54 protein-coding genes, 3 tRNA genes, 1 other RNA gene, 1 pseudogene and 1 riboswitch (1 of these 60 cut by a window edge) are annotated in these 54877 nt (G+C 63.2%); of the genes and pseudogenes, 28 read left to right on the forward strand and 31 right to left on the reverse strand.

All coding sequences use genetic code 11. The features are described from left to right. Positions 1 to 347 precede the first annotated feature (347 nt). The 11 genes and pseudogenes from ABDW57_RS17165 to ABDW57_RS17215 form a co-directional block, all read right to left on the reverse strand. Positions 348 to 605, reverse strand: a pseudogene (locus tag ABDW57_RS17165) (IS21 family transposase); the annotation flags it as partial. A gap of 165 nt (positions 606 to 770) precedes the next feature. Continuing rightward, positions 771 to 846 (reverse strand) — tRNA-Lys (locus ABDW57_RS17170). Positions 847 to 875: 29 nt separating this feature from the next. Then, a tRNA-Lys gene (locus tag ABDW57_RS17175) sits at positions 876 to 951 on the reverse strand. 57 nt (positions 952 to 1008) lie between these two features. Then, a complete protein-coding gene (gene ybgF, locus ABDW57_RS17180) occupies positions 1009 to 1764 on the reverse strand; it encodes a tol-pal system protein YbgF (protein WP_343731393.1) in 756 nt (251 codons plus the stop codon). 109 nt (positions 1765 to 1873) lie between these two features. Then, a complete protein-coding gene (pal, locus tag ABDW57_RS17185; RefSeq protein WP_343731394.1) occupies positions 1874 to 2404 on the reverse strand; it encodes a peptidoglycan-associated lipoprotein Pal in 531 nt (176 codons plus the stop codon). Positions 2405 to 2435: 31 nt separating this feature from the next. Then, complete coding sequence (gene tolB / locus ABDW57_RS17190; RefSeq protein ID WP_343731395.1) at positions 2436 to 3701, reverse strand: Tol-Pal system beta propeller repeat protein TolB; 1266 nt, start codon at positions 3699 to 3701, stop codon at positions 2436 to 2438. A 1-nt stretch (position 3702) separates the two neighbouring features. Continuing rightward, positions 3703 to 4626: a cell envelope integrity protein TolA gene (tolA, locus tag ABDW57_RS17195; RefSeq protein ID WP_343731396.1), complete on the reverse strand. Its 924-nt coding sequence runs from the start codon at positions 4624 to 4626 to the stop codon at positions 3703 to 3705. 9 nt (positions 4627 to 4635) lie between these two features. Further along, complete coding sequence (locus ABDW57_RS17200; protein WP_343731397.1) at positions 4636 to 5073, reverse strand: ExbD/TolR family protein; 438 nt, start codon at positions 5071 to 5073, stop codon at positions 4636 to 4638. A 5-nt stretch (positions 5074 to 5078) separates the two neighbouring features. Further along, complete coding sequence (gene tolQ / locus ABDW57_RS17205) at positions 5079 to 5771, reverse strand: protein TolQ (RefSeq protein ID WP_343731398.1); 693 nt, start codon at positions 5769 to 5771, stop codon at positions 5079 to 5081. A 6-nt stretch (positions 5772 to 5777) separates the two neighbouring features. After that, positions 5778 to 6191, reverse strand: coding sequence for a tol-pal system-associated acyl-CoA thioesterase (gene ybgC, locus ABDW57_RS17210; protein ID WP_343731399.1), 414 nt, complete (start codon positions 6189 to 6191; stop codon positions 5778 to 5780). A 225-nt stretch (positions 6192 to 6416) separates the two neighbouring features. Further along, the gene (locus ABDW57_RS17215) at positions 6417 to 7163 is read right to left on the reverse strand and encodes an SDR family NAD(P)-dependent oxidoreductase (protein WP_343731400.1); all 747 of its coding nucleotides are present in this window, start codon (positions 7161 to 7163) and stop codon (positions 6417 to 6419) included. 130 nt (positions 7164 to 7293) lie between these two features. After that, a riboswitch (ZMP/ZTP riboswitch) is annotated at positions 7294 to 7430 on the forward strand. Positions 7431 to 7524: 94 nt separating this feature from the next. Between ABDW57_RS17215 and glyA the strand changes: the two genes are divergently transcribed. From glyA to ABDW57_RS17265, 10 genes are all read left to right on the forward strand, one after another. Continuing rightward, complete coding sequence (glyA, locus tag ABDW57_RS17220; protein WP_343731401.1) at positions 7525 to 8772, forward strand: serine hydroxymethyltransferase; 1248 nt, start codon at positions 7525 to 7527, stop codon at positions 8770 to 8772. Positions 8773 to 8827: 55 nt separating this feature from the next. After that, complete coding sequence (nrdR, locus tag ABDW57_RS17225) at positions 8828 to 9301, forward strand: transcriptional regulator NrdR (RefSeq protein WP_343731402.1); 474 nt, start codon at positions 8828 to 8830, stop codon at positions 9299 to 9301. A gap of 92 nt (positions 9302 to 9393) precedes the next feature. Beyond that, positions 9394 to 9930: a type IV pilus modification protein PilV gene (gene pilV / locus ABDW57_RS17230; protein WP_343731403.1), complete on the forward strand. Its 537-nt coding sequence runs from the start codon at positions 9394 to 9396 to the stop codon at positions 9928 to 9930. After that, positions 9927 to 10787 (forward strand): PilW family protein, encoded by an 861-nt coding sequence (locus ABDW57_RS17235; RefSeq protein WP_343731404.1) that lies wholly within the window; start codon positions 9927 to 9929, stop codon positions 10785 to 10787. Before pilV ends, ABDW57_RS17235 begins: the two co-directional genes overlap by 4 nt. Positions 10788 to 10790: 3 nt before the next feature. After that, the gene (locus ABDW57_RS17240; protein WP_343731405.1) at positions 10791 to 11312 is read left to right on the forward strand and encodes a PilX N-terminal domain-containing pilus assembly protein; all 522 of its coding nucleotides are present in this window, start codon (positions 10791 to 10793) and stop codon (positions 11310 to 11312) included. After that, on the forward strand, positions 11309 to 13219 hold the full coding sequence (locus ABDW57_RS17245) for a PilC/PilY family type IV pilus protein (RefSeq protein WP_343731406.1): 1911 nt from the start codon (positions 11309 to 11311) through the stop codon (positions 13217 to 13219). The genes ABDW57_RS17240 and ABDW57_RS17245 overlap by 4 nt, the downstream gene beginning before the upstream one ends. After that, positions 13216 to 13662 carry a type IV pilin protein gene (locus tag ABDW57_RS17250; protein ID WP_343731407.1) on the forward strand — a complete coding sequence of 149 codons (447 nt, stop codon included), beginning with the start codon at positions 13216 to 13218 and terminating at the stop codon, positions 13660 to 13662. Before ABDW57_RS17245 ends, ABDW57_RS17250 begins: the two co-directional genes overlap by 4 nt. After that, complete coding sequence (locus ABDW57_RS17255; RefSeq protein ID WP_343731408.1) at positions 13659 to 14318, forward strand: GspH/FimT family pseudopilin; 660 nt, start codon at positions 13659 to 13661, stop codon at positions 14316 to 14318. The genes ABDW57_RS17250 and ABDW57_RS17255 overlap by 4 nt, the downstream gene beginning before the upstream one ends. 44 nt (positions 14319 to 14362) lie before the next feature. Next, complete coding sequence (gene ribD, locus ABDW57_RS17260) at positions 14363 to 15457, forward strand: bifunctional diaminohydroxyphosphoribosylaminopyrimidine deaminase/5-amino-6-(5-phosphoribosylamino)uracil reductase RibD (protein WP_343731409.1); 1095 nt, start codon at positions 14363 to 14365, stop codon at positions 15455 to 15457. 15 nt (positions 15458 to 15472) lie between these two features. Next, positions 15473 to 16114: a riboflavin synthase gene (locus tag ABDW57_RS17265; RefSeq protein ID WP_343731410.1), complete on the forward strand. Its 642-nt coding sequence runs from the start codon at positions 15473 to 15475 to the stop codon at positions 16112 to 16114. Between the two features lie 22 nt (positions 16115 to 16136). On the opposite strand, the gene ABDW57_RS17270 is transcribed toward ABDW57_RS17265, so the two are convergent. The 3 genes from ABDW57_RS17270 to ABDW57_RS17280 are packed head-to-tail and all read right to left on the reverse strand — an operon-like array spanning position 16137 to position 19244. Then, positions 16137 to 17681 (reverse strand): methyl-accepting chemotaxis protein, encoded by a 1545-nt coding sequence (locus ABDW57_RS17270; protein WP_343731411.1) that lies wholly within the window; start codon positions 17679 to 17681, stop codon positions 16137 to 16139. 44 nt (positions 17682 to 17725) lie between these two features. Further along, positions 17726 to 18142, reverse strand: coding sequence for a hypothetical protein (locus ABDW57_RS17275; protein WP_343731412.1), 417 nt, complete (start codon positions 18140 to 18142; stop codon positions 17726 to 17728). A gap of 19 nt (positions 18143 to 18161) precedes the next feature. Further along, positions 18162 to 19244 (reverse strand): hypothetical protein, encoded by a 1083-nt coding sequence (locus tag ABDW57_RS17280; RefSeq protein WP_343731413.1) that lies wholly within the window; start codon positions 19242 to 19244, stop codon positions 18162 to 18164. A gap of 249 nt (positions 19245 to 19493) precedes the next feature. Between ABDW57_RS17280 and ribBA the strand changes: the two genes are divergently transcribed. The 4 genes from ribBA (at position 19494) to ABDW57_RS17300 (ending at position 22401) form a co-directional block, all read left to right on the forward strand. Next, complete coding sequence (gene ribBA / locus ABDW57_RS17285; protein WP_343731414.1) at positions 19494 to 20606, forward strand: bifunctional 3,4-dihydroxy-2-butanone-4-phosphate synthase/GTP cyclohydrolase II; 1113 nt, start codon at positions 19494 to 19496, stop codon at positions 20604 to 20606. Positions 20607 to 20631: 25 nt separating this feature from the next. Then, positions 20632 to 21120 carry a 6,7-dimethyl-8-ribityllumazine synthase gene (gene ribH / locus ABDW57_RS17290; protein ID WP_155465017.1) on the forward strand — a complete coding sequence of 163 codons (489 nt, stop codon included), beginning with the start codon at positions 20632 to 20634 and terminating at the stop codon, positions 21118 to 21120. Positions 21121 to 21143: 23 nt separating this feature from the next. Further along, complete coding sequence (gene nusB / locus ABDW57_RS17295) at positions 21144 to 21614, forward strand: transcription antitermination factor NusB (protein ID WP_343731415.1); 471 nt, start codon at positions 21144 to 21146, stop codon at positions 21612 to 21614. A gap of 127 nt (positions 21615 to 21741) precedes the next feature. Further along, positions 21742 to 22401 carry a hypothetical protein gene (locus ABDW57_RS17300; RefSeq protein WP_343731416.1) on the forward strand — a complete coding sequence of 220 codons (660 nt, stop codon included), beginning with the start codon at positions 21742 to 21744 and terminating at the stop codon, positions 22399 to 22401. Here ABDW57_RS17300 and ABDW57_RS17305 read toward each other — a convergent pair whose 3' ends face one another. Beyond that, positions 22402 to 23262, reverse strand: coding sequence for a lytic transglycosylase domain-containing protein (locus ABDW57_RS17305; protein WP_343731417.1), 861 nt, complete (start codon positions 23260 to 23262; stop codon positions 22402 to 22404). It lies immediately after the preceding gene. 506 nt (positions 23263 to 23768) lie between these two features. Here ABDW57_RS17305 and ubiD point away from each other — a divergent pair. Both ubiD and ffs read left to right on the forward strand, forming a co-directional pair. Next, positions 23769 to 25253, forward strand: coding sequence for a 4-hydroxy-3-polyprenylbenzoate decarboxylase (gene ubiD / locus ABDW57_RS17310; protein WP_343731418.1), 1485 nt, complete (start codon positions 23769 to 23771; stop codon positions 25251 to 25253). Between the two features lie 15 nt (positions 25254 to 25268). Continuing rightward, positions 25269 to 25367: signal recognition particle sRNA small type (gene ffs / locus ABDW57_RS17315), an RNA gene on the forward strand. Positions 25368 to 25404: 37 nt separating this feature from the next. Here the strand turns inward: ffs and ABDW57_RS17320 are convergent. Then, entirely contained in the window at positions 25405 to 26058 is a 654-nt protein-coding gene (locus ABDW57_RS17320; RefSeq protein WP_343731419.1) for a hypothetical protein, read from the reverse strand. Positions 26059 to 26172: 114 nt separating this feature from the next. On the opposite strand from ABDW57_RS17320, the gene dnaX reads away from it, so the two are divergent. The 4 genes from dnaX to ABDW57_RS17340 are packed head-to-tail and all read left to right on the forward strand — an operon-like array spanning position 26173 to position 31022. Then, a complete protein-coding gene (gene dnaX / locus ABDW57_RS17325; protein WP_343731420.1) occupies positions 26173 to 28845 on the forward strand; it encodes a DNA polymerase III subunit gamma/tau in 2673 nt (890 codons plus the stop codon). 42 nt (positions 28846 to 28887) lie between these two features. Next, on the forward strand, positions 28888 to 29214 hold the full coding sequence (locus tag ABDW57_RS17330; protein WP_343731421.1) for a YbaB/EbfC family nucleoid-associated protein: 327 nt from the start codon (positions 28888 to 28890) through the stop codon (positions 29212 to 29214). 6 nt (positions 29215 to 29220) lie between these two features. Then, positions 29221 to 29811 (forward strand): recombination mediator RecR, encoded by a 591-nt coding sequence (recR, locus tag ABDW57_RS17335; RefSeq protein ID WP_343731422.1) that lies wholly within the window; start codon positions 29221 to 29223, stop codon positions 29809 to 29811. Next, complete coding sequence (locus ABDW57_RS17340; RefSeq protein WP_343731423.1) at positions 29808 to 31022, forward strand: CaiB/BaiF CoA-transferase family protein; 1215 nt, start codon at positions 29808 to 29810, stop codon at positions 31020 to 31022. Before recR ends, ABDW57_RS17340 begins: the two co-directional genes overlap by 4 nt. Before the next feature lie 147 nt (positions 31023 to 31169). Here ABDW57_RS17340 and ABDW57_RS17345 read toward each other — a convergent pair whose 3' ends face one another. The 3 genes from ABDW57_RS17345 to ABDW57_RS17355 are packed head-to-tail and all read right to left on the reverse strand — an operon-like array spanning position 31170 to position 36414. Further along, on the reverse strand, positions 31170 to 31454 hold the full coding sequence (locus tag ABDW57_RS17345; protein WP_343731424.1) for a hypothetical protein: 285 nt from the start codon (positions 31452 to 31454) through the stop codon (positions 31170 to 31172). Continuing rightward, positions 31451 to 33589 (reverse strand): EAL domain-containing protein, encoded by a 2139-nt coding sequence (locus ABDW57_RS17350; protein ID WP_343731425.1) that lies wholly within the window; start codon positions 33587 to 33589, stop codon positions 31451 to 31453. Before ABDW57_RS17350 ends, ABDW57_RS17345 begins: the two co-directional genes overlap by 4 nt. A gap of 2 nt (positions 33590 to 33591) precedes the next feature. Then, positions 33592 to 36414 (reverse strand): response regulator, encoded by a 2823-nt coding sequence (locus tag ABDW57_RS17355; protein WP_343731426.1) that lies wholly within the window; start codon positions 36412 to 36414, stop codon positions 33592 to 33594. A 136-nt stretch (positions 36415 to 36550) separates the two neighbouring features. Here ABDW57_RS17355 and ABDW57_RS17360 point away from each other — a divergent pair, with 136 nt between their 5' ends. Beyond that, complete coding sequence (locus ABDW57_RS17360) at positions 36551 to 37756, forward strand: glycosyltransferase (RefSeq protein WP_343731427.1); 1206 nt, start codon at positions 36551 to 36553, stop codon at positions 37754 to 37756. Positions 37757 to 37809: 53 nt separating this feature from the next. On the opposite strand, the gene ABDW57_RS17365 is transcribed toward ABDW57_RS17360, so the two are convergent. The 6 genes from ABDW57_RS17365 to ABDW57_RS17390 form a co-directional block, all read right to left on the reverse strand. Continuing rightward, entirely contained in the window at positions 37810 to 38730 is a 921-nt protein-coding gene (locus ABDW57_RS17365) for a PEP-CTERM sorting domain-containing protein (protein WP_343731428.1), read from the reverse strand. Between the two features lie 143 nt (positions 38731 to 38873). Then, positions 38874 to 39542 carry a DapH/DapD/GlmU-related protein gene (locus tag ABDW57_RS17370; protein ID WP_343731429.1) on the reverse strand — a complete coding sequence of 223 codons (669 nt, stop codon included), beginning with the start codon at positions 39540 to 39542 and terminating at the stop codon, positions 38874 to 38876. Beyond that, complete coding sequence (locus ABDW57_RS17375; RefSeq protein ID WP_343731430.1) at positions 39539 to 40612, reverse strand: molybdopterin biosynthesis protein MoeY; 1074 nt, start codon at positions 40610 to 40612, stop codon at positions 39539 to 39541. The genes ABDW57_RS17370 and ABDW57_RS17375 overlap by 4 nt, the downstream gene beginning before the upstream one ends. Then, positions 40609 to 41472, reverse strand: a complete 864-nt coding sequence (locus ABDW57_RS17380) for a ThiF family adenylyltransferase (protein ID WP_343731431.1) — start codon at positions 41470 to 41472, stop codon at positions 40609 to 40611. The genes ABDW57_RS17375 and ABDW57_RS17380 overlap by 4 nt, the downstream gene beginning before the upstream one ends. A gap of 84 nt (positions 41473 to 41556) precedes the next feature. Further along, positions 41557 to 41757: a YbdD/YjiX family protein gene (locus tag ABDW57_RS17385; protein WP_155468327.1), complete on the reverse strand. Its 201-nt coding sequence runs from the start codon at positions 41755 to 41757 to the stop codon at positions 41557 to 41559. Next, positions 41757 to 43832, reverse strand: a complete 2076-nt coding sequence (locus tag ABDW57_RS17390) for a carbon starvation CstA family protein (protein WP_343731432.1) — start codon at positions 43830 to 43832, stop codon at positions 41757 to 41759. The genes ABDW57_RS17385 and ABDW57_RS17390 overlap by 1 nt, the downstream gene beginning before the upstream one ends. Positions 43833 to 44084: 252 nt before the next feature. Here ABDW57_RS17390 and ABDW57_RS17395 point away from each other — a divergent pair, with 252 nt between their 5' ends. From ABDW57_RS17395 to ABDW57_RS17415, 5 genes are all read left to right on the forward strand, one after another. Continuing rightward, positions 44085 to 45446 carry a cache domain-containing protein gene (locus ABDW57_RS17395; protein WP_343731433.1) on the forward strand — a complete coding sequence of 454 codons (1362 nt, stop codon included), beginning with the start codon at positions 44085 to 44087 and terminating at the stop codon, positions 45444 to 45446. A gap of 7 nt (positions 45447 to 45453) precedes the next feature. Next, complete coding sequence (locus ABDW57_RS17400; protein WP_343731434.1) at positions 45454 to 46071, forward strand: response regulator transcription factor; 618 nt, start codon at positions 45454 to 45456, stop codon at positions 46069 to 46071. Between the two features lie 274 nt (positions 46072 to 46345). Next, positions 46346 to 47515 carry an HDOD domain-containing protein gene (locus ABDW57_RS17405; RefSeq protein WP_343731435.1) on the forward strand — a complete coding sequence of 390 codons (1170 nt, stop codon included), beginning with the start codon at positions 46346 to 46348 and terminating at the stop codon, positions 47513 to 47515. A gap of 2 nt (positions 47516 to 47517) precedes the next feature. Further along, positions 47518 to 49602, forward strand: a complete 2085-nt coding sequence (locus ABDW57_RS17410) for an EAL domain-containing protein (RefSeq protein WP_343731436.1) — start codon at positions 47518 to 47520, stop codon at positions 49600 to 49602. A gap of 51 nt (positions 49603 to 49653) precedes the next feature. Next, positions 49654 to 49743, forward strand: a tRNA-Ser gene (locus tag ABDW57_RS17415). A gap of 239 nt (positions 49744 to 49982) precedes the next feature. On the opposite strand, the gene ABDW57_RS17420 is transcribed toward ABDW57_RS17415, so the two are convergent. Both ABDW57_RS17420 and ABDW57_RS17425 read right to left on the reverse strand, forming a co-directional pair. After that, a complete protein-coding gene (locus ABDW57_RS17420; RefSeq protein ID WP_343731437.1) occupies positions 49983 to 50843 on the reverse strand; it encodes a hypothetical protein in 861 nt (286 codons plus the stop codon). A 129-nt stretch (positions 50844 to 50972) separates the two neighbouring features. Beyond that, entirely contained in the window at positions 50973 to 51731 is a 759-nt protein-coding gene (locus tag ABDW57_RS17425) for an SDR family oxidoreductase (RefSeq protein ID WP_343731438.1), read from the reverse strand. 159 nt (positions 51732 to 51890) lie between these two features. Here ABDW57_RS17425 and ABDW57_RS17430 point away from each other — a divergent pair, with 159 nt between their 5' ends. Then, positions 51891 to 52775 (forward strand): LysR family transcriptional regulator, encoded by an 885-nt coding sequence (locus ABDW57_RS17430; RefSeq protein ID WP_343731561.1) that lies wholly within the window; start codon positions 51891 to 51893, stop codon positions 52773 to 52775. On the opposite strand, the gene ABDW57_RS17435 is transcribed toward ABDW57_RS17430, so the two are convergent. Genes ABDW57_RS17435 through ABDW57_RS17450 form a run of 4 tightly spaced genes read right to left on the reverse strand, consistent with a single transcriptional unit; the run spans position 52772 to position 54640 of the window. After that, positions 52772 to 53206 (reverse strand): GNAT family N-acetyltransferase, encoded by a 435-nt coding sequence (locus tag ABDW57_RS17435; RefSeq protein WP_343731439.1) that lies wholly within the window; start codon positions 53204 to 53206, stop codon positions 52772 to 52774. The two genes, ABDW57_RS17430 and ABDW57_RS17435, sit on opposite strands and share 4 nt — an antisense overlap. Further along, positions 53206 to 53385, reverse strand: coding sequence for a sodium-dependent bicarbonate transport family permease (locus ABDW57_RS17440; RefSeq protein WP_343731440.1), 180 nt, complete (start codon positions 53383 to 53385; stop codon positions 53206 to 53208). The genes ABDW57_RS17435 and ABDW57_RS17440 overlap by 1 nt, the downstream gene beginning before the upstream one ends. A gap of 53 nt (positions 53386 to 53438) precedes the next feature. Then, positions 53439 to 53996, reverse strand: coding sequence for a DUF308 domain-containing protein (locus ABDW57_RS17445; protein WP_343731441.1), 558 nt, complete (start codon positions 53994 to 53996; stop codon positions 53439 to 53441). A 59-nt stretch (positions 53997 to 54055) separates the two neighbouring features. Next, entirely contained in the window at positions 54056 to 54640 is a 585-nt protein-coding gene (locus tag ABDW57_RS17450) for a TetR/AcrR family transcriptional regulator (RefSeq protein WP_343731442.1), read from the reverse strand. A 101-nt stretch (positions 54641 to 54741) separates the two neighbouring features. Here ABDW57_RS17450 and ABDW57_RS17455 point away from each other — a divergent pair, with 101 nt between their 5' ends. After that, on the forward strand, positions 54742 to 54877 hold the 5' portion of the coding sequence (locus ABDW57_RS17455; RefSeq protein WP_343731443.1) for a hypothetical protein. It continues 77 nt past the right edge of the window; the window shows 136 of its 213 coding nt (coding positions 1-136); it begins with the start codon at positions 54742 to 54744; its stop codon lies off the right edge, out of view.

Raw genomic sequence — 54877 nt, forward strand, 5'->3', positions numbered from 1 at the left:
GACCGCAGAAATTACCCACGGCTGCCTGGATCAACCCGCCGACCATGGAGAAAAAGGCTGCCTGAAAACCGAGATTTAGACACTCACCAATTCAACAAGGTGTTTCAAATTCATTGACACGCTCCGGACAACGAAGATATCGCAAACGTAACTGCTGAGCTTCTTAGTATCTACGGATTCACTGTACAGGCGGCGGTGTCTGGCCAAACGGGTATAGCAACCGCCATTAGTTTTCGTCCTGATGTCGTTTTATTAGATTTGAGTATGCTAGACACTAGCGGTACTGATGTCGCAAATGCTCTACGTGTTCGTTTGCTCGATGAATTGACCCACTCAGTTTGACCCGCCTTCCACTGCCTGGCAAACGCTGCCACGCGGTCATACGATCCCTCATAACCGAGTTCTGTCAGGTCCGCGTGGATCTGTTTCAAACTGCGGCGCTGCTTGCGCGGCTTGCCTGCTTCGGCCTTGAGCCATCCTGATAATTGCAGAGAGTATTTGTCTAGCCCGCTCGCTATACGCCGCTCGGCATAGCTGGGCTCTGTCATTTCCGATCGTAGATAACGTCGGACTGTATTGCGCGAGATGCCGAGTCGTCGAGCAATCTCCTGGTCGACACGTGTGCTCTGTCTGCTCCGTACGAGTAGATCTAAGTATTTGCTTCAGGAGACTCTGGGCGGCTAACGCTAAGTGTTTTTCCTCGCGACCAGAGAGCGACCAGAAACAAAAAAGCCCACGAACCGAAATTCGTGGGCTTTCTTGATGAATCTTGGTAGGCCGTGCGGGATTCGAACCTGCGACCAACGGATTAAAAGTCCGCTGCTCTACCAGCTGAGCTAACGACCCTTAGGTATGACACCTAGGCACTTTCGGAATGGTAGGCCGTGCGGGATTCGAACCTGCGACCAACGGATTAAAAGTCCGCTGCTCTACCAGCTGAGCTAACGACCCCCGAAAGAAGCGAGATTATAGGGGACACCCGCCCAGCTGTCAAATACCCAGCGGTAATTATTTGCCGCCCAGGCGCTCCTTGGCGGTGGCCGCCGCCGGCGAATCCGGGTACTGCTTGATCAGGTCTTGCAGTGTCTTTTTGGCAGCCTTGTCTTTCAGCTCAGTCTGGCAGCTGGCGATGTTCAGCATGGCGTCCGGCGCTTTCGGGCTGTCGCTGTAGTTCTTCAATACCACCAGCTGAGCGGCGATGGCGGCCTTGCAGTCGCGCTGGGCGTAGTAGGCGTTGCCGAGCCAGTATTGGGCGTTGGAGGCGTAGCTGGAACCCGGATAGCGCTGCACGAATTCCTGCAGGGCGGTGCCGGCCGCCTTGTAGTCGCCGGCCTTGAACAGCTGCATCGCCGCGTCGTAGTTGCGCTGTTCGCTCGGATCGACCTGCGCGGTCTTGCCGTCGATGGTCACTTCGCGCGGCTCCAGCTTGCGCAGGCGCGCGTCGAGGTCGACGTAGAAGTCTTTCTGGCGTTTTTGCGTGTTGGAGATGTCGTTGGCCAGCACTTCGATCTGGCCGCGCAGCTTGGCGATTTCCTGCAGCAGGTTTTCATTCTGGGTCACCAGGTCCAGGGTGCTGGATTTGTCGGACTTGGTGTCGATGCGCGCCTGCAGGTCGGCGCGCATGGCTTCGACCTTGGCGCGCAGGTCGAGCAGGGCTTTGCGGGCTTCGTCGTCGTCGAACAGGCCGGCATGGGCTTGCAGCGGCAGCCAGACGGTCGCGGCCAGCAGGGCGGCGCTCAGGCCGGATTTGGAGAATTTCATCATGTCGGGCGCTTTCTACACAAATCAAAAAAAGAAACGGGGCGGGACGCGGATAACACCGCGCGCCGCCCCGTATTATGCCTGTGACCCGGCAAAAAGGTAGTGCTTTTGATTACTTGTAGACGATGTCAGCACGACGGTTTTGCGCCCATGCTTCTTCGTTCGAGCCGGTGGCTTTTGGTTTTTCCTTGCCCAGCGAAACGGCTTCGATCTGCGATTCCGGCACGCCCAGGGTGGTCATGGCCTTGCGCACGGCTTCCGCACGCTTCTGGCCCAGGGCCAGGTTGTACTCGGCGCCGCCGCGTTCGTCGGTGTTGCCTTGCACCAGGATCGAACGGTTTTTGTTCTTCACCAGGTAGGCCGAGTGGTTTTCCACCACTGGCTTGCCATCGGCGCGCACCACGTAGCTGTCGAAGTCGAAGTACACGCTGCGGTTAGCCAGCACGCCTTTTGGATCGTCCAGCGGGTCCAGCGATTTGGTTTCCACTGGCGCCACGGTGCGGGTGTCGGCTTGCGGGGTCACTGCTTTTTCTACTGGACGCTCAACCACTGGTGCCGGCTCCGACACTTTGACTGGGGTCGAGCAAGCCGACAGGATGGCGGCGGTGGTAACGGCAAAAGCCAGACTGCTGAGTTTACGCATAATGATTCTCCTAGTAGTGAAACGTCATAATTTACTGCATGAACGGACCCCAGGTGGGCTCCTTGATGTTGCCCGCCTGAGTGGTCAGGCGTTGTTTTACACGTCCATCCACCGACACCACGGCCAGCGACTTGCGGCCGCCTGCGCGGGTGGCGTACATGATGTATTTGCCGTTAGGGGCGAAACTTGGCGATTCGTCGTCGGTGGTGTCGGACAGGCGCTGCTCCTGGCCGCTGGTCAGGTCCAGCACGAACAGCTGGAAGTTGCCGTCGCGGCGCGAGATGTAGGCCAGGGTCTTGCCGTCGGCCGAGATGCGCGGGCTGATGTTGTAGCTGCCGCCAAAGGTCACGCGCTTGACGTCGCTGCCGTCCGGGTTCATGCGGTAGATTTGCGGGCCGCCGCTGCGGTCGCTGGTGAAGTAGATGCTGCTGCCGTCGGCCGACCATTGCGGTTCGGTGTCGATGCCGCTGCTGTTGGTGGCGCGCTGCAGGTTGCTGCCGTCGGCGTTGACGGTGTAGATCTGGGTGTTGCCGCTCTTGGACAGGGCCACCGCCAGCTTGTTGCCGCTTGGCGCCCAGGCCGGCGCCGAGTTGCTGCCTTTTTCATTGGCCACCACGGTGCGCGCGCGGGTGATCAGGTTTTGCACGTACACCACCGGTTTTTTCTGTTCAAACGACACGTACGCCACCTTGGTGCCGTCCGGCGACCACGATGGCGAAATGATTGGCTCGTTCGAGCGCAGCGCCAGCTGTTCGTTTTCGCCGTCGGCGTCGGCCACCATCAGCTGGTAGTTGCGGCCTTCCTGCTTGACATAGGAGATGCGGGTGGAGAAGGCGCCGCGGATGCCGGTCAGCTTGAAGAACACGTCGTCGGCGATCAGGTGGGCCGACAGGCGGGTGAACTGGGCGGTGACGGCCTTGTCCAGGTTGGAGATCTTGGCTTGCTTGACGGTGTCCAGCAGCTTGTAGCGCACGTCATAGCGGCCGTCGGCCAGGGCGTCGACGGTGCCGACCACCAGCGCGTCGGCGCCCTTGGCTTTCCAGCCGCTGTAGTCGATGTTGTTGACGTCGGTGACCACGCCGGCGTCAATGATCTTGAAGGCGCCGCTGCGTTCCAGGTCGGCCTTGATGATTTCCGAAATCTTCTGCGGCGAGACGTTTTCGTTGGCGAAGCCGGCGATCGCCACCGGGATCTGATTGCTGCCGACGCCGGAAATTTCAATCCGCATCTGGGCGTGCGCGCTGCTCATGGTGGCGGCGATGACCAGACCGGTGTAGAGCATGTTCAGTTTTTTCATATCAGTGCATTTCCTTCAGTTTGAAGACGAGTTCCAGGTCACGCTCAACCGTACCATCTTTTTTCTTGGGTAGTGGGGACGATTTGGTGATCGCGTTTTCGATCGCGTTATCGTAAGCGAGCGAGCCGCTGCTTTTCACCTTGCGCACGCCGATCACTTCGCCCGACGGCAGCTGGGTGATCACATAGGTTGCGCTCAGGCTGTCGTCCTGCTCGCCGTAGACCAGATTGCTCTTGATCTTGGCGCGGATGGCTGCCGCGTAGCCGCCGTCGGCGCGGCCGCCGGTCGACTGGGCCGCGGTGCCGGTGCTGCCCTTGGCGGCATTGCCGGTGATGCGGCTCATCTCGGCGGCAAACGCTTTTTCGCGCGCGGCCTTGTCGGCTTTTTCCTTGGCCAGTTTTTCGGCGGCGGCTTTTTTCTTCTCTTTTTCAGCGGCCAGGGCTTTTTCCTTCTCTTCCTGCTCGGCTTTTTCCTTGTCTTCCCTGGCCTTCTGCTCGGCCTTCTTCTTGGCTTCCAGCTTGGCCAGCTTCTCGTCTTCGATTTTCTTCAGGCGCGCCTGTTCCAGCTTTTCAGCTTTCTCTTCTTCCAGCTTTTTCTTCTTGATGCGCTGCAGGGCGATTTCCGGATCTTCCTTCGGCTCCGGCGGCGCTTCCACCTTGGGCGGCGGCGGTGGCGTCTTCACCACTTCCGGCTCCGGCTCGGGCTGCGGGGCCGGCTCCGGCGTGGGCGCTGCCGGGGCGGCGTCCTGCACCTTGATGTCCCAGATTTCGGCCTGGACTTCGGTGGGTTCATTGTTTTGCCAGCTCACGCCCACCCACAGGAACAGCAACAACACGGCGTGCATCGCCACCGCCAGCGTGATCGAACGCCAGCTGTCGTGTTGTCGCGGAACCTTGTACGGACCGCCTGCGGTTGCGGGTTTCATCGTTTGCATTTACTTGGTCGACAGGCCCACGCGCGTGATGCCCAGTTTCTTCGCTTCCGAGATCAGTTGGATGACGTCGTCGTACTTGCTGTCCTTGTCGCCGGCAATCAGCACCGGATAGTCCGGATGCGCCGCGTGGATGGTGCGCAGCTTGCGCACCAGGGCGTCGCGGTTGGGCGCGGTTTCCGGCGCGTCCTCATCCTTGCCTTTGATGCCGATCGACAGCGCGCCGTTCGGCTTGAGCACGATCTGCACATAGTCGCTGGGCGGCTTGGTGGATTTTTCCGCGCGCGGCAGGTCGACCACGCTCGGGTCGTTGGCCGACGGCATCACCATGAAAATGATCAGCAACACCAGCATCACGTCGATGTAGGGCACGACGTTGATCTCGGACTTGAGCTTGCGGCCGCGGCCGCCACGCATGCTGCTGGAGAATGAAGAAGCCATAGTGATTAACGCGATTGACGCTGCAGGATGTTGGAGAACTCTTCCACAAAGCTCTCAAAACGGATCGCCAGGCGGTCCACGTCGTACGAGAAACGGTTGTAGGCGACAAACGCCGGAATCGCCGCGAACAGGCCGATGGCGGTGGCGATCAGCGCTTCGGCAATGCCGGGCGCGACGGCGGCCAGGGTGGCCTGCTGCACATTGGCCAGGCCGCGGAAGGCGTTCATGATGCCCCACACCGTGCCCAGCAGGCCGATGTACGGCGACACCGAGCCGACCGAGGCCAGGAAGGCCAGGTGCGATTCCAGCGCATCCATCTCGCGCTGGAAGGCGGCGCGCATGGCGCGGCGGGCGCTGTCCAGCACGGCGCCGGCATCCATGTTGTCGCGGCTGGCGGTGTAAGCGGCTTTCGACTTGATGAACTCGCCCATGCCGGCTTCGAAGATGCGCGCCAGCGGGCCGCTGTTGGCGCGGTCCTTGCCGGCGTTCTGGTACAGGGCGTGCAGGTTGCCGCCGGCCCAGAAGGTCTTTTCAAATTCCACCGTCAGGCGGCGCGCCGATTTGATGGCAAACAGCTTGCTGAAGATGTAGGTCCAGCTGGTCAGCGAGATGATGAACAGCAGCGCCATGATCAACTGCACGATCAGGTGCGCATTGGTGATGAGGGACAGGAAAGAAAGGTCTTGGGTGACGTTCATTGTTTATCAGTCTGTTTTGGTGGTGTGACGCATTTTGTCGGCGACGATCGCAGGAACGGCGCGCGGACGCAGGGCAGAATCGACGCAACCTACCTTGACCCGCGCCGTGTTCAGCAATGTTTCGCCGCGCCACGCTTCCTGCTGGAAAACGATGGAGGCGCGGCCGATTTTTTCGATACTAACCGTTAATTTTAGTTCATCATCGAGCTTTGCGGGCGCATGATATTCCGCGCTCACGCTTTTGACGACGAACAGGGTGTCGTGCTCGGCCAGCAGGTTGTGCTGGTTGACATGCAAGGCGCGCAGCCATTCAGTGCGCGCGCGCTCGAAGAATTTCAGATAGTTTGCGTAATAGACGATACCGCCGGCGTCGGTGTCTTCGTAGTAGACCCGGACGTTCCAGATGAAATCTGCAGACATGTTGTTTTGACTACTAGTGTAATTGAGCAAGATTCTACGCGATATTGTTGTTTTGGTTGAACTTTATCAACTGGCGCGCAAAAGTGCCCCGCTCGGAAGTAAAGCGGTTTCCTTCCCATTTGCCAAGCTTTGTAACAATGGCTTACGAATTCGGGTCATTCCGGCGGCGGCCGGCATCCATGTTGAGCCAGCGTTCTATGGATTCCGGCCTGCGCCGGCATGAGGTCAGGTGCTGCGTTTGACGTTCAGGGCGCCGTAGCCCTGGCAGGTCGGCATCATGTCGATACGGTTGATGTTGACATGCGGCGGGAGGGTGGCGATCCAGTAAGCGGTGTTGGCGATGTCCTCGGCGGTCAGCGGCGTGGTGCCTTCATAGACTTTGGCTGCTGCAGCGTCATCCTTCAGGCGCACGTTGGAGAATTCGGTGCCGCCGCACAGGCCGGGGGCCAGGTTGGTGCAGCGCACGCCGGTGCCGGCCAGGTCGGCGCGCAGGTTTTGCGTGAACTGGTTGACGAAGGCCTTGGTGGCGCCGTACACATTGCCGCCCGGATAAGGCGTGGAGCCGGCGATCGAGCCGATGTTGATCACGGTCCCGCTATTGCGCTCCACCATGCCCGGCAGGATGGCGCGGGTCATCGCCACCAGGCCGCTGACGTTGGTGGCGATCATGGTGTCCCAGTCGTCCAGCGAGGAAGTGTGGGCCGGCGTGACGCCCAGCGCCAGACCGGCGTTGTTGATCAGGACATCGATATGGCGCCACTCCGCCGGCAAGCCGTCCAGCGCGGCCTTGATCGAGTCGCGGTCGGTCACGTCCAGCACGATCGGGCGGACGGCGTCGCCCAGTTCGGCCGACAGGGTTTGCAGGCGGTCTTCGCGGCGGCCGCTGATCAGCACTTGGTGGCCGTTTTTGGCGAAGATGCGGGCCATGGCGGCGCCGAAGCCGGCAGTGGCGCCGGTGATGAAGACGATCATGATCAGTCCTTGGGATGAGTGGAAAGGTGGACAAAATTGTAGCCGCAAACCGCGCCATCGGTTGTCTTGCTTTGAATGCAACTCATTTTCTTGCTCAAATCTGGCGCATCAAATACAATTTGGCTTCCATTACGTCTCACGTAACTGGCGAAAAGCTGGAGTGATCTGCAAAAATGCCCCACAATGGTGCGTTTTGGTCAGTCCGCGAAAGGTGGGCATCCACCGGGAAACGTGAGATTTCAACAGCCGTTCGCCTGGGCAGCCCTCGATGGAAAGCACGAAGAGGCTGCCGGTCCGCTATGGCTTCTCTCTTTCGATCCAACTGCCAGAAACAAGTTACTCATTCGATTGGAGTTTTTTCATGTTCGCAAAAGATCACACCCTCGCCAGCGTTGACCCGGAACTGTTCGGCGCCATCCAGAACGAAAACACCCGCCAGCACGATCACATCGAGCTGATCGCGTCGGAAAACTACACCTCGCCAGCCGTGATGGAAGCGCAAGGTTCGCAACTGACCAATAAATACGCCGAAGGCTACCCAGGCAAGCGCTACTACGGCGGCTGCGAGTACGTCGACGTGGTCGAGCAACTGGCCATCGACCGCGTGAAAAAGCTGTTCGGCGCGGAAGCGGCCAACGTGCAGCCGAACTCGGGCTCGCAAGCCAACCAGGGCGTGTTCTTCGCCGTGCTGAAACCAGGCGACACCATCATGGGCATGTCGCTGGCGGAAGGCGGCCACCTGACCCACGGCATGCCGCTGAATATGTCCGGCAAATGGTTCAACGTGGTGTCCTATGGCCTGACCGCCGAGGAAGACATCGACTACGCCGCCATGGAAGCGCTGGCCAAGGAACACAAGCCGAAGCTGATCATCGCCGGCGCCTCGGCGTTCTCGAAAAAAATCGACTTCGAGCGTTTCGCTGCCGTTGCCAAATCGGTGGGCGCGTACTTCATGGTTGACATGGCCCACTACGCCGGCCTGATCGCCGCCGGCCTGTATCCTAACCCGGTACCGCACGCTGACTTCGTCACCTCGACCACCCACAAGTCGCTGCGCGGCCCGCGCGGCGGCATCATCCTGATGAAGGCCGAGCACGAGAAAGCCATCAACTCGGCAATCTTCCCTGGCATCCAGGGCGGCCCGCTGATGCACGTGATCGCCGGCAAGGCCGTGGCCTTCCAGGAAGCGCTGCAGCCATCGTTCAAAGAGTACCAGCAGCAAGTGGTGAAAAACGCCGACGTGCTGGCCAAGACCCTGATCAAGCGCGGCCTGCGCATTGTGTCGGGCGGCACCGAGTCGCACGTGATGCTGGTGGACCTGCGTCCGAAGAACCTGACCGGCAAGGAAGCGGAAGCGATCCTGGGTTCGGCCCACATCACCTGCAACAAGAATGGCATCCCTAACGATCCGCAGAAGCCATTCGTGACTTCGGGCATTCGTCTGGGTTCGCCAGCGATGACCACCCGCGGCTTCAAGGAAGCGGAAGCGGAACAAGTCGGCAACCTGATCGCAGACGTGCTGGACAACCCGCACGACGCGGCCACCATCGAGCGCGTGAAAGCGGCGGTGAAGGTTCTGGCTGACAACTTCCCTGTCTACGCCAAGTAATACCACAGCGCGTCGTCCCGGCTTTTGCCGGGACGACGCTAACCAAAGCGCCTCTATGAAATGTCCGTTCTGCCAGCATGAAGATACCCAGGTCCTCGATACACGCGTATCGGAGGAGGGGGATGCGATACGCCGGCGCCGGCGCTGCGGAAAATGTGATAAACGGTTTACCACGTATGAGCGCATCGAGCTGATGATGCCGTATGTGGTGAAGAAAAATGGCAGCCGCACCGAGTACACCTCGGCCAAGCTGCGCGGCAGTCTGGAACTGGCCCTGCGCAAGCGGCCGGTTGCCGCGCCGGCGGTGGACGCCGCCATCGCTTCCATCGAAGAAAAGCTGCTGACCAGCGGCAAGCGCGAAGTCGAAACCGGCTACATCGGCGAGCTGGTGATGCAGGAGTTGAAGCGCCTCGACAACGTCGCTTACATCCGCTTTGCCTCCGTCTACAAAAACTTCGAAGACCTGGTGGAATTCCAGAACGCGATTGCCGAAGTGGGCCAGGAACGCAAAACCCCGCGCAAGAACTAGCCTGCTGCTGGCGCACTTTTGATACACCTCATACTCTCTGCTGTAAGCGCTGCTAACTTCTGACGAGTCTCCCCGACTTGCGGAGGTGTGCCATGCGCGCACGCGGCTATACCCTGTTGGAAATCCTGATTGCGGTGGTGCTGCTGGCGCTGGGCATCATGGGCGGTGTGGCGCTGCAAATGGCGGCGCTGCGGGCGCGTCACCAGGCCGTGCTGTTGTCGCAGGCCACGCAACTGGCCACCGCGCTGGCCGAACGCATGCGCGCCAATCCGGCGCAGACCGATCTCTACCTGACGCTCAATTACGACGCCCATGCCGAGCCGTCGCCAGCGCCGCCGCCAGCCTTGTGCCACGGCGATACCTGCGCCAGCGCGCACTTGGCGCTGGCCGACATGTATGACGCCAAGCTGCAGGTACGACAGGTCATGCCGGCCGGGCGCGTGGTGATTTGCCGCGATGCCGCTTTGTGGAGCGGCGGCGCGCTGCACTGGGCCTGCGTGGGCGGCGCGTCGGCGCCGCTGGTGGTCAAGGTCGGCTGGCGCGGCAAGAATCCGGACGGTACGCCGCTGGTGGATGCCGCCGGTGAAAGCGTGCCCGGCGTGGCGCTGGCGGTGGGAGCGGCGCCATGAAAGCGGCGTGCCGCGGCTGGGGCATGGTGGAGTTCCTGATCGCCATTGCGCTGGGTTTGCTGGTGACGTTGCTCGGCAGCGGATTGCTGATCGCGTCCGGCAGCAATTTCCGCAATCACAGCGACAACGCCTGGCTGGGCGATGGCGGACGCTATGCCTTGCAGGTGATGGCGCAGGCCATACGGCAGGGCGCTTACAGCAACTGGGACAGCGAGCTGGCGCCGCCGGCATTCACGCCGTCGGTGGATGGCCTGGATGCGGCCAGCATCAGCCGCAGTACCGACGGGATCAGCAAGCCGCTGCCGCCGGTGGCCAATGGCAGTGATGTGCTGGCCTTGCGCTTCTCTGGGTCTGGAGTGGGCGCCAATGGCGACGGCTCCGTGGTCAACTGCGGCGGCTTTGGCGTGGCCGGCGAGGCGCGCGGCTGGAGCATTTTTTATGTGGGGGCCGATGCGGGCGGCGAGCCGGAGTTGCGCTGCAAATACCGCAGCGCTTCCGGCTGGGGCGGGGATGCGATCGTGCGTGGCGTGGATTCATTTCAGGTGCTGTACGGCATTGATACCGATACGCCTGCGGATGGCGTGCCGAATACTTATCTGAACGCGACGGCTGTGCGCGCGCTGGATGCCTGGGCGCGCGTATGCAGCGTCAAGCTGGCCTTGTTGCTGCATGGCGAGCGCAACACGCGGGCGGATACGGTGGACATGCGGTTTGATTTATTTGGCGCCGCTTATTCGGAAGCGCATGGCGGCGACCAGGGCGTGCGGGTGGTGGAGGGGAGTTTGCCGCCGGCGCAGCGCTTGCGCGCGCGGCGCATGTTCAGCATGACGGTGGCGCTGCGGAATCGGGATGGCTGAATCATGGACCGGCAACGGGGAATCGTGCTGTTGGTCAGCCTGATGCTGCTGATCATGGTGATGCTGTTGGGCGTGTCGGCGGCGCAGTTGGCTTTGCAGAGCGAAAAAGCGGCGCGTGGCGAGCGTGATCGGGACGTGGCGTTTCTGGCGGCGGAGGATGCCTTGAAAGATGCGGAGCGGGATGTGCAGGCAAGCGGACCGTTTGCTGCGGACTGCGCTGCCGGGCGGCATGAGTATGCGTCCGCCAAGCCGGTGTGGCAGACGGTTGATCTGGCTGGCGGCGCTTGCACGCTGCCCTATGGCGCGCGCACCGCAGCGACGATGCCGACCGGCGAGGGCTTTCTGCCGTTTAAGAAGCCGCAGTACATCGTGGAGCGGATGGTGTGCCATCGCGCAGGAGACGATGCATCTGCCGCTGCGGCGCCGACTTATTGCTATCGCGTGACGGCAATTGGCTTTGGCGCCAGGCCGGAGACGGAAGTGGTGTTGCAAAGCGTGTTCAGCAAACCGGAGGAGTCGCCATGAGAGCGGATCGTCTGACTTTGTTTGTGGTGCTGGCGGTCTGCGTCGGCGCTGTCTCGCGTGCCGGCGCACCTGTGCTGGAAATCGATAGCTGGCCGGTCGCCGCCAGCTGCGCGCCAGCAGCGGGTACGGCGCGTGGCGCCATGCTGGTGCGTGCTGCGCCATTGTCCTCGGCCAGCGGTGGCGATCTGTATGAGGCCACGACGGATCTTGCCGATTGGGGCGGGCATTTTTCCCGCTATCGGTTGCAGGCCGGCGCGGGCGGCCCCTCCACGCTGGCCTGGGATGCCGGCGCCATTCTGAGCGGTAGCGCCGGCGCTGCTCCTGCGCCGGCGCCGGAGCAGCGCCAGATCTACACCTCGGTCGTGCAGGCGGATGGCGCGCTGTCGGTGATTCCCTTCGTCTGGTCGGCGTTGTCGGCGCAGCAGCAGGCGTTGCTGGATCTGGACGATCATGCCGGCGAGCAGCGCCTGGCCTATCTGCGTGGCGATCGAGCGCTGGAGGCCGGGCCGTTCCGCCGTCGTGGCAGCATCCTTGGCGACACCGTCCACAGCACGCCGGTGTACTACCGCGATGTGGTCTATCTTGGCGCCAACGACGGCATGCTGCATGCGTTCGACGCCGCCACCGGCGCAGAACGCTTTGCCTACGTGCCGGACGCCTTGATCGCGCAATTGCATCATCTCACCAGTCCGGCTTACGTTCATCGCGCGTTTGTGGACGGTCCCGCCAGCGCCGGCGAGGCCGGTGGCAAATCCGTGCTGGTATCCGCCATGGGCGGAGGCGCCAAAGGGGTGTTTGCGCTGGATATCTCCGACCCTGCCGATTTCGCTGGCGCGTTGTGGGAATTCACCGACCGCGATGATCCGCTGATGGGCAATGTCACCACCGTGCCGCAAATTGCCAGGGTGCGGGTGCGGCCGGGCGTGCATCGCCATTTTGCGATCGTCGGCAGCGGCATCAATAATGGCGATGACGGCAAGGGGGCCTTGTTCCTGCTGGCGCTCGATAAGCCGCGCAATGAGGGCTGGCTGCGCAACAGCAATTACTATCGCATCATCACGCCGATATCGGACCTCACGCAAGCCAACGCGCTGAGCGCTCCGGTGCTGTTGAATGATCGTGACGGCACGCTGCGCTATGCGTACGCAGGCGATTTGCAGGGCAATCTGTGGCGGTTTGATTTCAGCGGCAGCGCGCCGTGGGCGAAGGCGCCTGGCAAGCCGCTGTTCGTGGCGCGCGACGCCGATCGCCGCCGCCAGCCGATTACCCAGACGCCCTTGCTGGCCTTTGCCGCCACACGCGGTTACATGGTCATGTTTGGCACCGGGCGGCTGATCGAGCGCTCCGATCGGCGTGATGTGGCGACGCAGTCTTACTATGCCGTCATCGATAGTCTGCAATCACCGCCGGAGTCGGTTGCTGGCCGCCACCAGTTGACCCAGCGTTTTCTTGATGGCACGGATCTGCGCATGGAGCCGGGCAGCAAAGGCTGGTACATCGATTTCTTCCAGCCTGGCGAGCGCAGCATCAACACTGGCATGTTGGCGGATGGCGCGGTGCTGTTCAATACCGTGCTGCCAGGCGCTGATGCCTGCAGCGTCAATCGCAGCCGCAGCTTTGTGCTGAATGTCGTCAATGGCCTGCCGGACGAGGGCGGTGTGGTTGCGAGCCCACCGAAGCTGCTGCCGGATTATGTGCCCACGCCATCGCTGTTGCCGCAGACGGTCACGCGCGGCGTGCCTGATGCGATCGGGCGTATCCAGCAGGAGAGGGCTTACGCTGTCGTGCAAGCGGTTGGCGCGGGAGAGGTGAGGGAGAGTGGTGGCATGACTTCCACGCATCGCGTTGGCCGGTTGAGCTGGCGGGAGATCGTCAACTGGCGTGAACTGCATGAGGCCGCCAAATGAAGCGCGCGGGATTCAGCCTGATGGAATTGCTGGTGGCGTTGGTGATCGCGGCGGTGTTGGCGGCGTACGTGATGCCGGCTTACCAGCAGCATATTGTGCGTACGCGGCGTGGCGAGGCGCAATCCGCGTTGTTGAAGCTGATGATGCAGCAGGAGCGCTTTCACTCGCAGCACAACAGCTATATCGCGTTCTCCGCCGGCGCGGCGGACGCCGAGGCGCGCCACTTCCAGTGGTGGAGTGGCGCCAGTGCGCCGGCCAGTGCCTATGAAATAGAAGGCAAAGCCTGCGATGGCGAGCTGATTTCGCAGTGCGTGCAACTGATCGCGCGGCCCGGCACGGCGATGGTCGACAGCCGCTTCCGCGACGACGACTGCCTTACGCTGACGCTCACCAGCAGCGGCCTGCGCCTCGCCAGCGGTCCCGCCGCAGGATGCTGGCCATGAGCGCCCACACCCGCGCCGCCCATGCCGCCGCTGCCGCCGCCGGCGCCCGGACCGCGCGCGTCGGCGCCGCTCACGCCGTCCATGGCGCAGATGACGCCCGGACCGCCCACGCGCCCCAGGCTGGCTTGACGCTGATCGAGTTGCTGGTGGTGCTGACGCTCGCCCTCATCCTGCTCGGTGCTGCCGCGCCGGCCTTTCAGCAATCGCTGCAGCGCCTGCGCTTGCAGGCGGCCACCAACGACCTGCTGGCCGCCATCGACCTGACCCGCTCACTAGCCATGGCACGCGGCAGCAAAGTCCTGATGGCGCCCTTGGACCCATCCGGCGCCAACTGGCAAAGCGGCTGGATCATTTTCCAGGACCGCAACGGCAACCGCCGCCCGGACCCCGACGAACCGCCGCTTTACCGCCACGAGGCGCTGCGCCCCGACATTACCATCACGTCCCGCTTCACCTCGGGCGGCACGCCCACCTACATCGCCTACAACGCCGCCGGCCGCACCTGCCGTGCCGACAACGCCCTGACCGCGCGCTGGGGCACACTCACCCTCGCACAAGGCAAGCTCACCCGCAACGTCATCATCAATATGCTGGGACGCGTGCGCGCCTGCGACCCGGACGCCGATCCCTCCCACTGCACCAGCGCCGCGCTGTGAACTAGCCTATATAATGACGCGATATCAGACTCCGCAGGAACGACGTGAACATCAGCAACGATTTGGAAGGCATGACACTGGCGCTGGCGTGGGCGGCCAAGGGCTTGTACACCACTGCGCCCAATCCGCACATCGGTTGCGTTATCGTGCGCGATGGCGTGGTGATCGGTGCCGGTGTCACGCAAAAGGCCGGTAGCGACCATGCTGAAATCCAGGCGCTCAAGGACGCGCAGGCGCGCGGCCACGATGTGCGCGGCGCCACCGCCTACGTCACACTGGAGCCGTGCAATCACCACGGCCGCACGCCGCCATGTTCGGACGCGCTGGTGCGCGCCGGCCTGGGCCGCGTGGTGGCAGCGATGGAGGATCCGAATCCGCTGGTGGCCGGGCAGGGCATGGCCAAGCTGGCGACCAATGGCATCGAGACCAGCGTCGGGTTGCTGGCCGAGCAGGCGTATGAGCTGAATATCGGCTTTTTCTCGCGCATGACGCGCGGCCAGCCATGGGTACGCATGAAAACCGCCGCCAGCCTGGACGGCATGACGGCCCTGCACAATGGCGTCAGTCAGTGGATTACCGGGCCGGAGGCGCGCGCGGATGGTCATCACTGGCGCGCGCGTGCCTGCGCCATTCTGACCGGCATCGGCACCGTCAAGGCCGACGATCCGCAGCTGAATGTGCGTGCGGTGGACACGCCGCGCCAGCCGCGCCGCATCGTGGTCGACAGCAGACTTGAGATTGACCTTTCCGCCAAAATATTGGCAGGGGGCGGGACGTGGATTGCCGCCGCTACCAGCAACCCCGGGAAAGAAGCGGCGCTGGCCGCAGCCGGCCACGAGGTCATCATGCTGCCCAACGCCACCGGCAAGGTCGATCTGCCCGAATTGATGCGCGAGCTGGGCCGCCGTCAGATCAACGAACTGCACGTGGAGGCGGGCGGCAAGCTGAATGGCTCGCTGATCCGCGAAGGCTGCGTCGACGAGTTGCTGGTGTACCTGGCGCCGACCCTGATCGGCGACGCGCAAGGCATGTTCGCCTTGCCGGCGCTGACCGACCTGTCCCACAAAAAAAACCTGGCATTCCACGAGGTTAAGCAGATCGGCCAAGATTTGCGTATCCTTGCACGATTCACTCATTAGGCATTAGGAAGAAATATGTTCACTGGTATCGTCGCCGCTGTCGGCAAAATTGAATCGGTCCAACCGCTGGAAGGCGGCTCGTTCGCGGGCGTGCGCCTCGACATCAACGCCGGCGGCCTGCCGCTGGCGGATGTGGCGCTGGGCGACTCCATCGCCATCAACGGCGCCTGCATGACGGTGGTGGAAAAAGACGCCACCAACTTCCGCGTCGATGTCTCGCGCGAAAGCCTGAACAAGACCGTCGGCCTCGACACGCTGACCGAAGTCAATCTGGAAAAAGCGCTGACGCTGAATGAGCGCCTCGGCGGCCACCTGGTGTCCGGCCACGTCGATGGCCTGGGCGTGGTGCGCAAGTTCGAGCCGGTGGGCGAGTCGTGGGAACTGGTGGTGGAAGCGCCGCACGATCTGGCCAAGTTCCTGGCCTACAAGGGCTCGATCGTGGTCAACGGCGTATCGCTGACCGTCAACCGCGTGACCGACATCGGCACCGGCGCCGACCTGGTGTGCCAGTTCTCAATCAACCTGATCCCGCACACCATCGCTGTCACCACGCTCAAGCACCTGACCGTGGGCGCCAAGGTCAACCTCGAAATCGACCTGATCGCCCGCTACGTCGAGCGCATGGTGTCGGTGTGCGGCGCGACCGGCCCCAGATAGCGGATTAGCCGGCCGCGGCCACTCATTGCAGTAGTTGTGGCGCCGCGCCCGTCCCGGCGACTTCCTGCGGCAGCAGTTTGAAGACGGCCACCGCCTGCACCAGCTGCAGTGCGCGCGCCTTGAGGTCTTCTGCGGCGGTGGTATTCTGGGCCACCAGTGTCGTGTTGTGCTGCGTGGCGCGGTCGATCTGATTGACCGCTTCGCCCATCTGCTGCACGCCATGGCTCTGCTCCGCGCTGGACGCGGTGATGTCGGCAACGATGTCGCGCACGCGCTGGATCGCCCCCACAATCTCGTCCATGCTGCCGCCCGCCTGGTGGACCAGCACGGCGCCTTCCCCGACCTGTTCGACGCTGCGCCCGATCAGGTGTTTGACATCCTTCGCGGCGGTGGCGGTGCGTTGCGCCAGATTGCGCACCTCGGATGCGACCACGGCGAAGCCGCGCCCCTGCTCTCCGGCGCGGGCCGCTTCCACTGCCGCGTTCAAGGCCAGGATATTGGTCTGGAAAGCAATCGCGTCGATCACGCTGATGATGTCGCCGATCTTGCGGCTGCTGTCGTTGATGCCTTGCATGGTAGTGACCACCCTGGCCACCACTTCGCCGCCTTGCACCGCCAGCGCGGCGGCGTCCTGGGCCAAGTGGTTGGCCTGCTTGGCGTTGTCGGCGTTATTGTGTACGGTGGCGCCAAACTGTTGCATCGAACTGGCGGTCTGCTGCAGCGCGCGGGCCTGCGTTTCGTTGCGGTCCGACAGATCCTGGTTGCCCCGCGCGATCTGGACGCTGGCGCTGGCCACGCTTTCGGAATGCTGGCGCACTTTGGCCACCACGCCGGCCAGACTTTGCTGCATTACGGCCAGCGCCGCCAGCACCGAGGATTGGCCGTTGCCGGCGACCTTCAGCCTGGCCGTCAGGTCGCCGTTCGAGAGGGCGTTGACTGCCCTGCGCAGGTCGGCCGGATCAGCGCCCAAGTCGCGCCACACCGAACGCAGGGTGGCTGCCGAGACGATCACCAGGGCAATCAGCACCGCCGCACCGGTGCCGATGCTTGCCCACAGGTGGTGGCTTTCGCTTTCCATCGCGCCTTGGCCGCGCGCGTCGATATTGCGCAGGCCCTCGTTGATACCTTGGGTTAGTTTCTTGTCCAGTTCCGCCGACGCCGCCTGCATCTGGCCTGCAGTCTCGCCCAGGTCGCTTTGCGCTATCATGGCCCGCCCCACCTTCAGCGCCGCCGCCGTGTAGACCGCCGAGGTCTTGCTGATGTCGTTCTGGTCGGCGCCCAGGGTGCGCAGTGCGCTGACCGCGTTCGCGAGTTCGGCGGCCATGCGTTCGGCCTCATCAAGTTTGCCTGCATCGGCTTCCGTGACGGCCGCCTTGACGGTGTCGCGGAAGCGCAATGTCGCGATATTGGCGCGTATCATGGCGGCCAGGGCGGGTGTTTCGACTTTTTGCAGATGGTGGATTTGCGAGAAGGCGCGTTGCCCCACGATGTAGCTGATCACGCCCCCCACCATGATGATCAGACTGGCCACTATGGGGAGTAGCAGGATCTTGGTCTTGAAGTTCATTTTTTGCATTTCTTAATGGGGGACATGGAAAAGAATGTCGCCGCCTATTTGACGAGTACTTTCACGCTGGCGTCCACTGCGGTGGCGTTGATATAGCCGATGGCCGCCTTATTGGCCGCCACCGCGGCCTTGACCTCGGCGTCGCCGTCCACCACCTTGGGCGGTGTGGCCTTGCCGGCGAACATCAGGTTGGCCCATGCCGCCTTGATGCTGCCGGTGGATTTGCCCAGCATGGACGCGAAACTGCTTTTTGCCGCGTTATCCGCCTGGTCCAGCGCAACGATCGGCGTGCCGTCGGCCCAGGACAGCTGGGCTCCGGTAAAGATCTTGCTCACCAGTGCCAGGTCGCCGGTGTGGGTGTTGGCCTTGTTGACGATGACCACCATGTCGCCGCAGCGGCCGGCGCCAGCCAGGCCGGTCCAAAGCATCAGCGCCAGAGAGACGCGTTTGAAATTGTGCATGTTGAGATTCCGTGGCGTGTTAGAAAATGAAATTGACGCTGGCGCCCAGCATGTTCCAGTGTGAATGGGCAGGTTGCGCATCGGGATCCGGCGTGCCGCCGGGGCTGGATGCCAGCCATTGGCTGTAAGCCAGGGCGTAGCCGGCGTTGCGGTGCCCCTCCAGGCGCAGCGCGACGTTGTCGTTGACCTTGTAGGTCAGGCCCAGGGTGAGGGTGGTTTGTCGGCTCCTGTCGCCTGGCGCGTCGCCGATGCGGATGGTATCGTAGCGAACGAAAGGTTTGATGGCGTCGTTGACCGCATATGCCACTTGCGCATAGGCGGTGCGGCTTTTCTGGCCGTTGAAGCTGGAGCGGCCAGCTTCCGCCTTGAGGTCCCAGTGTTCGTTGACGTAGTCCGCCGATAGCAGGCGGACTGCATTCACACCCTTGCCGAACACCGGCAGGTTGCTGTCGCTTTCTTCCACGCGGCTGCGGAAACCCGATGCCATCAGCCGCAAGCCCTCGACCGGCGTGTATGTCACGTTAGCCCCCGTCAGATTGTGATAAACCGTGGTCGGAGGCGTCTCAGGTGACGGCGCAACCTCGCCGGTGTAGGCGGTCAGCACGATGCTGCCCGTGCCCAGAGCCTGGGTCAGGCTGGCGTTGACGCCACGCATGTTTTCATAAGTGAAGCTGCTGCCGTCCTGATACATCAGCGGCGGGAGCGTGCTTTGCTGCAGGAAGCGGGCGTCAATGATCTCGTTGTACAGGCCGATCGGCAGCTTGATCTGGCCGCCGCGCAGGGTCAGCGCCGCGTTGACGCGGTAATCCACATAGGCCCAGTCGAGATGGCTGACGCTGGCGGTGTTGTGCAACTGTACCCATACCCGGGTGCGGTCGGCTACTTCAGCCGTAAACAAGAGCGAAACCAGGCTGTCATCCCAGCTGCCGCTGCCATCCTCGCGGAAGTAGCTGGTATGACCGTAGCCGTGCACGGCGATGTCGCCTACGTCGACCGCCATCGCCGGCGCGACGGACAGCGCGGCGACCAGGGCGAGGGACAGGCGCAGCGGTGAGCGCTGCCGTGCGTGGATGGGATGGGCTTGACGGGACACGGGATGCATGGATTTTCTCGCTGTGAAAGTCGTGGGCTGCGGGCGGGTTGGGACGGATGCCCACTCTAGCGCCTCAGCTGAACGGCAACTATCGGCGCATTCTGAAATTTCCGTAGGGAAATCCCGATGTATCTTGTTGGAAATGCCTTGCGCCAGAGGGGGCGATGGATAAAAGCGGACTTTTGCGGTAGGGTTGACGTAAATCCTTTAAAATAGCGGGTTAATGCAATACGCTTGCTCAGCCTTGAAGGATTAAAAATGTCAATTTCCAGCACCGAAGAAATCGTCGCCGAGTTGCGCGCTGGCCGCATGGTGATCCTGGTCGATGAAGAAGACCGGGAAAACGAGGGTGACCTGGTGCTCGCGGCGGACTTCGTCACGCCGGAAGCCATCAACTTTATGGTCAAGTACGCGCGCGGCCTGGTGTGCCTGACGCTGACCGAGGAACGCTGCGACCAGCTTGAACTGTCGATGATGTCGACCAGGAACGGTACGGCCTTCGGCACCAACTTCACGGTGTCGATCGAGGCGGCCGAGGGCGTGACCACCGGCATCTCGGCGGCCGACCGCGCCAAGACCATTCAGGTGGCGGTCGCCAAAGACGCGCAGCCGTCGGACATCGTCCAGCCAGGCCACATCTTCCCGCTGAAAGCGCAAAAGGGCGGCGTGCTGATGCGCGCGGGCCATACCGAAGCCGGTTGCGACCTGACCGCCATGGCCGGCCTGACGCCAGCCTCCGTGATCTGCGAAATCATGAAGGACGACGGCACCATGGCGCGCCTGCCGGACCTGCTGGAATTCGCCAGGGAACACAATCTGAAGATCGGCACCATTGCCGACCTGATCCACTACCGCAGCCGCAACGAGTCGCTGGTGGAAAAAGCCGGCGAGCGCACGCTGAAGACCGCCCACGGCGATTTCCGCATGATCGCTTACCGCGACAAGCCGAGCGGTTCGGCCCACCTGGCGCTGGTGCACGGCGAAATCGTCAAGGGCAAGGAAACCCTGGTGCGCGTGCACCAGCCGGTATCCATCCTGGACATCCTGGAATCGGAAGCCACCACCCACTCGTGGAACCTGTCGTCCTCGATGGCGGCAATCAAGGCCGCCGACAGCGGCGTGATCGTGCTGCTGAACTGCGAAGAAACTGCCGAGCAGTTCTTCAACCAGTTCGAGGCGCTGTGCAAGCCGGAAGAATCCAAGCCGAAAGGCCGCGCGGCCAGCATGGACCTGCGCAGCTATGGCATCGGCGCGCAAATCCTGCGTGAAGTCGGCGTCTGCAAGATGCAGCTGCTGGCCAGCCCGCGCAAGATGCCGTCGATGACCGGCTTCAACCTGGAAGTGACCGGCTACGTCGCCAAACCCAACTAATTCAACCAACATACAAGAGGCCATCATGACCGTAGGAAGCTACGAAACCAACCTGAACGGCGAAGACCTGCGCATCGGCGTGGTACAAGCCCGTTTTAACGAAGACATCTGCCACGGCCTGCTGTCGGCTTGCCTGGCCGAGCTGAAGCATCTGGGCGTGGCCGATGAAGACATCCTGCACGTGACCGTGCCGGGCGCGCTGGAAGTGCCGCTGGTGCTGCAGAAGATGGCCGAGTCGCAGCAGTTCGACGCGCTGATCGCGCTGGGCGCGGTGATCCGCGGTGAAACCTACCACTTCGAGCTGGTGTCGAACGAATCGGGCGCCGGCATCACCCGTATCGGCCTGGATTATGGTATTCCTATCGCTAACGCCATCCTGACCACCGAAACCGACGAGCAAGCCGAAGTGCGCATGGCGGTCAAGGGCGCCGACGCCGCCCGCGTGGCCGTGGAAATGGCCAACCTGACCATCGCCCTGGAAGAGCTGAGCCAGGATCAGGGCGACGACGAGTAATCAAGAATAAAGGTAGAACCACAATGACTGAGAAGACTTTGCACGCCAACCCCAGCAAGAACCGCACGCCGCGTCACCGCGCGCGCGAGTTCGCGCTGCAAGGGTTGTACCAGTGGCTGCTGAATAACGAATCCGCCTCCACGGTGGTCAACCACATCCGCGGCGCGCACGGCTTCGACAAGGCCGATGCCGAGCATTTCACCGTGCTGCTGAACGGCGCCATCGCGTCGTCGGTGGAGCTGCGCGCGATCTTTGCGCCGCTGGTCGACCGCGGCATTTCCGAGCTGTCGCCGATCGAGCACGCGGTGCTGCTGATCGGCACCTACGAGCTGAAGAACAATCTGGAAATTCCTTACCGCGTGGTGATCAACGAGGCGGTGGAACTGACCAAGTCGTTCGGCGGCATCGACGGCCATAAATACGTCAATGGCGTGCTGGACAAGCTGGCGGCCCAGCTGCGTCCGGAAGAAGTGGCGGCGGACAAGAAGCGCTAAGCGGTTCCGGTATCGTTAAAAGCCACCCACGGTAGCGTGCGGTGGCTTTTTTTATTTGGGCGTTGACCGGCCAGGGCGGGGCTGGCGAGAATTGCTTTTCAGCTAATTCTGGAGCCGTATCATCGAATTGCAGACACCAGGCTGGCGCCGGCGCGGCTGGCTGGCGCTGGTCGCCGGCGCCCACCTGCTGGCGTTCATGGCGTGGAAGGCGCCTGAGCGGCCGCTGGCGGCCCCTCTCCGGCCGTACGAGCCCATCACCTACATCCTGACCCCGTTTAAACGGCCAGAGCCGCGTGCGACGCCGCCCGCGCCGGCAACTGCCGCGCGTTCGCCTGAACGGCAGCGGCCGGCGCCGTCGATCTCAGCGCCGCCACGGGTCGAGCCGCAGGCCATTACGCTGCCGGCACCGGCGCCGGTGGTGGAGGCGCCGCCCGCTCCGGCGGCGCCAGATCCGTTTGCCCTGCCAGCCAAGCCGCAGGAAGACCTCAAGCAGCGCGCCATCGGCGGCGCCGGCGAGATCGATCGTCAGCTGCGCAAGGAAGCATGGACTCAGCGCGACCGTAAATATGTCAACGACCAAACCGCATTGGCGGCAGCCATCGGCAAGGCGCACAAAGGCGAAAGTGGCGCGATCGGGGAGTTTGTTGCGTCGGACGGCAGCAGGGTGACCAAATGGCGGCTGCCAGGCGGTTCGGTGGTGTGCTACTACAAGGAGTCGAACAATTTCGGTGGCGGCCGGGATCCGTTCAAGGATTCCGGCCGCGTCACTGTGAGGTCCTGCCCGTGATTACAGGCCGGCGATCTGGGTGCCGCTGACCGATTTCTCGGCGGCAGCCACTGGCGGGGTTGCCTGCTTGGCCGGTGCGGCCGCAACTTGCTGCGGTGGGGTGATGGTTGGCACTTTCTTGCCCGCCGAGACTTGCTTCAGGCGGTTGTACTCGGCCAGAACGCGCGAACCATAACCATCGTCGGTTTCAAACGCGGCGGCGCCGACGTAGCTCTTCAGGCCGGCTTCCACCGAACCGCCACGGGTCACGTAATCCTTCAGGATCAGCGAGCCGACGCGGATATTGGCCACTGGATTCAGCGCGGCCTGCAGGCCGCCCATGTCCTGGAACTTCTCATGGTGCACCTTGGACATCACTTGCATCAGGCCTTGCGCGCCCATCGGGCTTTCCGCGAACGGGTTCAGGCCGGATTCGATCGACATCACTGCCAGGATCAGCAGCGGATCGAGTTTGATCTCGCGTGCCGTCAGGTAAGCGGTGGAGACCAGCATGTTGGCGGCGTCGCCAGCCACGCGGTAGCGCTTGGACAGCCAGTTGGTGACCCATTTCTGCTGCTTTTCAGTGCCCAGCAGGGCTTTTTCCTCGGCCGTCAGCGGTTCGCTGGCAGCGGCTGCGGTGGCGGCGGCTGGCGCTTCCATCAGAGCGTCCAGCGGTGGCGCGGTGACGGCTACGGCTTCAACCTGTTGCGTGCGGTTCAGGCTGTCGCTGAGGGCCTTGGCCAGGTCAGGACGGACAAACAGTACTGCCATTACTACTAAAGCGGTGACACCGACAATGGTCAAGGTGTGCTGGGCGGTGGTCAACACGCCCTTTGCCGAAATGCCTGACGTGGAGAACCACGCGGCTGGCTGGCGAGCCATGGATCGGGCAAGCGTAGCTGCACCGGTATTGCTATTAATCATAGAGTTCCCCTGAAATGTCCGTAAAAGCGATCCCCCGCCAGCGTCATACGCAGCTAAACAGGTGCTAATGCCGTGCATCAGAAATATCTCGTTCGTCGCCGCTGCGGAAGCGCGCGAGCCGAACGCCATCATTGCTTGCTTGTTGCTGATCTCTCCAGATGGAGTCAACCAGATGCAATACAACTACTACCGGGGAGGAAGGCAGACGCCTTGTGAAAACACTCCTTAAAATGTCATGTGGAGCCCCGACTCCGTGAATGTATGAGTGGCCTCAAAGGGCGGTACTCATCAAGTAGGGTGGATTGTAGAAGCCGTTTTATATCAAGTCAATACTAACGCGAACCGTCTTTATAACTTTTAAATCTAGAATTTTGCCTTGCATCCGGCGGAAAACCAATAAAATCAATCACTTGACCTGTATTTTTAAACAGTGCGCTTTAATGTAAGAAAATATTAAAAAACCGATGAAATATTCCGATCTACGAGATTTTATTTCTCAACTGCAACGGATGGGCGAACTTAAGCCCATTTTAACGCCCGTTTCGCCGCATTTAGAGATGACCGAGGTGTGCGACCGCACCCTGCGCGCCGGTGGCCCGGCCCTGCTGTTCCAGCATCCGACCGGACACAGCATGCCGGTGCTGGGCAATCTGTTCGGTACGCAGCGCCGCGTGGCGCTGGGCATGGGCGCAGAGAGCGTGAGCGAGCTGCGCAAGATCGGCCATGTGCTGTCGCGCCTGAAGGAACCGGAGCCGCCGAAGGACTTCAAGGATCTGATGGGCCTGGGCTCGCTGGTGAAGGCGGTGTGGGACATGGCGCCGAAAGAGCTGCGCGGCGCGCCGTGCCAGGAGATCGTGTGGGAAGGCGCGGATGTCGATTTGTCGAAGTTGCCGATCCAGCACTGCTGGCCGGGCGACGTGGCGCCGCTGATTACCTGGGGCCTGGTAATTACCAAGGGGCCTAATAAGAAGCGCCAGAATCTGGGCATCTATCGCCAGCAGGTGCTGGGGCCGAACAAGGTCATCATGCGCTGGCTGGCGCATCGCGGCGGCGCGCTGGACTTCCGCGAACATGCCATCCAGAGCAAAGGGAAGCCATATCCTGTCTGCGTCGCTTTGGGCGCGGACCCCGCTACTATATTAGGTGCGGTGACGCCGGTGCCGGATGCCTTGTCGGAATATCAGTTTGCTGGCCTGCTGCGCGGCAGCCGCACCGAGCTGGTCAAGGCCATCGGCAGCGAGCTGCGCGTGCCGGCTTCGGCCGAGATTGTGCTGGAAGGGCATATTTATCCGGACGAGAATCACCCGTCCGGCTACGAGCATGCGCTGGAAGGACCGTATGGCGACCACACGGGTTATTACAATGAGCAGGACTGGTTCCCGGTGTTCACCATCGACCGCATCACCATGCGCCGCGACCCGATTTATCACTCGACCTACACCGGCAAACCGCCAGATGAGCCGGCCATTCTGGGCCTGGCGCTCAATGAAGTGTTCGTGCCGCTGCTGCAAAAGCAGTTCAGCGAGATCACCGATTTCCACTTGCCGTCGGAAGGTTGCAGTTATCGCATGGCGGTGGTGCAGATCAAGAAGCAGTACGCCGGCCACGCCAAGCGTGTGATGTTTGGAGTGTGGAGTTTCCTGCGCCAGTTCATGTACACCAAGTTCATCGTGGTGGTGGATGAGGATGTGAATATCCGCGACTGGAATGAGGTGATCTGGGCCATTACCACCCGGGTTGACCCGACCCGCGACACCACGCTGGTCGACAATACGCCGATTGATTATCTGGACTTTGCCTCGCCGATCAGCGGCCTGGGCAGCAAGATGGGGATTGATGCCACCAACAAATGGCCGGGCGAAACCACGCGCGAGTGGGGCACGGTGATCACCATGTCGCCGGAAGTGAAAACACGGGTGGACCAGATTTGGCAGGAGCTCGGGCTGTAAGGTATAATGATGTCTGGCGGGCCCCTGCGCATTGTGGCATGGTCAACCTGGTCAGGTCGGGAACGAAGCAGCCACAGCCGTTCACCATAAGTGCCGCAGATCAGGCTCGCCTCCTTATTCATGAAAAAGCCGCCCTCGGGCGGCTTTTTGTTTATTCCGATTCCAGTTCGGCTTCAAACGGCCGTTCGGACGCCACCATCAGCGGATTTTCTTTCAGCAGGGCTGTTTCCGGCTTCAACCGGATCTGGTTCCTGGCGTCGGTGTTGTAGACCGCGTTGCCGACTTTCAGCTGGGCCGGGTGGTGGAACTTGAAGATCACCACTTTCGCGCTGGGCGCGAACATGCTGAGTGCCCCGGCCATTTTCTTGATGGCCTGATTCATCTGGCCGACGCTGCTCATCACCGGCGCGTAATTCCATTGCAGGCCGTCCGGCAACGGTGTCAGGGCTTCATAGCCGACTTTGGATTTTTCCTCTTTGGGCAGGCTGGTCATGATCCTGGCGTCGTCGGTCATCCATTTCGGATTGGGCACCAGCGGCAGGCGGAAGTCGGGCGACAGCGCCGGCAGCGGCTGGCGCTCGTTGCCGCTCACCACGGTCAACACCACGTCGGACGGCTTGTAGTTCTTGTTGAGCGGCTTGACGGTCAGGTAGAGGTTGATCTTGTCGCGCTCTGCGGCTGGCAGGGCGTAGAACTTGTCGAAGCGCAGGTCTTCCACCAGTTTTTTATAGGGGTGCCATTCGCGTTCATCAGCGTGGGCGGCGAGGGACAGCAACAGCAGCGGCGTCAGGGCAAGTTTTTTCATTTTAGGCATGTTAAAAGAAAAACAAATTGTAGGGCGAAATGGCAGACTTACCTAATCCAGTCGCGACTTGTTACAATTGCCGCTTTGGCACCCGCGATACGGTAAAATCCCAGCATGTCCTATCAAGTCCTCGCCCGTAAATACCGCCCTCGAAACTTCGAAACGCTCGTCGGCCAGGAGCACGTGGTTCGCGCACTGACGCATGCTTTGCATAGCGGCCGGCTGCACCACGCCTATTTGTTCACCGGTACCCGCGGTGTGGGTAAAACCACCTTGTCGCGGATTCTGGCCAAGTCGCTCAATTGCGTCGGGCCGGATGGCACCGGCGGCATCACGGCCACGCCATGCGGCGTGTGCGAGGCTTGCGCGGCGATCGATGCGGGCCGCTTTGTTGATTACATCGAGATGGATGCGGCATCCAACCGCGGCGTCGACGAGATGGCGCAGTTGCTGGAGCAGGCGGTGTACGCGCCGACCAATGCCCGCTTCAAGGTCTATATGATCGACGAGGTGCACATGCTGACCAACCACGCCTTCAACGCGATGCTGAAGACGCTGGAGGAGCCGCCGGAGCACGTCAAGTTCATTCTCGCGACCACCGATCCGCAGAAGATTCCGGTGACGGTGTTGTCGCGCTGCCTGCAATTCAATCTGAAGCAGATGCCGCCGGGGCACATCATCGGCCACCTGGAAAATATTCTGGGGCAGGAGGGCATCACCTTTGAGCAGCCGGCCTTGCGCCTGCTGGCGACCGGTGCGCATGGTTCGATGCGCGATGCCTTGTCGCTGACCGATCAGGCGATTGCGTATGCCGCCGGCGCGGTGACGCTGGATGCGGTGCAGGGCATGCTGGGGGCGCTGGATCAGTCGTACCTGATTCGCCTGCTGGATGCGCTGGCGGCGCAGGACGGTGCCGATCTGCTGGCGGTGGCCGATGAGATGGCCACGCGCAGCCTGTCGTACAACGGCGCTTTGCAGGATCTGGGGACTTTGCTGCACCGGATCGCACTGGCGCAGACCGTGCCGGCGGCGTTGCCCGAGGATTTGCCGGAATACGCGGATATCGTGCGCCTGGCCGGTTTGTTTGATGCGGAAGAGGTGCAGCTGTATTACCAGATTGCTGTGCATGGCCGCAACGAGCTGGGCCTGGCGCCGGATGAATATGCCGGTTTCTCGATGACCCTGCTGCGGATGCTGGCCTTTCGCCCCGGCGTAGGCGGGGCGGAGGGACAACCAGCGGCGGCACCGGCGGTATCGCGCCAGGCGGCGATGGCTTCGGCCCGTGCTGCGGCCGGCGCTACACCGGCACGCGCTGCCGCCAACGTACAGGCGAGCCATGCCAGCGTGGTGCCGCCGTCGGTCATCGCCGGCGCTGCCGCGATGGCGCGCAACGAGGCTGCACCGTCGCCAGCCGCCGCCGCGCTGGCCGCCGCTCAAGCGCCAGCCGCACCAGCGCCGGGCGCCGCAATGGCCGCTCAACCGCCGGCCGCTCAACCGCCAGCCACTGCCGCGCTGGCCGCCGCCCAAGCGCCGGCAGCGCAGTCGCCGGCCGCTGCTGCACAGCCATCGGCCGCTGTACCATTGCCGGCGTCGGCGGCTGCTCCCGCGGCGAGCGCGCCGCCGCCAGCGGCCGCCGCGCCAATCAGCACTGCGCGCGCTGCGATCAACGCTGCCTTGGAAGCCGCGCGCGCCGCATCGCGTCCGGGCGGCGCACGTCCGGCAGCGAGCGCACCGGCCGCAGCGCCAGCGCCCGCTGCACCGCCGTCGCCTCCCAGCGTAAGCGCCGCCTCGACGGCGCCTGCACCATTCGCGCCGCAGAATGCCGCACCACAAGGCGCCGCGTCGCAGACCGTCGCACCGCAAGCTGCCGCGTCTGCCTCATCCGCCCCGCAGACCGCTGCGCCGCAGGCCTTCGCACCGCAAGCCGCTGCGCCTGCTTCATCCGCGCCGCGCACCGTTGCGCCGCAAGGGCCGGGCGCTGCTTATACGCCGCCATCGCCGGCCAGCGCCCATGGCGGCGCGCCGTCGCGTCCGGCGCCGTGGGAAGACATGCCGCCAGCCGATGACGGTGGCGCCGCTGTGATGGAAGCGCCGGCCCGCGTCGCGCCGCCTGCGGCCGCACCGCAGTACGTGGCGCCGGCCCCCCAAGCCAAAGCCAAACCCGCCGTTGCCGAAGAGGACGACCTGCCACCGTGGGTCACCGAATTCTCCGACGACTCCGCCATGCCGGCCCAGGGCGCCGCGCATCCGTACGCCCCCGAGCCGGCCACACCGGCCCTGCAGGCCAACGATCCGCACGCCATTGCCATGCCGGCCCGCGCCGCGCCGGCGCCCGCCAAGGCGCCTTACGAATACGTCATCACGCCGGTCCCTGAACTGAACTGGGACGGCAACTGGCCCGCCGTGGCGGCCGCACTGCCACTGCGCGGCACCGCCCAGCAACTGGCGATGCAAGCCGAAATGGTGAGGTGCTACTTCGAAGGCAATGCCGCCGTATTCGCCCTGCGCGTGCCGATCGAAACCTGGCGCACGCCCGGCAACGTGGAAAAACTGACTACCGCCCTGGCCGAACGCTTTGGCCGTACCGTGCGCGTGGATACCGAACTGGGCGCCGTCTGGTACACCGCCAGCGCCGAGGCGCAAGCCTACCGCGAAGCCTGCCAGCGCGCTGCCGAAGAAACTGTCGCCAACGATCCTTTTGTGAACAGCATGATCCGCGAACTGGACGCCTGGGTGGTCCCTGGCTCCATCGTGCCGCCGCAAACCAGCGCGGCAGCGGCTGCCTGATCGCTTCCCTCAACAATTTACCGCAACACGGAGAACTCCACCATGATGAAGAACCAACTGGCCGGCCTGATGAAACAAGCCCAGGCAATGCAAGAGAACATGAAAAAGGCCCAGGAATCGCTGGCCCTGATCGAAGTGGAAGGCCAGTCGGGTGCCGGCCTGGTCAAGGTTGTGATGACCTGCAAGAACGACGTCAAGCGTGTCTCGATCGACCCGTCGCTGCTGGCGGACGACAAAGACATGCTGGAAGACCTGGTGGCCGCCGCCTTCAACGACGCCGTGCGCAAGGCCGAAGCCACCGCCGCCGAGAAAATGGGCGGCCTGACCGCCGGCATGAACCTGCCGGCCGGCTTCAAGATGCCGTTCTAAGGCCCCATGTCCAAGTCGCTGGAATTCCTGACTGAAGCCCTGCGCCGCTTGCCTGGCGTGGGACCGAAGTCGGCGCAGCGCATGGCGTTCCACCTGCTGCAGCATGACCGCGAAGGCGCGGACATGCTGTCGCGCGCTTTGCATCAGGCAGTCAACGCCGTGCACCACTGCGCGCTCTGCAATACCTTCACCGAAGAAGACGTCTGCGACACCTGCAACGACGATTCGCGCGACCGCCGCCTGCTGTGCGTGGTCGAGACGCCTGCCGATCAACTGATGATCGAGCAGACCCTGACCTACAAGGGCCTGTACTTCGTGCTGATGGGCCGGCTGTCGCCGCTGGACGGCATCGGCCCGAAAGACATCCACCTTGAAAAACTGGTGGCGCGTGCCGCCGACGGCCTGGTCACCGAAGTGGTGCTGGCCACCAATTTCACCAACGAAGGCGAAGCCACCGCCCACTACATTTCCGAGCTGCTGAAGGCGCGCGGCCTGCGCGTGAGCCGGCTGGCGCGCGGCGTGCCGGTCGGCGGCGAGCTGGAATACGTGGACGCCGGCACCATCGCCCGCGCCATGCTGGATCGAAGGACGACATGAGCAAGAACACTTCCGGCCCGCTGGCCGGCATTAAAGTACTGGAACTGGGCACGCTGATCGCGGGCCCTTTTTGTGCGCGCATGCTGGCCGAGTTTGGCGCGGAAGTGATCAAGATTGAATCGCCCGACGGCGGCGACCCGATCCGCAAATGGCGGGTGCTGAAGGATGGCACCTCACTGTGGTGGTCGGTGCAGTCGCGCAACAAGAAATCCCTCACGCTGAACATGAAGCATGCGCAGGGCCGCGAGATCGCGCGCAAGCTGGCGCTGGAGGCCGACATCATCATCGAGAACTACCGTCCCGGCGTGCTGGAGAAATGGGAGCTCGGTTACGAACAATTGAAGGCGGTCGATCCGTCAACCATCATGGTGCGCCTGTCCGGCTTCGGCCAGACCGGACCGATGAAGGATTTGCCGGGCTTTGGCGCCATCGGGGAGTCGATGGGCGGCCTGCGCTATGTGTCCGGCCATGCCGACCGTCCGCCGGTGCGGGTGGGCGTGTCGATCGGTGATTCGGTGGCGGCGCTGCACGGCGTGATCGGCGCCATGATGGCCCTGCGTCACCGCGACGCCACCGGCGGCAAACACAAAGGCGAAGGCCAGATGGTGGACGTGGCCTTGTACGAATCCGTGTTCAACCTGATGGAATCGCTGGTGCCGGAATTCGACCACGCCGGCGTGGTGCGCGAGCGTACCGGCGGCTCGCTGCCGGGCATCGTGCCGTCGAATACCTACACCACCAGGGATGGCGAGAACATCGTCATCGCCGGCAATGGCGACGCCATCTTCAAGCGGCTGGTGCTGGCCATGGGCCGCATCGACCTGGCCGGCAATCCGGAACTGGAGCGCAACGATGGCCGCGTCAAGCACACGCAAATGATCGATGACGCCATCCAGGCCTGGTGCGACACCCAAACCATCGACAGCGCGCTGGAAGTGCTGAAAGCGGCTGACGTCCCGGCCGGCAAAATCTACTCCGTGCGCGACATGATGACCGACCCGCAATTCCTGGCGCGCGAGATGTTCGAACAGCACCAGTTTGCCGACGGCACGCCAGTCAAGCTGCCGGCCATTTCGCCCAAGCTGTCGGCCACGCCGGGCCACACCAAATGGCTGGGGCCGACGCTGGGCCAGCACAACGACGAAGTCCTGCTATCGCTTGGCTACAGCGCTGACGCCATCGCCGCGATGAAGCAGGATGGGGTGCTGTGAGCGCCGCAGCAGTTGCGTGAGCTTAAACCGCGCGGCGAGATCGATGAGCGCCTCATGTTGATCCCATTCCAGCGGAACAATATCTGCGGAGGTCTCATCTGCCGTCAGAACAGCAAAGTCTAGTGCCATCATTGTCTCCTATGGCAGTCACGGAAACATGTTTACCAGATCGCCGTTAAGTCGGGTAATTACGGTAACCACCGAAGTAGCTTTTTTGCTGCGTCTGTCCATGCCGATGTTATGCCCAGCATCAAAAGTGCGCACTATGTGCTGGCGCATGGTTTTGGCCGGGGCGAACTGCGAAGCTTGGTAAATTAACTTGACCAAGTCCTTGCCTGCATTGAATTTACTCTTGTTTGCATGCGTTGGCGATTGCGTGGCGGTATGGTATTTGGCGATGTGGTTCCAGCCCCGTCTGGTGATGTTGATCATGTCATGACGGGCGTGCATTGGTTGGCCAGCATGCGATGGATGGTGTCGGGCGGGGAGGGATGGCCGAGGTAGTAGCCCTGGACCATGTCGCAGCCGTATTGTTCCAGCAGCACCAGTTGCGCATCCGTCTCCACGCCTTCGGCCACCACCGCCATCTTCAGGCCGTGCGCCATGGCGATGATGGCGCGCGTGATGGCGGCGTTTTCCGAATCCAGCGGCAGGCCGCTGATGAAGCTTTTGTCGATCTTGAGCGCGCGCACGTCAAAGCGCTTCAGGTAATTCATCGATGAGTAGCCGGTGCCGAAGTCGTCGATCGACAGGTAGACGCCGATGGCGCGCAGCTGCTCCAGCGTGGACATGGTGGCGCGGGCGTCGTCCATCAACGTACCTTCGGTCAGCTCCAGTTCCAGCAGCTCGGGCGGCAAACCAGTGTCGTGCAGCGCGGAGATCACGCTCTGCGTCAGGTTTTCGTCCTTGAACTGCTTGGCCGACAGGTTGACCGCCACCCGCACCGGCGGCTTGCCCTGCAGTTGCCACGCCATCGCCTGCTGGCAGGCGTTGCGCAACACCCATTCACCGATCGGCACGATCAGCCCGGTCTCCTCGGCCAGCGGGATGAATTCGGTCGGTGAGATGACGCCGCGCTCGGGATGGCGCCAGCGCACCAGCGCTTCAAAGCCGACGATGCGCGAACTGGCAACGTCGATCTGCGGCTGGTACAGCAGATACAGCTCATCGTTCTGCAAGGCCTTGCGCAGGCCGACTTCCAGCTTGACGTGGCTCATGATCTGCATGGTCAGCGAGGAACTGTACAGTTTGGCGTTGTTCTTGCCGCAGTTCTTGGCGTGGTACATGGCGGTGTCGGCGTATTTGAGCAGCGAGTTGCAGTCCTCGCCATCCTCCGGATACAAGGAGATGCCGATGCTGGCGGTGACGAAGATTTCGTGCGCATCCAGCAGGAAGGGGCGGCGCATGGCTTCCTTCACGCGGTGCGCGACGTTCAGCGCGTTCTCCACCCGCTCCAGGTCGGGAATCAGAATGGTGAATTCGTCGCCGCCCAGTCGTGCCAGGTTGGTGGCGCCTTCGTTGCGCGAGACCAGGTCGCCCGGCCGCGTGGTCTCGCGCAGGCGTTCGGAGACGGCTTTCAGCAGGTGGTCGCCAACGTCGTGGCCCAGTGTGTCGTTGATGCGCTTGAAGGCGTCCAGGTCCATGAACAGCACCGCGAACTTTTTATTGGCCTTGCGCGAGCGCACCAGCTCGGCCTCCAGGGTTTCCAGGAAGGCCTGGCGGTTGGGGATGCCGGTCAGCGAATCACAATAGGCCAGGCGGCGGATCTGCTCCTCGCTGCGCTTGCGCTCGCTGATGTCGCGCACCAGCCCCAGCACCTCGTCCGGCCCGGTGGCCACCAGCCGTGCTTCAAAGTGGCGCACCGGCAGCGGTGCCGGATGCTCGCCCTGCCGCGCGCGCGGCGCCGGACCAGGCAGAGGCAACTGGTAATCCAGCGAGCGGATATGCTGGGTGTCGAGCACGGTATGCACTTGCTCCAGCATGTGCCCGGCGATATCGGGCGGCAGCACCTGGCTCAGGTGCCGGCCCACGCACAGGTCGGTGGAGAAGACGTTGCTGGCTTCGTGGCCCTGCTCGTAGTCGAGGTAGTAGCCGTCCTTGTTCATGCGGAAGAAGGTGTCGGGGATGGCGGCCAGCACTGCGCGGTGCTGGGCGTCGGCAATGCGCAGGCGGCTGATGGCGTCGCTGGCACGCAGCACGTACAGCACGCGGTGGCCGAGGATGGGCCAGTTGATCGGCTTGGAGACGAAATCGGTGGCGCCGGCCTCGTAGGCACGGGTCACTGATTCCAGTTCGTCGCCGCCGGTGACCATGATGATCGGCACGGCGGCCTGCGCTTCCAGCCGGCGGATTTCGCGGCACACGCTGAAGCCGTCCATGCCGGGCATGTCGACATCCAGCAGCACCAGGTCAGGCGTGACGCTCTGGAAGCTGGCCAGCGCTTGCACGCCGTCCTCGGCTTCGATGGCGTCGAGGCCGACCTGGGCCAGCATTTCCAGCATCAGCAGACGCATGGTGGGATCGTCGTCTGCGACCAGTACCAGGCCGCGCTTGGGGGAAGTTGCCATGATCAGGTTTCCTTTTCCAGGAGAGCTCCCAACGCCTGCCGCGCGGCCTGGAAAGAGTGTTCCATGTCAGCCAGCAGTGCTGCGGCGCCGGCGGTGGTGTTATTGCGTCCGAGTTGTTCAAGTTCCTTGCTGTGCCGCGCCAGTGCGTCGGCGCCGACATTGGCGCTGCTGGACTTGAGGCTGTGCGCGGCCTTGCGCAGCTGACCGGCATCGCCGGCGCTGATTGCTTGCTGGATGGTATGCAGGTGCTGCGGGGTGTCGCGCAGGAAGGCTTGCAGTACGCGCTCCAGCAGGGCGTCGCCGTTGGCGGGGCTGAGGGCACGGATGTTGTCCAGGGCTTGGCGGTTGATGGTGTCGTCCTGCGCGCTGGGCGCCTCGGCCGGCGCCGGCGCCGTGCGCGGCAGGCTGATCCAGCGCGACAGGGTCTGCCCCAGCGCCTGTTGGGTGAAGGGCTTGCTCAGATAGTCGTCCATGCCGGCTGCCAGGCAGGATTCGCGGTCGCCTTGCAGCGCGTTGGCGGTGATGGCGATGATGGGCATGCTGCGGGCGCGGCCGCGCTGCTGCTCGTGGCGGCGGATTTCGCTGGTGGCGGCAAAGCCGTCCATCACCGGCATCTGGCAATCCATGAGAATGAGGTCGAAGTCATCGGCTTGCACCGAGTGCAGCGCTTCTTCGCCGTTGCTGGCGCGGCTGACGTCCAGCCCGAGGCCTTCCAGCATGGCGCTGGCCACTTCCACATTGACCGGGTTGTCTTCGGCCAGCAGCACCTTGCGGCGCTTGCGCGGCCGGCTGCCGCTGGTGAGCGTCGTGACGGGCGGCGCGGCCGGCGCCACGGCGGCGTGCAAGAGCGCCGGCGCCGGCGCGGCGTTGGCAGCGGCCGGCCGGAGCTCGCGTCCGCGCGCCGGCGTGGTGATGGCATCGTACAGATCGCACTCGCGCGGCGGCTTGATGAGCTGGAAGGCGACGCCCGCTTCGCGCTGCTGCACGCTGTCGGCCGCGTTGCGTTCGGTGCTCAGCAACAGCAGCCGCGTGGCCGCCAGCGCGGTTTCGCTGTGGATGGCCGCCGCCAGCGCCAGGCCGCTGGTGCGCGGCTGTTCCATGTCGAGCAGCACCACATCATAGGCATGACCGCCGGCCAGCGCTTGCCGCAGTCGGGGCAGGGCGTCGTTGGCGCAGGCGCAGGCGCAGGTGATGCGCCAGGCCGCCAATTGCCGCTCCAGTGCAGCGCGGCTGGCGGGATTTTCATCGACAATCAAAGCGCGGATTCCCTGTGTTGCGGTGGATGGATCGTCGCTGTCTATGCGACGTTTATCAAAATTTACGGCAAACCAAAACACCGATCCTTGAGTTAGCGCATGGTCGACGCCTATCGCGCCGCCCATCAGCTCCACCAGTTGTTTTGAGATCGCCAGTCCCAGCCCCGTGCCGCCGTGCTTGCGTGTGGTGGAGCCGTCGGCCTGGGAGAACGAATCAAAGATGCGCGCGCGCGCCTCGGCAGAGACGCCGATGCCGGTGTCGTGCACCTCGAAGCGCAGTCCGACCGCTTGCGCATCCTCCTGCGCCACCACGACCTTGACCGTGATCTGGCCGGCGTCGGTGAACTTGATGGCATTGCCCAGCAGGTTGAACATCACCTGGCGCAGCCGGTTGGGATCGCCGCATACGCCGAGCGGAATGTTGTGCGCGATGTCCAGCTGCAGCTGCAAGCCCTTGGCCTGCGCCTGCGGGGTGAAGACATTGTCGATGTCGTCCAGCAGATCGCGGAAGTTGAAGTGGATGTATTCCACCGTCAGCTTGCCGGCCTCGATCTTGGAAAAGTCGAGGATGTCGTTGATGATTACCAGCAGGTGCTCGCCGGAGCGCTTGACCATCTCGGTGTAGTGGCGCTGCTGCTCGCTCAGGCGCGTGGCCAGCAGCAGCTCGGTCATGCCCAGCACCCCGTTCATCGGGGTGCGGATTTCGTGGCTCATGGTGGCCAGGAAGGCGCTCTTGGCCTGGCTGGCGGTTTCGGCGGCGTTCTTGGCTTTTTCCAGTTGTTCGGTACGCACGCTGACCTGGCGTTCCAGCTGGTCGCGGTACTGGGCCAGGGCGGCGTCACGGCCTTCCACCTGCGCCAGCATATCGTTAAAGCTGTCGATCAGCGCGCCCAGCTCGTCATTGCGGTGGTGGACGATGCGCGGCGTGGCCTGGCCGCGGCTGACCTGCTGGGCTGCCGCGATCAGCTTGCCGACCGGTTCGGCAATGCTGCCCTTGAAGCGGGCCGCCGTCAGCAACGCCATCATGAACGACAGCGCGGCGGCCACGGCGGCGGCGCCGAGGTTTTTCAGGATATCCAGCCACATGCGGGTGAGGCTGCCTTCGACCATGACTACGCCGCTGGCCTCGTCGCCTTCGCGCACGATGCGGTAGACGCGCATGGCGGGCGCCCAGGGGAGGCCGCTGCGTTCGGTGTACAGGTCGGCAGCCGCGCCCGTAGCGGTCAGCGCCTCGGGCCCGCTCTGCCCGGGCGGCAGGTGCGGCGACAGGTAGCGCGCCAGCAGCGTGCCCTCGCTGTCGTACAGGGCCGCTTGCAGGATATCGTCTTCCATCGCCAGCGTCGACAGGGTCTGGGCGGCCTGGCGGCGGTCGGCGTACAGCAGCGCGGTCTTGCTGTTGTTGCCGATCACGCCCGCCAGCGAGGACAGCTGCTGGCGCGCGTCGTCACTGTGGCTGAGCACGGACGTGGCGGCAAACGCCACGAACACCAGCAGCAGCGCGCTGCCGGTGGACAGCACGGACATGATGGTCAGTTTCTGACTCAGACCGGAGCGTTCAAAGTTGAACATCGCGTGGGCCCATGCATAAATGAATGCCAATAAGAAAAATATAGGCATCAGGCAAGCTCGGCTTTGATGTACATCTAATGCGGGCACGTTTGCGCTGCCTCAAACAACGCGCGGCGCAGCGTTGCAAGCTGGGAGGATGGAACGCAAAAAAATCTTGTTGGTGGCGGAGGCGGTGACGCTGGCCCACGTGGGCCGGCCGCTGGCGCTGGCGCGCACGCTGGACCGCCAGCGCTACGAAGTGCACCTGGCTTGCGCGCCAGGTTATGAGATGTTTATCAAGGGCAGCGACGTCACCAGCTGGCCCCTGCACAGCATTGCCAGCGCGCGCTTTCTGGCGGCGCTGGCGGCCGGCAAGCCGGTGTACGATGCGCACACCCTGGGCAGGTATGTGCTGGACGATATGCGCCTGTTGCAGGCGCTGCGGCCGGATGTGGTGATCGGCGACTTCCGCCTGTCGCTGTCGGTCAGCGCGCGCCTGGCTGAGGTGCCGTATGTGAGCGTGATCAACGCCTACTGGAGTCCCTACGTGCAGCAGCGCTACCGGGTGCCGGCGCTGCCGCTGGCGCGCCTGTTGCCGATTCCGCTGGCTGAGCGCGTCTTCGCGCTGGTGCGGCCGCTGGCGTTTGCGCTGCACAGCCGCCCGCTCAACCGCGTGCGCCGCGCCTACCATCTGCCATCGCTGGGACATGATTTGCGGCGCATTTACACCGATGCCGACCACGTGCTGTATGCCGACATTCCGGAAATATTCCCGGCGCACGATTTGCCGATGACGCATTCCTACCTGGGGCCGGTGACCTGGTCGCCGCCCACCGAGGCGCCGCCGTGGTGGGATGCCTTGCCGGGCGGGCGCGACCTCGTCTACGTCACGCTGGGCAGTTCCGGGCAGGGCGCCTTGTTGCCGAAAGTGCTGCAGGCGCTGGCGCCGCTGCCGCTGACGGTGATCGCCGCCACCGCCGGCACCATCACGCCCGGCCTGCTGCCGGACAATGCGCGGGTGGCCACCTACCTGCCGGGCGAGCAGGCCGCGCGGCGCGCGCGGCTGGTAATCTGCAACGGCGGCAGCCCGACCAGCCAGCAGGCGCTGGCGGCCGGCGTGCCGGTGCTGGGCGTGGCCGGCAATCTGGATCAATACCTGAATATGGACGGGGTGGTGCGGGCCGGCGCCGGCGCGCTGCTGCGCTCGGACCGGCTGGCGGAGGAGCAACTGCGCGCCACGGCGTTGCGGCTGCTGGAACAGCCGGAGCCGCGCGCGGCGGCGCAGCGGGTGGCGCAGCAATTCCAGCGTTACGATGCCGGCGCGCGGCTGGACGCGCTGTTGTCACACATCTTGCAGCAATAAAAAAGCGGATCGGGCGGGAGAGACCGATCCGCTGTAAAAGACCGCTGCTGCGGTCACGACTGCACTTTGCGGCGCGTGCCCAGCGCGAGTCCCGCGAAGCCCAGTCCGATCAGTGCCAGGGTGGCCGGCTCCGGAATGGTGGCAAAGCTTTGCGACGAGTCCACCTTGAGGAAGGGCACTGTGGTGGGCGTGGAACCGTCCCACATCATGGTTGGGGTGAAGAACGACGGCACGTTGGTGGTGCCGGTGAATTTGTCGACAAAGATGGAGCCGGTGACGGCATCCAGGTAGTTGGGGTCGACATAGTCGATCATGAAGCGCGAGTCGAACGAGCCGGTGCCGACTGCGCCGGAGGCGCTGAAGCTGGCCTCGTTGAACACGAGGTGGCCGGACATGATCATGATGCCGTCGCCATCGCCGCCGCCACCGCCGCAACCGGCGGAGGTGACGCCTTCGCCGTAGCAGCGCACGGTGTTGCCGCCGTTACCGGGCACGGCTTTGCTGCCGTCGGTGATGTTATCGAGGAAGATGGCGAGGTTTTGCACGCCGGGACGCAGCGGGTCGACGTCCATGGCGGCCGATTGCGAGGCCGGCATGCCGAAGTTGACGGTGGTGGCGGTTTGCGCGGTGACCAGTTCCTGGAAGCGCACCACTTTGCTGATTTCAAAGTTGCTGTTCAGCCCGGCCGGCGTGACGATGGCGGGGATGTTGCTGTTGGACATAGTACCGACCACCATTTGCGAGCGCAGTTCGGTCAGGTAGGGCGCGTTGGCGCCCGGGCCGACGATGCGGCCGGGAACGAAACCGGTGGCCAGACCGGTGTCGGTGACGTTGGTCCACAGATCGGCAAAGGTGGTGTAGGTGCCGGTGCCGGTGGGATCAAGGCCGAGGGTGGGGCCGGCGCTGGCGGTCAGCGGCGCCGCCAGTGCGGCTGCCAGCATGGCGCCGGCCAGCGCGGGTTGGTAGGTTTTCATGGATGCTCCTCGAAGTAGGGCCACGGGAATCGAAGCCGTGACGATCAAAGAGCAAAAGCCTTGCCAGTACTGGTGTTCCTTGTGAAATCAGGGACTTGCGCACGGCGTGCCGGCGTTTCGGCCGCGCGGTGTAAAAAAATCCGTCACGGCGCGGCCTTGATGCGGCGGGCCGGAATGCCGCCCCAGATTTCGCCGGCGCCGATCCGGGTATCCTTGGTGACCACCGCGCCGGTCGAGACGATGGCGTTGTCACCGATGTGCACGCCGGCCATCACCACCGCCTTGGCGCCGATGGTGACGGTATTGCCGATGTGGACCGCCTTCAACTCCAGCCGCGCGCCCTCGATCACGTGGGCAAACACCACGGCGTCATGGCCGATGATGGTATTGCTGCCGATGCGCGTGAGCGGCGGATCGAGCAGGGCGCCGGCGCTGTAGGTGTTGGCGCCCAGCTCGGCGCCCAGCGCCAGGTAAATCAGGCGCTGCAACGGCACCGGAATGAAGTGGGTGCGGATCAGCGAGTTGAACAGCAGCAGGTAGAACAGGATGTTGACGTTGGCCGCCAGTTCCTGGCGCGAGTGTTCCGCCACCTCGCCCTCGCGCAGCGGCAGCGCCAGCAGGAAGCAGCGGTAGACCAGGAAGGCATACAGGTACACCAGCAGCAGCGCCAGCATCACCAGCGTGACGCCGCGGAAATCGCCCAGCGGCAGCTGGCCGAACAGCAGCGCGGTGGTAGCGATGGCCAGCAGCAGGATCAGCGTCAGCAGGCCGAGGAATACCGCGATCTGGCCCGGCTTGATGGCGCGCATCATGCACTCCCGGGGGCCACCAGCAGGTCGCGCAGCGGCCGCCGCAGCGAGCGCGAGCGCGCCGCCTGGCCGGCGCCAATGCGGCCCATGAATACGGCCGCGTGCCAGTCCTGCTGGCCGACCAGCGCTTCGCCCCGGCGCGACACCTGCAGCGCTTGCTCCTGCATGCCGGAGGTGGCGGAAAACACGCGGCCTTCGCGCACGTAGCGGGTGAAGATCAGCGGCGTCATTTCGGGCTGCAGCTGCAAGCCCAGCGCGGTGGCGGTCAGCCAGAAGCGCTGCATGGCGCGGCCGGCGGCAATGTAATCGTCGATGCGGTGCGGAGCGTGATCAGCCACCAGCAGGAAGTGGGCGGCGCAGGCCAGGCTGGGAATCAGGTCCATCTGCAGGCTGGGCGGCAGTGTGCCGGCCAGCCAGGTGTTGAAGAAGTGAACCCGGCGCCAGTCCTGCAGCACCCAGCGCATCAGCCGGGTGGTCATGGCGTCCGCGCCCAGCGCCTGGTCGGGGATGCGGTCCTCGCTGTAGCGGGCGTTCCATTCGATGACGGATTGGTGCACGCGATGCGCTTCGGGCATGGTCAGGCGCAGCCTGGCGTTGCGGAACATCAGGCGCGCGGCGGCCAGCCGTTGCGGACCCTCCAGCCAGCGCACGCGGTAGCCGGCCGGCAGCGCCAGATTCAGCGCCGATTTTTCGGCGGGCGTCAGCGGCCGGCGGCTCAGTGCGCGCCGCTGCACGCTGCGCGCCTGGATGGCGTCCGCCAGCGGATCGGGCGCCATGCCGGGCGAAGGCAGGAATTCGATGCTGAAAGTGGGGCGGGTGTCCGGGGTGTCGGTATGACGGATGGCGCGCATTTCCAGTGCGCAGGTGCTGGCGGCAATCGCCATGGTTTCCAGCAGCGCGCCGAGCGACATCTGACTGGGGTGGCCGTCCAGATCGTAGACACAGTGGTCGCGCGTGTCGTGGCCGTGCACCACCAGCCGGTGCGCGTCAAGGATTTCAAAGCGCCACGGCTGGGTGTTGTCGCCGCTGGGCGCCCAGCGCGCCAGTTCGAGGATGTGCTCCATCGTGTTCATGTCTTATCTCCGGGCCGTCGTCGCCGCGCCAGCATCATGGCCAGACGTTGCAAGGGATTGCGGTTGCCGCCGGGACGCCAGGTGCGCACCAGCTTGTTGCGATAGGCGTCGAACTGGTAAGCCCACGGGGCTGGCCGCGCCCCGCCGCGTTGCAGCAGTATCTTCAGCGCTTCGGTGGCCGCCGCGCCGGCGCACAGTTCGCAACCCATGATGGTAGACGGGCCGCGCTGCTCTTTCAAGTTGATGGTCGAGGGATCGACCAGGTAACCGCCATGCAAGCCGGCCGGCGCCAGCCCGACCAGGAAGCGCAGGGCTTTTTCCATGTCCGGCCGGTCGCCCCAGTCAAAGTATTCCTCGAACGTCATGTGGCCGGGCAGGAAATTCAGCACCGCCGTGCCCATGCCCAGCGGCGCCGCCGTCACGGCCGGGATGCCGAGCCGGGCGCAGGCGGCAAAGGTGGCTTGCCGGGCACCGAAGGCAAAGAAATCCAGGCCATCGACGTACAAGTCTACACCTTCAAAGAAGGTGGCCAGATTGTCCTGGCTGACGCCGGCAGGAAAGCGCGCCAGCTTGAGCTCGGGGTTGATGTCCAGCGCCATGGCGGCCAGCACGTCCACCTTGGGCTGGCCCAGCGAGGAGATGGTGGCGCCGACTTGCCGGTTGAAGTTGGCGATGTCGAACGTGTCGAAGTCGGCAATGTGGAAAGCGCCGATACCCAGCCGCGCCAGCGTCAGCAGATGCACGCCGCCGACGCCGCCCATGCCGGCAATCGCCACGCGCTTGTGGCGCAGCGCGGCCTGCTCGGCCGGGGTAACCCAGCCGATATTGCGCGCGTATGCCTGTTGGTAAATGTAAGCCATCTTGCTTGGATGGCAGGGCACGCTGAAAGTTCCGTCGAGGACGGAAAAAAATGTCATGCCGGCTGGCGCCGGCATGACGCCGGCTCAGCAGCAACCGCCGCGCTTGCCTGCGCCGCCGTAGCGGGCCTCCTGCCGTTCGCGGAAGAATTCCTCGTACGTCATATAAGGCTCGCCCGGGTGCGTGGTTTCGCGGTGGGTGACATACACATCGTAATCAGGCAGACCCATCATCAGGCGCACGCTTTGCCCGAGATAACGGCCGGCCTTGGCAATCTCGCCCAGCATCATTGCACCTTGGCGCTCGACAGGACCATCGGGCTTTCGTTGACGGTCGGCTTGCTGTTGGCGCGCGCCGCCAGCACGGTGCGGGCACCGAAGATCAGCACGCTCAGCACGACAATCACGAAGAAGCCGGCCAGCGAAGCGTCGAGGTAATCGTTGAAAATCACCTGCTGCATCTGCGCCACCGACTTGGCCGGCGCCAGGATCTTGCCCTCATCCAGCGCGGCCTGGTACTTGGCGGCGTGCGCCAGGAAGCCGACTTTCGGATTGGCGTCGAAAATCTTCTGCCAGCCGGCGGTCAGCGTGCACAGCAGCAGCCAGATGGTCGGCACGATGGTGACCCAGGCGTACTGGCCGCGCTTCATCTTGAACAGCACGCAGGTGCCGAGGATCAGCGCGATGGCCGCCAGCATCTGGTTGGCGATGCCGAACAGCGGCCACAGGGTGTTGATGCCGCCCAGCGGATCGACCACGCCCTGGTACAGGAAGTAGCCCCAGGCCGCCACGCACAGGCCGGTCGCGACCAGGTTGGCAAAGGTGTTCTCGGTCTTCTTCATCGAGGGCGCAAACGTGCCCAGCAGATCCTGCAGCATGAAGCGGCCGGCGCGGGTGCCGGCATCGACGGCGGTCAGGATGAACAGCGCTTCAAACAGGATGGCGAAGTGGTACCAGAACGCCATCATTTCACGGCCGCCCAGCACGCCGGACAGGATATGGGCCATGCCCACCGCCAGCGTCGGCGCACCGCCGGCGCGCGAAATGATGCTGTGCTCGCCGACGTCCTTGGCGGTCTGCAGCAGCATGTCCGGGGTGATGTAGAAGCCCATCTGCGACACCGCCTGAGCGGCGGACTCGGCGGTGGTGCCGAGCAGCGCGGCCGGCGCGTTCATGGCGAAGTACACGCCCGGATCGATGGTCGAGGCCGCCACCAGCGCCATGATGGCAACAAAGGATTCCATCAGCATGGCGCCGTAGCCAATGAAGCGGGCGTGGGTTTCGTTCTCGATCATCTTGGGCGTGGTGCCGGACGAGATCAGCGCGTGGAAGCCGGACACGGCGCCGCAGGCGATGGTAATGAACAGGAACGGGAACAGCGAGCCGGCCCAGACCGGCCCGGTGCCATCAACAAACTTGGTCAGCGCCGGCATTTGCAGGTGCGGGGCGACAATAATGATGCCCAGCGCCAGGCCGACAATGGTGCCGATCTTCAGGAAGGTCGACAGATAATCGCGCGGCGCCAGCAGCAGCCACACCGGCAGCACCGAGGCGACGAAGCCGTAACCGATCAGCATCCAGGTCAGCTCGGTGCCGGTGAAGGTGAACATCGGCGCCAGCGCCGGGTTTTCCTGCACCCACTGGCCGCCGAAAATCGCCGCCATCAGCAGGATGAAGCCGATGACCGACACTTCGCCGACACGGCCGACGCGGATGTAACGCGAATACACGCCCATGAACAGCGCGATCGGAATGGTGGCCATCACCGTGAAGCTGCCCCAGGGCGAGCCGGTCAGCGCTTTCACCACGATCAGGGCCAGCACCGCCAGGATGATGACCATGATCATGAACGTGCCGAGCAGGGCGATATTGCCCGGAATCGGCCCCAGCTCCGACTTGATCAGATCGCCCAGCGAGCGGCCATCGCGGCGCATGGAAATGAACAGCACGATGAAGTCCTGCACCGCGCCGGCAAACACCACGCCGGCCAGAATCCACAGCATGCCGGGCAGGTAGCCCATCTGCGCGGCCAGCACCGGGCCGACCAGCGGGCCGGCGCCGGCAATGGCGGCAAAGTGGTGGCCGAACAGCACGTTCTTATTGGTCGGCACATAGTCGAGGCCGTCGTTCATGCGGGCGGCCGGGGTCAGGCGGCGGCTATCCAGGCCCAGCACCTTGTCGGCGATGTACAGGCTGTAGAAACGGTAGGCGATCAGGTAGACGCAGACCGCGGCGATGACGATCCAGATGGCGCTGATCGATTCGCCCCGGTGCAGGGCCACCACGCCCAGCGCCGAGGCACCGGCCAGCGCCAGCGCGGCCCAGCCCAGCTTGCTGGCCAGGGTAATCGGTAGAGTGTTCATGTTTCCTCCAAGGTTGTCTCCACTCCGGGGTCAGGTCCGCCATTTCTACACGGCCTCTGCCGTAGCGCTGCTACGGCAGAGGCCGTGTAGAAATGGCGGACCTGACCCCGGAGTTTGCTTATGACCAGTATTCATCAAGGTGATATCAGCCCGCAAGCGCAGCATTACGCAAGGCCGCTGCGTATAACTACGTAGCTTGTGCGGCAGCCACAGGGGTAGAATCGCGGCTACCAGAAGACGAGGAGCCACCGCATGAAATTGCGGCAAAAAGTGATATTCCTGGCGATTACGCCGCTGATCCTGGCCTTGTGCGCCATTGCGCTGGCGGTGCGCCATCAGTCGGTGCTGCTGGCCGAGCAGCAGCGCACCACCATTCAGCAGGCTTACCTGAGCAGCAAGGAGGCCGAACTCAAGCACTATGTGGCGCTGGCCTCGCATTCGATCGCCCATCTGTACGACTCCGGTCGCGATGACGAGGCCACCCGCAACGAGGCCAAGCGCATTCTGTCATCGCTCAGCTATGGCGACGACGGTTATTTCTTCCTGTATGACATGCAGGGCAACACCCTGATGCACCCGCGCCAGCCGGAGCTGGTGGGGCAAAACCTGTACGGCCTGCGCGATGAAAATGGTCAGCTGACCATCCAGAATCTGCTGCAGCGCGCCAAGGCCGGCGGCGGGCTGGAGCGCTACATGTGGGTCAAGCCATCCACCCATAAGCCGGTCGCCAAGCTCGGCTATGTGATCGCCATGCCCAAGTGGGGCTGGATGATGGGCACCGGGATTTATCTGGATGACGTCGATCAGGCGCTGGCCAAGGTCGATGTCCAGCAGTCGCGCAATATCCACAACACCATGCTGTGGATCGCCGGGATTGCGATTGCCGCTGCCGTGGCGGTGGCCAGCTCGGGGCTGGCGCTGAATATCAGCGAATTGCGCGTGGCTGACGCCAAACTCAAGGTGCTGGCGCAGCGGGTGGTGGAATCGCAGGAAGAGGAGCGGGCGCGGCTGTCGCGCGATCTGCATGACGGCATCAGCCAGTGGCTGGTGTCGATCAAGCTGCAGATCGAGGCCGGCATGATACGGCTGGCCTCGCCCAAGCCCGAGCAGCAAAAAGCCGCGCAAGCCGTGTTTGAGCACGCCGCCGACCAGCTCAGCAATGTGATGGCCGAGGTGCGCCGCATTTCGCACAATCTGCGTCCGGCCATCCTGGATGACCTGGGCCTGGCCGCGGCGCTGCAGCACCTGGCCAAGGAGTACACCCTCAGCAGCGGAACCCCGGTACACTTTGAGGCGTCCGGCTGTACCGATGGGCTGCCGGACGTGGCCAATACCGTGCTGTTCCGCCTGGCGCAGGAGGCGCTGACCAATATCGAGCGCCATGCCGGCGCCAGCCGGGTCGACATCGCGCTGGCCGGCGACGAGCGCCATGTAACGCTGCAGATCCGCGACAACGGCCACGGCTTCGATGCCGAGGGCATCGCCCTGCATCCCAAGCGCGGCATTGGATTACGCAATATGATGGAGCGCATGGACGCCATCGGCGGCCATTTTGAAATCGCGTCGTCCGCCGAGGGCACGCTGGTCACGGCGCAAGCCCCTAACCAAACCTGAATCAACGATGACGAATACGATCAAAATCCTGCTGGTAGACGACCACCCCCTGGTGCGCGATGGCCTGCGCGCGCGGCTGGAAGCCATGCCGCAGTTTGAGGTGGTGGCCGAGGCCGGCGGCGCCAGCGAGGCGCTGGAACAGGCCGGCCGCCATGCGGTCGACCTGGTGCTGATGGACATTAATATGCGTGGCACCAATGGCATTGAAGCCACCGCGCTGTTCAAGCAAGCGTTCCCGCGCATTGCCGTGCTGATCCTGTCCATGCATGACAAGGTGGAATATGTGTCGCAAGCCATCCAGGCCGGTGCGCGCGGCTATGTGCTCAAGGATGCGCCCGGCAAGGACATCGTGGTGGCGATCGAGACCGTGATGTCGGGCGGCATCTACTACAGCGCCGCACTGGCCCGCCAGCTGGCTCAGCCGCAGAACCAGGACAACCAGCTGACGTCGCGCGAACACGAGGTGCTGCGCCACATCGCCAATGGCGAATCCAACAAGCAGATCGCCCGCGCGCTGGACCTGAGCGTGCGCACGGTGGAAACCCACCGCCTCAACATCAAGCGCAAGCTGGGCATCGAAGGGCAGGCTGAGCTGATCCGCTTTGCCGTGCAAAATGCGCAATAAAATCAATGACATCGCTACCATGTGGCGAAAATACCGACGCTCACTTCTAATACCGTTAAGCAATTTCTAACAGTACGTGTTTCTCCGGCAATATCTGCTATATTCCAGCTCCGGCCGCAAATTATTGCAATTGTGCAAAATAAAACCGTTCCGCACGCGGCCGAGTGGTCTTATACTGGTAATATTGCTAATTACATTACACTCTGTATGGTATTTGATTGCCTTAAGTCAAGTGTTGGTCTAAGATGGCGCGGATAACCTCGATGAGATATTGATGTCTGCGCCTGAAATCAGCCCGTTTCCACTGGTGGAATTACAAGCAGTATCCAACGCTCATAACGAGTGGGTGGCACTGACGTTTGAGCTATCGCCCGACGCCGGCGATGCTTTCCAGGCGGCCTTGACGCTGTTGAAAACGCCTGACGCGTTTGCCGCGCTGGCGCCCATGGATTGCATCCTTCCGGTTCCGCATCCGCAATTGCTGGAGCTGTCTCAACTGCAGACACTGCCGGCCAACAGCATCATCCTGCGCATCCCGGCGGCCGCCTGCGCCGACGCGGCCATTCACAAGAAACTGTCTTCGTATGCCGACGCCGGCTACCGCCTCATGCTCGATGGCGTGGCCGAAGGTTCCGCGGCCACCATGTGCGGCGCCCGTTCGCTGAGGGTGGACGCAGCGCAGACGTTGCCGCCGGTGCTGGCGCTGGTGGCCCAGCCGGGGCCGCATCTGGCCGTGGGCATGCACAGCGAAGCCCGGATTGCCGAATGCGCCAAGGCCGGCTTCAGCTGGTTTGCCGGCGACTTCGCGCTGCATCCCGAGCAGGACAACAACCAGGGCGACGGCACCTCGCGCAAGCGCCTGCTGGCGCTGCTGGGCTTGCTGGCGCGCGACGCCGATTCGCGCGAGCTGGAAGTGCTGCTCAAGCAAGACCCGGCGCTGGCCTACCACTTGTTGAAACTGGTGAACTCGGCCGCGTTCGCGCTGAGCTCCCCGATCCACAGCTTCGGCCAGGCCATCAACGTGCTCGGCCGCCGTCAGCTGCAGCGCTGGCTGCAACTGCTGCTGTACGCGCGTCAGCAGGACGACGGCCTGGCCAATCCGCTGCTGCCGCTGGCGGCGGTGCGCGCCTCCATGATGGAAGGACTGGCCAAGTCGCTGGGCTGGGACCGCGACCAGCAGGACATGGCTTTCGTGGCCGGCGTGTTCTCGCTGCTGGACGTGCTGCTGGCCATGCCGATGACCGAAATCGTCGCCGCCCTCAGCCTCGACCTGGACGTGGTGATGGCGCTGCTGGACCGCGCCGGCCCGCTGGGCGACCTGCTCAAGCTGGTCGAACACAAGGACGCCGCCAGCCTGGCGCAGGCCGGCATTTCGCACGAAGCTTATTGGGAAGCCCAGCTGCAGGCCTACCACTGGGCGATTCAGGTGAGCAGGAATATCTGACCATGCTCGCGCAACCCGTCACCGACTTCCTGAGCAACAGCGCCGCCTTATGCGACGCGGTGCTGCGCCTGCGCGGCGCGGCGCTCACGGAGGAGTTGGGACGCATCGTGCGCGCCGTGCTGAACAGCCCGTTGGGCGAATACATCCCGGCCGACTCGCTGTCGATGCTGCTGCATCCGCCGGTGGAGCCGGTGGTGGCGGCCAACGATGACGCCGTGCCGTCGCTGAGCCAGGACATCGCGTTTGACGACCACCTGTTCGGCCGTTTCGTGGTCTCCGGCCGCGCCCACTACAGCGAGCAGGATCGTCAGCACCTGGCCAGCCTGGCCAGCCTGGCCGCCAGCGTGCTGCAAGTGCATGCGGTGGCGCAGCGCACCACCCACGCCTATGTGCAGGTGGAAGCCAAGCTGCAGCATCAGGCGCAAATCCTGGATCACATTCACGAGTCCGTGCTGACCATGGACATGAACGGCTTCATCATCAGCTGGAACAAAGGCGCGGAGCGCCTGTTCGGCTACACCGCGGTGGAAGCGGTGGGGCGCAACATCCTGTTCCTCTACGATGACGAAGACATCGGCTTCCACGACGCCTTCCTCGAACACGGCGGGCGCCTGATGGAAGTGCGGCGCAAAAAGAAAAACGGCGAAGTATTCTGGGCCAGCCTGTCGCTCTCGCCGCTGTGCGACATCAACGACCGCTCGATCGGCCTGATCGCCTACCTGACCGACATCACCGAGCGCAAGATGGCGGAGGAGCGCATCCACCACCTGGCGTATTACGACGCGCTGACCAACCTGCCCAACCGCACCCTGCTGACCAAGCTGGTGGATCAGGCCTTGATGGTGGCGCAACGCAACAAGGCACACGGCTGCGTGCTGTTCATCGACCTCAACCGCTTCAAACTGATCAATGACACCCTGGGCCGCAAGATCGGCGACGAATTGCTGGTGGAAGTGGCGCGCCGCTTCCGCAGCGTGCTGCGCGACCAGGACCTGGTGGCACGGCTGGGCGGTGACGAATTCGCCGTCGGCCTGTTCGACATCGGCCAGCACTTCGAAGCCAGCATGGTGGCGCAAAAACTGCTGGCCACCCTGACTGAGCCGATCTACATCAACGGCCATGATTTGCGGGTGGGCGGCAGCATCGGCATCAGCGTCTATCCGCAGGATGGCAACGATGCGGAAACCCTGCTGCGCCTGGCCGACATCGCCATGTACCGCGCCAAGCAGGAGGGCGGGGCGGATGGCGACCACATCGCCTTCTACAGCCAGGACATGAACCAGGGCATGCAGGAGCGCATGCGCATCGAAACCGGCCTGCGCAACGCGCTCGGCAACGGCGAACTGCTGCTGCACTACCAGCCCAAGTACTCCATTCCGGATGGCAAGATCATCGGTGCTGAAGCGCTGGTGCGCTGGCGTCATCCGCAGCGCGGTTTGGTGCCGCCATCCGAATTCATTCCGCTGGCCGAGGCCACCGGGCTGGTGGTGCAGGTGGGCGAATGGGTGCTGGAAACCGCGTGCGCGCAGGCGCAGGCGTGGAAAGACGCCGGCCTGCCGCCGATCCGCCTGGCGGTAAACGTGTCCGCGCGCGAATTCACGGCAGCCTTGCCGGGGCGGGTGGCGGATACCCTGAAGCGTTATGGCCTGGAACCGTCGTGGCTGGAGCTGGAAATCACCGAAAGCACGCTGATGCACAACATCGACCGCGTGATCGGCATCATGGACCGCATCACCGCCATGGGCGTGACCTTGTCGCTGGATGATTTCGGGACGGGCTATTCATCGCTGTCCTACCTCAAGCGCTTCCCGATTGACACCCTGAAGATTGACCGTTCGTTCACCATCGGCATCCCGGGCGACACCAACGACTGCGCGATTGCCAACACCATCATCAGCATCGCCCAGCAGCTCAAGCACAAAGTGATTGCGGAGGGAGTGGAAACGGTAGAACAGCTGGCCTTCCTGAAAAATTCCGGTTGCAACGAAGTGCAGGGTTACCTCTTTTCCAAGCCGCTGGAAGCGGACGCGTTCGAGCGGGCGTTGCGTGAGAATTGGGCGCCCGGGAGGGCGAGCCGGGCGGCGTGAGCAGGAATGGGTGGTTTTAGGGCCAGAAATCTGTATAATGTCGCACACTTAGGAAGCGTGGCCGAGTGGTTGAAGGCAGCAGTCTTGAAAACTGCCGACGGTGAGAGCCGTTCGTGAGTTCGAATCTCACCGCTTCCGCCAAGAAACAAAATAACCGCCCATAAGGCGGTTTTTTGTTTCTTGGCGGAAGCGAGCAAGGCCCCTGCGGGCCTTGCGTGTGAGATTCGAAGGGCATGGCCCTGCAGGGCCATCCCGCTCCGAATCGCCCAATTGCTGCCGCTGCGCGGCAGCCTCGCGCGCCGAGGGCGCGCGTTCCACACCTAATCATCCGTCAACGGCTCAGCCCGTGTAGAAATGGCGGACCTGGCCCCGACTTGCTCCTAATCATCCGTCAACGGCTCAGCCCGTGTAGAAATGGCGGACCTGACCCCGACTTGCTGCGTTGGTAGCGGCATATCGCCGTATTCTTTCAACAAATTGAAATACTCCCGCTTGCCCGCAGAGCCGAGCCAGGTCCACATTTTTTCGACTTGTCCCGGATGTGCTGCATAGTAGCTTGCACTGGCCGCTATCCAGATGTGATCGGTGAACAGGGGCTGCGGCAGTCTGATGATGGCGCCTTTGTATTTCTGGGCGACGTAGGCGTCCATGTCGCCTGGCGATGTCACGGAGACGGCAAATCCATCGATACGGCTCAACTTCAGCTTCTCAAGATTGCGTGCGATATCGACCGCGCCACTATCGATTTTCATCCCCAGACCCTGGATGCGCGCCCGATAGGTAGCGCCCAAGGTCACGCCAAGCAGCCGGTCCCGGAAATACTTTGCCGGCTCAGTCGCCGGCGGTATGTGGTCCGCGCTGCGGACGAACACGACGATGTTGATCGGCACCGCGCGCCCGTAGTCCAGTTGGTTGTTTTTGTCACGGGGGAAGGCGAGGTCAGCGATATCCTTGCTGCTGGAGTCCAGCGGCGCGAAGTCCAGCAGGCCGGCGGCGAGGGAGGGAATGATGCGATTGACCGGAAGCCGTCTCAAGCTGGCATCACATCCCGCGCTGGCGGCAAAACGCTGAAAAAGCTCCGCAGATGCACCAGGCTTGGCGGGGATGTCCGATCCGGCTCCCAGGTAGTAGGGCGGCCGCTCCTGGTTGACATAGCCGATGCGTATGGGCTCGCAGACTGCCGCAGCATAGTCCGTGCGGGTGACGACCGCCATAACGATGATGATGGTGCGGAAATTCATTGAACCTTCCGTGCGCCAGCGATATGTGTGCCCCTATTATGCTAGTAGTAATTGCCAGGTGGATCAAGAAATGCAGTGACTGTGGTGGACCGGCCTCATATGCCAGCCCACCCCCAGGCGCCGCGCGGGTTAGATCTGTTGCAGCCCGCCGTCCACAAACAACTCGGCGCCGGTGACAAAACTTGCATCGTCGGAAGCCAGGAACACCGCCGCTTTCGCAATCTCATCCGGATCGCCCACCCGGCCCATCGGAATCTGCGAGGCCAGATGGTCGAGGAAGCCTTGCTGCTGTCCGGCATCCGTGCCGACCAGTTCCACCAGGCCCGGCGTCTTGATCGGGCCGGGGCTCAGGGTGTTGACGCGGATATCGCGGCCTTTCAGATCCAGGATCCAGTTGCGGGCGAAGGCGCGCACCGCCGCCTTGGATGCCGCGTAGACGCTGAACCCTTCCGTGCCGCTGCTGCCCGCGGTTGACCCGGTCAGAATCACCGACGCGCCTTTGCCCAGCAGCGGCAGCGCGCTCTGCACGGTAAACAATGTGCCTTTGACGTTGCGCGCGAAGGTGTCGTCGAAGTGCTCCTCGGTGATTTTCCCCAGCGGCAGCAGTGAACCGCCGCCAGCGTTGGCAACCAGCACATCGAGCTTGCCGTGTTTGGCTTTGATGCGATCAAACAAAGCCTGCAGTTGCCCGATGTCAGTCGAATCGACGCTGGCGCCTTCAGCGCTGCCGCCGGCTGCCCGAACGGCCTCAACCGCCTTGTCCAGTTCGGCCTGACGGCGGCCGGTGATGTGGACGTGAGCGCCTTCGCGGGCGAAACGTTTGGCGATGGCCAGGCCGATGCCGGTGGTGCCGCCGGTGACGACGGCTACTTTTTCTGCGAGTTTCATGATGCTCCTTCACTAAGCTGTTTGGTGAGTTAGGTAGTGATGCGGGATGCAGTGTGCGCTCCGGACGCCCCCGCGATAAGACAGGCGGGACACATATCAGTTATGCTCTGGTTGCATGAATTGATTTGCGAGCTTCGGAAAATGGATAAATTGCTGTGGATGCGCTGCCTGGTGCGCGCGATTGAGACGGGGAGCTTTTCGGCCGTGGCCCGGGAACTGGGCATCGGCCAGCCCAACGTCAGCCGGCATATCGCGTCCCTTGAAAAGGCGCTGGGCACGCGGTTGCTGCATCGTTCGACGCGGCAACTGGTCGCCACCGCCGAAGGGCAGCGCTACTACGCGCAAGCCCGTCAGGCGCTGGAGCTGATCGCCCAGGCCGAGTCTGACGCGCGCGGCCAGCAAAAGCCGCAGGGCCTGCTGCGGGTGGCGTGCGCGCCCACGCTGGGCACGGAGAAGATCATCACCGCGCTGCCGGCGTTCCTCGCGCGCTATCCAGATGTCGAGGTCGAACTGCGGCTCAGCGATAGTTATATCGACCTGATCGCGGAGGGCGTTGATATCGCGGTCCGGGGCGGCGTGCTCAAGGATAGTTCCTTGCGCGCGCGCCGGGTCGGCACGTCCGAACGCATTTGTGTGGCGAGTGCGGGTTATCTGGACCGGCATGGCACGCCTGAGCAGCCAGCCGATCTGCTGCAGCATCAGTGCCTGATCTACACCCTGATGGCGGGCGGCGGCGGCTGGCCGTTCAAGGACGGCGCGGTGCATGTGCAGGGCCGGGTACGCCTGAATAGTCTGGACGGCATCCGCAAGGCCGTCATGCAGGACCTGGGCATCGCGTATCTGCCGTCATGGACGATCGCGGAGCAGTTGCGTAGTGGCGAGCTGCGTCCGCTGCTGACCGCTTACTCGGCCGGGCGCTCACCGCTGAATGCGGTGTATGCCGCTGAGCGGCTTTTGCCCCAGCGCGCAGCGGTGTTTATCGACTTTATCAGCGCCGTCTTTGCCGCGACGCCCGGCCTTGATGGCCGTTCCATTGTTCCCTAATGTTTGTAGATGTCAGGCCGGTTGATCTGCCAGAACAAATCGGGATTGGCTGGTTTGCTGAAGCCCAGCTTTTCGTACAGCCAGGCGGCCGTGGTGGTTGCCAGCAGCAGCCGGCGATAGCGTTCGATGCCGGGGTAGCTCAGCATGCATTCGACCAGCCAGCGCCCGAGGCCCTTGCCGCGATACTGGTCCATCACAAAGACGTCCGCCATGTAAGCAAAGGTGGCGTGGTCGGTGATGAAGCGGGCATAGCCGATCTGGCGGCCGTCGTCGTACAGGCCGAAGTTGAGGCTGTTCGCGACAGCCTTGCGCACGGTCGCTTCGTCGATGCCCTCCGCCCAGGTGCTGCGCGTGAGGTTGGCATGGATGACATCGAGCTGCAGTAGGGCGTTGTCGGTCGATACCCGATAGTTCTCTTTGGTCCAATTCATCAAGTAGCCCAGATCGTAAGCAGGTTTGCGATGGACGTGATTGTATCGTCATTACTGCAGCATGCCGCTGGCGGGATGCCCAGCAGTATGTTCCGCCGCAAGGACATCCCCAGTGACGTCCCGAAGTAGATCGACGGATTTGCTTCGGGGATCGCGTGGCGCAGGGCCGCAACCGTCAAGGTTCAGCTCGTGTAGAAATGGCGGACCTGACCCCGGATTTATGACCCCGGATTTATGCCTGCTGCCGGCGCCTGGCCGTGATGCTCAGGGATATGGCGGACACCAGGAAGTAGAACGCGCCGAAGCCCGCGTAGCCGGCCACGGTGGCGATGGATGGTACGACCGGCGCCTGCGCCTGGTAGACGAAGACGGCACCGGCCAGTGCGGATTGCGCGCCACTCAGCATCATCGCCCACTGGGCGCCGTATTGCTTGCGGCGGCGCAGGCCGGCGCCCAGTTGCAATACCCCGGACAAGATGGCCCAGAAACCGAACACGCCAAGCACGTGGTTCATGTTAGGCAGGACAACGAATATTCCCGCTGCAATCGCTACGCTGACAACAACGTTGAACGCCTGCGGCCGGTTCGCTGCGAGGCCGCCGCTGCGGTTGGCGTCGACCAGATTGGCAAGCGCATCCCAGAGGGGATAGCACACCAGCAGGATGGCGGCGATGCCGCTTGAACGCGCTGCCACGCTGAGCGCTGCAACAAGCCAGGCGAAGGAAACGACGGCACGGGTGAAGTAGTACTTCTTCAGCCAGCTTTCGTTGGTGGTTTGATCGTTTGTCATATCATGCCTTTAAAATATCTACCTACTAATTGGTAGGTTGCAGGATTAAAAAAAACGCCTCAGCTTTTGGCCGAGAGGCGCTGCAGTTGCGGCGTCATGATGACGCCAAAGATTTCAGCATTGCCGTACGCGCGTGCGGACAGCATGGCGCCATGAACGGTGGCCATGAACGCTTCCGCCTCGACCCGTGGCGTATCGCGCAAGCAGATGACGCCTTGCTGCGCAGCGCGCTCCAATACGGAAGTCAGCCATCCCGACAGGAATGTGAAGTAGGTGCGGATTTCCGTCGCCACTTCCGCCGGCAGGATGGGCAGTTCGCTGGCCAGCAGGGCGCATACGCAGAAGGGGGCGCTGGCGTCGGTAATGCACGTTTCCCAGTATTGAAGGTAAGCGCGTAGCTGGTCGAGCGGATTGGCAATGCCATGCTCAAGGTTTTTGATGCCGTTCTCGGCCGATTCCCGATAACGGCTGACCAGCACCTTCGCCAGATCGACTTTGCTGGGGAAGTGGTGATGGATGCTGGCCTTGCGGATGCCGACGACATCAGCAATGTCAGCATAGCTGAAGCCGTTGTAGCCGCCCGCCAGAATAAGCTGGTGCGCGCAGGCCAGGATGTCGTCAGCAGTGGTCGATGATTTTGCCATTTGCGTAGCCTACCTTCTGATAGGTAGAATGTCAAACATTTTCTCGCATGGATTCATGCTTCTGATCAATGTATGATGTGGATTCAACACTTTGAGAGGGCATGATGGCAAACGATTGGGATTGGAATCCGGAGAAGCAAAAAAGCATCGTGGTGCAGCAGGTTGATGCGATTGCAATCTATACCAATGTGCGCGGCGAGATTGTGATTCGCCAGCAGGGCTTTGGCGGCGAGGAAG

It is taken from the genome of Duganella sp. (genome assembly GCF_039595735.1).
In the GTDB taxonomy this organism is placed as follows: domain Bacteria; phylum Pseudomonadota; class Gammaproteobacteria; order Burkholderiales; family Burkholderiaceae_D; genus Rugamonas.

What these genes read in the sequence shown, in the direction of transcription:
- ybgF (WP_343731393.1), bottom strand. Translation starts at nt 1,764, where the DNA reads ATGATGAAATTCTCCAAATCCGGCCTGAGCGCCGCCCTGCTGGCCGCG.
- pal (WP_343731394.1), bottom strand. Translation starts at nt 2,404, where the DNA reads ATGCGTAAACTCAGCAGTCTGGCTTTTGCCGTTACCACCGCCGCCATC.
- tolB (WP_343731395.1), bottom strand. Translation starts at nt 3,701, where the DNA reads ATGAAAAAACTGAACATGCTCTACACCGGTCTGGTCATCGCCGCCACC.
- tolA (WP_343731396.1), bottom strand. Translation starts at nt 4,626, where the DNA reads ATGAAACCCGCAACCGCAGGCGGTCCGTACAAGGTTCCGCGACAACAC.
- ABDW57_RS17200 (WP_343731397.1), bottom strand. Translation starts at nt 5,073, where the DNA reads ATGGCTTCTTCATTCTCCAGCAGCATGCGTGGCGGCCGCGGCCGCAAG.
- tolQ (WP_343731398.1), bottom strand. Translation starts at nt 5,771, where the DNA reads ATGAACGTCACCCAAGACCTTTCTTTCCTGTCCCTCATCACCAATGCG.
- ybgC (WP_343731399.1), bottom strand. Translation starts at nt 6,191, where the DNA reads ATGTCTGCAGATTTCATCTGGAACGTCCGGGTCTACTACGAAGACACC.
- ABDW57_RS17215 (WP_343731400.1), bottom strand. Translation starts at nt 7,163, where the DNA reads ATGATCGTCTTCATCACCGGCGCCACTGCCGGCTTCGGCGCCGCCATG.
- glyA (WP_343731401.1), top strand. Translation starts at nt 7,525, where the DNA reads ATGTTCGCAAAAGATCACACCCTCGCCAGCGTTGACCCGGAACTGTTC.
- nrdR (WP_343731402.1), top strand. Translation starts at nt 8,828, where the DNA reads ATGAAATGTCCGTTCTGCCAGCATGAAGATACCCAGGTCCTCGATACA.
- pilV (WP_343731403.1), top strand. Translation starts at nt 9,394, where the DNA reads ATGCGCGCACGCGGCTATACCCTGTTGGAAATCCTGATTGCGGTGGTG.
- ABDW57_RS17235 (WP_343731404.1), top strand. Translation starts at nt 9,927, where the DNA reads ATGAAAGCGGCGTGCCGCGGCTGGGGCATGGTGGAGTTCCTGATCGCC.
- ABDW57_RS17240 (WP_343731405.1), top strand. Translation starts at nt 10,791, where the DNA reads ATGGACCGGCAACGGGGAATCGTGCTGTTGGTCAGCCTGATGCTGCTG.
- ABDW57_RS17245 (WP_343731406.1), top strand. Translation starts at nt 11,309, where the DNA reads ATGAGAGCGGATCGTCTGACTTTGTTTGTGGTGCTGGCGGTCTGCGTC.
- ABDW57_RS17250 (WP_343731407.1), top strand. Translation starts at nt 13,216, where the DNA reads ATGAAGCGCGCGGGATTCAGCCTGATGGAATTGCTGGTGGCGTTGGTG.
- ABDW57_RS17255 (WP_343731408.1), top strand. Translation starts at nt 13,659, where the DNA reads ATGAGCGCCCACACCCGCGCCGCCCATGCCGCCGCTGCCGCCGCCGGC.
- ABDW57_RS17265 (WP_343731410.1), top strand. Translation starts at nt 15,473, where the DNA reads ATGTTCACTGGTATCGTCGCCGCTGTCGGCAAAATTGAATCGGTCCAA.
- ABDW57_RS17270 (WP_343731411.1), bottom strand. Translation starts at nt 17,681, where the DNA reads ATGAACTTCAAGACCAAGATCCTGCTACTCCCCATAGTGGCCAGTCTG.
- ABDW57_RS17275 (WP_343731412.1), bottom strand. Translation starts at nt 18,142, where the DNA reads ATGCACAATTTCAAACGCGTCTCTCTGGCGCTGATGCTTTGGACCGGC.
- ABDW57_RS17280 (WP_343731413.1), bottom strand. Translation starts at nt 19,244, where the DNA reads ATGCATCCCGTGTCCCGTCAAGCCCATCCCATCCACGCACGGCAGCGC.
- ribBA (WP_343731414.1), top strand. Translation starts at nt 19,494, where the DNA reads ATGTCAATTTCCAGCACCGAAGAAATCGTCGCCGAGTTGCGCGCTGGC.
- ribH (WP_155465017.1), top strand. Translation starts at nt 20,632, where the DNA reads ATGACCGTAGGAAGCTACGAAACCAACCTGAACGGCGAAGACCTGCGC.
- nusB (WP_343731415.1), top strand. Translation starts at nt 21,144, where the DNA reads ATGACTGAGAAGACTTTGCACGCCAACCCCAGCAAGAACCGCACGCCG.
- ABDW57_RS17305 (WP_343731417.1), bottom strand. Translation starts at nt 23,262, where the DNA reads ATGGCTCGCCAGCCAGCCGCGTGGTTCTCCACGTCAGGCATTTCGGCA.
- ubiD (WP_343731418.1), top strand. Translation starts at nt 23,769, where the DNA reads ATGAAATATTCCGATCTACGAGATTTTATTTCTCAACTGCAACGGATG.
- ABDW57_RS17320 (WP_343731419.1), bottom strand. Translation starts at nt 26,058, where the DNA reads ATGAAAAAACTTGCCCTGACGCCGCTGCTGTTGCTGTCCCTCGCCGCC.
- dnaX (WP_343731420.1), top strand. Translation starts at nt 26,173, where the DNA reads ATGTCCTATCAAGTCCTCGCCCGTAAATACCGCCCTCGAAACTTCGAA.
- ABDW57_RS17330 (WP_343731421.1), top strand. Translation starts at nt 28,888, where the DNA reads ATGATGAAGAACCAACTGGCCGGCCTGATGAAACAAGCCCAGGCAATG.
- recR (WP_343731422.1), top strand. Translation starts at nt 29,221, where the DNA reads ATGTCCAAGTCGCTGGAATTCCTGACTGAAGCCCTGCGCCGCTTGCCT.
- ABDW57_RS17340 (WP_343731423.1), top strand. Translation starts at nt 29,808, where the DNA reads ATGAGCAAGAACACTTCCGGCCCGCTGGCCGGCATTAAAGTACTGGAA.
- ABDW57_RS17345 (WP_343731424.1), bottom strand. Translation starts at nt 31,454, where the DNA reads ATGATCAACATCACCAGACGGGGCTGGAACCACATCGCCAAATACCAT.
- ABDW57_RS17350 (WP_343731425.1), bottom strand. Translation starts at nt 33,589, where the DNA reads ATGGCAACTTCCCCCAAGCGCGGCCTGGTACTGGTCGCAGACGACGAT.
- ABDW57_RS17355 (WP_343731426.1), bottom strand. Translation starts at nt 36,414, where the DNA reads ATGTTCAACTTTGAACGCTCCGGTCTGAGTCAGAAACTGACCATCATG.
- ABDW57_RS17360 (WP_343731427.1), top strand. Translation starts at nt 36,551, where the DNA reads ATGGAACGCAAAAAAATCTTGTTGGTGGCGGAGGCGGTGACGCTGGCC.
- ABDW57_RS17365 (WP_343731428.1), bottom strand. Translation starts at nt 38,730, where the DNA reads ATGAAAACCTACCAACCCGCGCTGGCCGGCGCCATGCTGGCAGCCGCA.
- ABDW57_RS17370 (WP_343731429.1), bottom strand. Translation starts at nt 39,542, where the DNA reads ATGATGCGCGCCATCAAGCCGGGCCAGATCGCGGTATTCCTCGGCCTG.
- ABDW57_RS17375 (WP_343731430.1), bottom strand. Translation starts at nt 40,612, where the DNA reads ATGAACACGATGGAGCACATCCTCGAACTGGCGCGCTGGGCGCCCAGC.
- ABDW57_RS17380 (WP_343731431.1), bottom strand. Translation starts at nt 41,472, where the DNA reads ATGGCTTACATTTACCAACAGGCATACGCGCGCAATATCGGCTGGGTT.
- ABDW57_RS17385 (WP_155468327.1), bottom strand. Translation starts at nt 41,757, where the DNA reads ATGCTGGGCGAGATTGCCAAGGCCGGCCGTTATCTCGGGCAAAGCGTG.
- ABDW57_RS17390 (WP_343731432.1), bottom strand. Translation starts at nt 43,832, where the DNA reads ATGAACACTCTACCGATTACCCTGGCCAGCAAGCTGGGCTGGGCCGCG.
- ABDW57_RS17395 (WP_343731433.1), top strand. Translation starts at nt 44,085, where the DNA reads ATGAAATTGCGGCAAAAAGTGATATTCCTGGCGATTACGCCGCTGATC.
- ABDW57_RS17400 (WP_343731434.1), top strand. Translation starts at nt 45,454, where the DNA reads ATGACGAATACGATCAAAATCCTGCTGGTAGACGACCACCCCCTGGTG.
- ABDW57_RS17405 (WP_343731435.1), top strand. Translation starts at nt 46,346, where the DNA reads ATGTCTGCGCCTGAAATCAGCCCGTTTCCACTGGTGGAATTACAAGCA.
- ABDW57_RS17410 (WP_343731436.1), top strand. Translation starts at nt 47,518, where the DNA reads ATGCTCGCGCAACCCGTCACCGACTTCCTGAGCAACAGCGCCGCCTTA.
- ABDW57_RS17420 (WP_343731437.1), bottom strand. Translation starts at nt 50,843, where the DNA reads ATGAATTTCCGCACCATCATCATCGTTATGGCGGTCGTCACCCGCACG.
- ABDW57_RS17425 (WP_343731438.1), bottom strand. Translation starts at nt 51,731, where the DNA reads ATGAAACTCGCAGAAAAAGTAGCCGTCGTCACCGGCGGCACCACCGGC.
- ABDW57_RS17430 (WP_343731561.1), top strand. Translation starts at nt 51,891, where the DNA reads ATGCGCTGCCTGGTGCGCGCGATTGAGACGGGGAGCTTTTCGGCCGTG.
- ABDW57_RS17435 (WP_343731439.1), bottom strand. Translation starts at nt 53,206, where the DNA reads ATGAATTGGACCAAAGAGAACTATCGGGTATCGACCGACAACGCCCTA.
- ABDW57_RS17445 (WP_343731441.1), bottom strand. Translation starts at nt 53,996, where the DNA reads ATGACAAACGATCAAACCACCAACGAAAGCTGGCTGAAGAAGTACTAC.
- ABDW57_RS17450 (WP_343731442.1), bottom strand. Translation starts at nt 54,640, where the DNA reads ATGGCAAAATCATCGACCACTGCTGACGACATCCTGGCCTGCGCGCAC.